Source organism: Actinomadura sediminis (genome assembly GCF_042675525.1).
Classification (GTDB): domain Bacteria; phylum Actinomycetota; class Actinomycetes; order Streptosporangiales; family Streptosporangiaceae; genus Spirillospora; species Spirillospora sediminis.
Genome location: NZ_JBHTJA010000039.1, coordinates 1 through 56,115 on the forward strand (window position 1 = coordinate 1; position 56,115 = coordinate 56,115).

Consider the following 56,115-nt stretch of genomic DNA (forward strand, 5'->3'; position numbering starts at 1 on the left):
CACCGCGAGCGGCCCGCCGGCGGCGCGCCCGGCGTAGAGGAGCCGGACGGCGTCGCCGGGCCGGTCCGCGCCGGTCTCCGCCGCCCAGGCGGTGGCGGCCTCCCGCAGGAACACGTCGTCGCGGACGAGGTCGCCGCGCGCGGGCCAGGCGTCCAGGGTGCGGACGGTGCGCCAGGCGTCCGGCGCGGCGGTGACGAGCCGCAGCGCCGGGCCGGGCGGTCCGGACGGTTCGGGCGGGCGCTCGGTCATGACCAGCGCGCCGACCAGGACGGCCGTGAGCGCGGCGGCGGTGACCAGCGGCAGCATCGAGCGCTTCCGCACCGGCCGGACCGGCACCGGCTCGAACCGCGCGGGCCGCCGGGAGGGCGGGACCTCGACCGCGTCGGCCGCCTCGATCACCTGCCAGGGGCGGCGCACGCGCAGCTCGATGAGCTGGTCGCGGACGGCGAAGCGCGGCATCCCCTCGATGTGCAGGAGCACGTAGGCGACGCGGACGGCCGGGTCGAGCTTGGCGAGCGCGACGGTCAGCGCGGGGTCGGGCAGCCGGGCGGGCAGCGCGCGCAGCCAGGGCCCGAGGCCGATCTGCAGCCGGCGGGACGGGCGCATCGCGCGGCGCAGCACCCGCGTGCGGCGGCGGGCCAGTCCGGCCGGCGAGCGGTCGCGGGCGCCGCGCGCGGTGCCGTCCACGATCCGCCGGGCGATCGCCAGCCGGTAGACGCGCTTCCCCCGGCCCGGCAGAACGAAATACGCCATTCGGACAAGGTCACCATAAGCCGAACCGGCCGCCGGCGTTTCCGCCTCCGGATTCGTCAGGACATCTTCCATCACGGCGCGTCACTCCGCTCCATGCGTTTCCGTTCGCGGCTCCGAGGCTATGGGGCGCGCGCACCGGCGTGGAACCGAATTGGGAGAACGCTGACGAAGGCCAAAGAATATGTCGTGCGATTTCCGGACGAATTGCATGGACGAGCGGCCGCCCCCACCCGGCGCCGAGACCGGCCCCGCCCGTTTCGTCCCCGTACTACCCTGGGGTCTCCGGGGGACGCCCCGGACGTCCGCGCCCCCGCCGCGGTGAACGCAACCGAGAAGGATCCCCCGACGCATGACCGAGGACGTCCCGGGCTACCGGGTGCTGGAGCAGGTCGGCGAGGGCGGCTTCAGCGTCGTGTACCGCGCGCACCAGGAGCGCCTCGACCGCATGGTGGCCCTCAAGGTGCTGTCGGTCAGCGCCGTCGACGACGCCGCGATGCGGCGCTTCCAGCGCGAATGCAAGATCACCGGGCGGCTGACGGGGCACCCCAACGTCGTGACCGTGCTCGACACCGGCACGACCCGCTCCGGCCGCCCCTACATCGCGATGGAGTACTTCGAGCACGGCGCGCTGTCGGACCGGCTCGCCCGGGAAGGGCCGCTCGGCGTCGCCGAGGTGCTGCGCGTCGGCGTGAAGATGGCGGGCGCGCTCGCCGCCACCCACGAGACGGACGTCCTGCACCGCGACGTCAAACCGCAGAACGTCCTGCTGTCCCGGTACGGCGAGTTCGCGCTCGCCGACTTCGGCATCGCCCGCCTGGTCGACTCCTTCGACGCCACCCACACGCAGGCGTTCACCCCGCACCACGCCGCGCCGGAGATATTGCAGGGCGGGCAGCCCGGCGTCGGCGCCGACATCTACTCCCTCGGCTCGACCCTGTACCAGCTCCTGGCCGACCGGCCCGCGTTCAAGGGCCCGCCCGGTGAGGGCATCGGCTTCCTGATGCTGCGCATCATGAACGACCCGCCGCCCGCCATCCCCCGCCCGGACGTGCCGCGGCAGGTGCAGGAGGTCATCGGGCGGGCGATGGCGAAGGCGCCCGAACAGCGCTTCGGCAGCGCCGTCGAGTTCGCGCAGGCGCTGCAGAGGGTGCAGGCCGACCTGGGCCTGCCCGTCACCGACGTGGCGCACAGCGGAATGTCGACCCTGCCGCACCCGGCGGGCACGGCGGGCACCGCGACGGCTCCGTTCTCCGGCACCGGCGGGACGGCCGCGCCGTCCGCGCCGTCCTCGCCGTCCTCGCCGTCCTCGCCGTCCGGGCCGTCCGGGCCGTCCGGGCCGTCCGGGCCGTCCGGGCCGTCCGGGCCGTCCGGGCCGTCCGGGCGCCTCTCGTTCCCCGACGCCTCGGGCCCGCCGCCCGTCCCGGAGTGGGCGCCCACCGCCCGCGGGGACGCGCCCCCGCTCCCGCAGCCGGGCGCCCCGTCCGCGCCCGTGGCGGACACGTCCCCGTGGCGCGCGGGCGCGGCGCACTCCACGTCCCCGTCGTCGCCCCGCCCGGGGTACCCCGCGTACGAGGCGGCCCCGCAACCGCTCCAGGCCGCGCAGCCCGGACCCGCCCCCGTCCCGCCGGCGGCACCGCGCACAGAACCGGCCGCTCCGCACACGGGGCCGCAGGACGGGCCGCCCCGCGGGCTGATCGTCGCCGTGTGCGTCGCGCTCGCGGGCGGGCTCGCGCTCGGCATCGGCGCTCTCGTGGCGTCCGGCGGCGACCACCCGAAGGCGAACACGCCCGGCGCGGGCGGCGGCGAACCGCCGCCCGCGGCCTCGTCCGCTCCCCCCGAGCCGATCACCGCCGAGCAGATCGCCGCCGCACGCCCGCAGGGCCTGCGGGCCAGGGCCACGGCGAACGGCGCGGTGCTCGCCTGGACGCTGCCCCCGGCCGCGCGCGAGCTGCCCCTGCTGATCCAGCGGGACCCCGCCGGGTCGGAGCCGATCAAGACGGTGACCCCCGGATCGACGAAGACGGCCGTCTCGCCGCTCGTCCCGAACGAGGACAACTGCTTCCGGATCGGCGCGGTGCTCCGCGTCAACCAGGGCGCCTCACCGGACGTGGCCTGGTCGAAGGTCGCGTGCGTGGAGCGGCGAGGCCGGGGCGGAGCCTGAACCACGGAGGCCCCGCCCCGGCCTTCCGGGACGGGGCCTCCGGCGGGCGCAGAGAAACGATCAGCCGGCGCACTCCCAGATCGGCGGACCTCCGAGCACATCCCAATTACCGGATGTGTAGGTGTCCACGAGGAAGTTCATCATGTAACCGGTATTCCCCTTCCACGTGACTTTCGCGTAGGTGTTACCGGAGTATTTGGGGTCCCTGGGATGGTTGATCCGAGTCCCCTTCACCTGGCAGTGCACAGTGATGCTGTCACCGTTGTTGTCGGACATCGTGGTGACTTCAGCCGCTCCTGCACCGGTCGGAGTCGCCCTGATGTGGGCGGTCGAGCCGCCGTTAAGGATCACCTTGTGCGCCCGGTCCGGTCCCTTCAACTGCGTGTCGATGGTGGTGCCCGAGCCGGCCTCGGCGGCGTTCATGGACGTGACCGTGAACGTGTAGGCGCCGTTCGTCCACACGTCGGTGAGCGTGGTGGACGTGCCGGTGACGACCTTCGACCCCGTGACCGGCCCGGTCCACTCGACCTTGTACCGCGTGGCGCCGCCGCCCGCGGGGGCGGCCCACGACACCGTCGTCCCGGACGCCCCCGCCCGCGCCTCCACGTCGGTCGGGGCGCCCGGCGTCACGCACGGGCGCACGGGGTCGCTGGCGGCGGAGAGCACTTCCTTGGCCCGTCCCCGCGCGTCGGTGTACTGGACGGCCACGCGGAACCGGTACTCCTGGCCGCAGTCGCCGCCGGTCACGGCGAAGGCGGGCGGGGCGTCCGGCGCGATGGCGGCGGGGGCCGCGGTGAGGCCCGCCGGGACGTCCTTGAGCGAGTAGCCGGTGATGCGTTCGCCCTGGGAGGGCTGGAACGTGACCTGCATGGTGCCGTCGCCCGGCGCGACCGTGAGGTTGGACGGGGCGGTGGGCGCGCCCGGTTCCCGCGGGTTCCCGGAGGACGGCGGCACCGGGTCGCGGCCGGGCCGGCCCGGGGCTCCGGGCACCGGGGGCGCTCCCCCGGTGCCCGGGAGCGGGATCTCGCGGCGGCGCTCGCCGCCCGCGACCTCCTCCCGGTACTTGTCGACCGCCTTGGTCTCGCCGCGGCGGTCGACGACGACCGCGCCCGGGCCGTCCGGGTCGTTCGCCCACAGCAGGCCGTCCTTGACGAACACCTCGAGGGGCGACTTCGGGCGGCCGACCGTGACCGGCTTCCCGAACCGTTTGGACGCCGCGTCGTAGACGATGAGGGCACCGGCGGTCTCGTCCGGGATGTACACCCTGGTCCCGAGGATCTGCGGCGCCCGGTAGCGGTGCCGGGGCATCTGCAGGCGGGTGCTGGTGTGGCGGCCGGTGCCGGTGTCGAGGGTGACCAGGGATCCGGTGCCGGGCACCAGCAGCGGGACGATCGTGCCGTCGGCGACCGCGGGGGCGAGCACGCCGCCGCGCCCGGCCGCGCGGACGCTCGACGGCAGGGAGATCGTCAGGCGCGTGCCGGACGGCTCGACGACGGTGGCGGTCGCGGCGGTCGAGTCGACGACGACGGGCGTGCCGGCGGCGATCGTGAGCGCCAGGTCGTGGCCGGGCTCACCGACGTCGACGGGCTCGTGCAGCCGCCCGTCCCGGAACCCGGCGAGGCGCCCGCGCACGGCCACCGGCACCCACAGGTCCCCGCGCGCGCCGATCCCGGCCTGCCCGAGGACGGGGTCGAGCCGCGCGGGCTCCCCGGCCGGCTGCAGGGTGATCGCGTCGAGCTGCTGCACGCCGCCGTTCACCGAGTCGACCGTGTAGGCGCGGCCGTCCTGCGCGAGGACCTGGATCCCGGGGCCGAACCCGCCGCTGCCGACGATCTTCATCTGGGACGGGTCGAGCCGGCTGACGACGCCGGTCTCCCGGTCGACGATGAGGACCGTCGTCCCGTCCTGCACCACCTCGATCCGGTCGCCGCGCGCGCTCGCGGGGAGCGGCGCCTTGCCGTCGACCTTGCCCGCGAGGCCGTTGACGTGGACGACGAGGCCCTTCGTCCGCGCGGACAGCCAGGCGCCGACGTCGGCGAGCTCGTACTTCGCGCTGGCCGCGCCGACCCCGTAGACGACGGCGGCGATCACGACCGCGCCGACGAGGCCGACGGCGAGCTGCCCCGTCAGCCGGTCGCGTTCGAAGATGGCGCCTGCACCCACCCGTGGATCACCTTCCCCCGATTCGGGGCTCACCGTAGTGACTTCCGTCCCGGTACGGGGGAGATGACCGGATCCGGTCGCCGAAGGCGGGTTTAGTCGCCGTTTCCTGTGCCGAGGGCCTCGACGTACGTGGGGATCGTGATGTTGCGTCCGGACACCACGACGATCAACCGCCCTTCGGCTTCGACGCGGCCCGCCAGGACTGCGGCGACCCCGGCGGCGCCCGCGCCCTCGGCGACGAGCCCGTGCTCGCGCAGCAGCCACCGCAGCGCCGCGCGGATCTCGGCGTCCGTGACGGCCGTCAGGGCGGCGCCCCGGATCAGCTCGGGCGTGACGCAGCCGGGTTCGAGGTTGCCCGGCAGCCCGTCGGCGAACGTGTCGCCGACCGGCACCGCCACGACGCGTCCCGCCTCGACCGACGCCGACACGCCCCGCGACGCCGCCGACTCCACGCCGACGATCCGGACGTCGCCGCGTCCGCGCGCCCACAGGCACAGCCCCGCCGCGAGGCCGCCGCCGCCCACCGGGGCGACGACCGTCAGCGGGCCCTCGGCCTGCGCGTCGAGCTCCCGCCCGATCGTCCCCTGCCCGGCGACGACCGCCGGGTCGTTGTACGGGGACACGTACCGGCCGGGCAGCGTCAGCGCGTGCGCCTCGGCCTCGTCGTAGGTCGTCCCGTGCCGGACCAGCCGCACCGGGAACCCGCCGATCCGGTCGACCTTCGCGCGGGACGCGCGCGTGGACACCACCACGGTGACGTCCGCGCCGGTCTGGGCGGCCGCGAACCCCATCCCGAGCCCGTGGTTGCCCGCGCTCGCCGTGACCGCCGGTACCCCGGCGGGCAGCGCGTCCGCCGCCGCGATCGCGCCCCGCACCTTGAACGAGCCGGTCGGCTGGAACGTCTCGAGCTTCAGCAGCGCGCCGGGCGCGAGCCCCGACGGCACCAGCGGCGTGGGCGCGAGGCGCCGCGACACGGCCCGCCACGCGCGGTCAAGGTCGTCCGGTCCGGGGACACGGACGGGACGGGCCGTCATGAGCGTTCGCCGGGTCCGCCCGGCAGCGTCCGCGTGAGCACCCGGCCACCCTAGTCAGCGGCCGGTGAGGGAGCGCGGGCGGAGCCGCCGGCGGAGCCGGCGCGGCCGCCCGGCCTTCGCGGTGACCAGCCGGCCGACCGCGTCGGCGTGCCGCCAGGCGCGGTCGGCGGCGGCCGCGTCCGGCGGGGACGACGCCGACCCGGCGCGGTCGGCGAGGTCGCCGAGCGCGTCCAGCTCCCCGTGGGCGTCCGCGCCCACGTTCGACGCGCCGAAGCGGGCGACCTCCTGCGCGGTGAGCGTCCGGGACGCGTCGAGGCCCACGTCGGCGAGATGGTCGAGGGCCTGCCGCCAGGCGCCCGCGATGCGCTCGGCGGGCGGGCCGGCCCGCCTGCGGCGGCCGCGGAGGGCGGGCGCGAGGAGGGCGGCGAGGACGTACGCGAGGACGAGCGCCGCCCCGGCGACCGACGCGAACACCCACCACGGCGTCGGCTCGTCCGGTGCGGCCGTCACCGCCGCCCGCTTCCCGGGTTCCTCGCCCGGCCCGGGCCCCTGCCGCGGCGACGCCGCGTTCTTCTGCGCCTGCTCGAGCCGCTGCGCCGACTCCCCGGCCGCGACCGCGTCGCTGTCCTCGGACCGCCGCGCGTTGTCGGGCAGCGGGTTGAACCGCACCCAGCCGAGTTCCTCGAACTTGACCTCGGGCCACACCATCACGTCGCCCGCCCGCACCTGCACGGTGCCGCCCGCGCGCTTCCCGCCCGCGAACCCGACGACGAGCCGGCACGGCAGCCCCACGGACCGGGCGAGCAGCGCGTACGCGGCGGCGAAATGCTCGGGCGTCCCGCGGCGGCCCTCGGCGAGGAAGTAGTCGATGTGCCGGTAGCCGTGCCCGGGCGCGGCCGTCACGTCGTACCTCGCGTACCGCTTGAGGTACTCGGCGAGCATCGCGGCCTTCTGGACGCCCGACGTCGCGCCCCGCGTCGCCGCCGCCGCGAACCGCTCGAACTCGTCGAGCTGGACGGGCTCACTCGTCGCGCCCGGCCCCCACGGCAGCTCCAGGGCGGCGCGCGCCTCGGCGTCGCGGGCGACGCGCGCGTCCTCGAGGTCCTCGGCCGTCCATTCCGGGACGACCGACGTGACCGTGTACGACCGTCCGGGCGCGAGCGGCTCGGCGGCGGCGAGCGTCCCGGCGGCGGGGTCGGCGACGACGGGCATGCCCTCGACCCGGCGCGGCCGGTCGGGCGCCGGGACCCACACGCCGGGCAGGTCGCGGACGGTGATCCGCTGCGTCGTCGTGTGCGACCGCCGCCGCTCCGGCCCCTCCGGGACACGGCTGCCGGTCGGGACGAACCGGGCCGTGGACGACCACGTCACCCCGTCGAACGCGTCGAGGACCGCGAGCCGCTCGATCTCCGCCCGGTCCGACTCCACGGTGAACATGACCTGGTCCGGGCGCAGCAGCCACCCGCCGACGCGGTCGAGGGGGCTGACGCCGTCGCGCTGCTGCGGCGGCGGCGCCTGCACCTGCTCGCGCGGGTCGTAGGGGTCGGCGCCGACCGGCACCACGGGCGCGACCAGGTACGCGAGGACGCCGAGGGCGGCGGCGCACGGGACGCCGAGGGCGAGCGGCCGCCACGCCGGCCCGGCGTCCGACTCGCCGGAACGGACCAGGACCAGCACCGCGATCAGCACGACGGTCACGGCGGCGAGCGGCACGTTCGTCCCCGGGCCGTCCACGCCGAGCGGCAGCGCGACCGTCCACACCGCCAGCACCGGGACGCACGGCAGCGCGCGCTGCGACGTCCGCAGCGCCGCCTCCGCCGCCCCGAACGCCGCCAGCCACACCAGCACGTGGACGAGCACCAGCAGGCGCGGCTCGGCGGGGGCGGGCAGGAGCGTCGTCAGGATCTCCTTCCACCCGCTCAGCACGCCGTCCCGCAGTGTCCGCGGCAGTGTGCCCGCGCTCAGCGCGGGACGCAGCACGGTGAGCGCGCACGTCCCCGCCCAGGCGGCGAGCGTCAGGACCAGCGAGAGCCACAGCGGCCACGGCCGTCCCTTCCTCCGGGGCCCCGACAGCAGTCCGGCGAGCAGCGTCGGGACGACCGCCGCGACCGCGGCGACCGGGACCACCGGCCCGTACCCGAACACCCGGTGGAACGCCAGGCCCGCGACCGCCGCCAGCGCGGCCGTGACCGCGAGCGACACGTACCGGGCGGCCGTGGTCATTCCGGACGGCCGCGGCGCGGGCGGCCGCGGCGTGGCCGGCCCGGTCCCGCGCTGGGGGGTTCCGGGCACGGGCGGACGCCGCTCGGGCCGCGGGCTCTCGGTCATCGGGCGGCCCCCAGCCGGCGCCAGGTCTCCGGCAGGTCGTCCAGCTCGGCGACGTCGGCGACCCGGACGCCCGGCGGCGCGGGCGCGGGGCCGGACGGACGCACGCGCAGCACCACCACCCGGTCGAAACGGCTGCGCACCGCCGCGATCCGGCCCAGTTCGGCGTCGCCCGGCGTGACGGCGACCAGCGAGCCGCCCGCGCGCACACGGCGCACCGCGTCCATCGTCGGCCGCGGGCACTCCCGCGCGGCGACGGCCGTCAGCCGGTCGAGGATCTCCTCCACGTCGCCCGGTCCGCCCCGCGTCTCCGCGACCGGCCCGTTCCCGGTCAGCACCCGGACCGGGAAGCCCGCGGCCGAGGCGCCCGCCGCCACGCTCGCCGCCGCGTCCACCGCCAGCTCGAAGTCGTCCGGGTCCGCCCACCGGTCCGGCCGCGCCTCCAGCACCACCGTCGTCGTCGGCAGGCTCGCGTCCACGAGCTGCCGCACCATCAGCGTCCCCGTCCGGGCCGACGACTTCCAGTGGACGTGCCGCAGCTCGTCCCCGATCACGTACTCGCGCAGCGCGTGGAACGTCGCCGTCCCCGCCGGCGACCGGTCGCTCGTCGGCCCCTCCAGATGGTGCGCGCGGCCCGACGGCAGCGGCGGCAGCACCACCGTCCGGGGGCGCACCAGCAGCGTTCCCGGCGTCCCGTACTCGCGGACCCGCCGCGCCAGCCGCAGCGGATCGGCGCGCACCAGCCGCAGCGGGCCCACCGCGATCCGGCCCCGCCGGTCCGTCGGCAGCGCGTACGACACCGTGCGGGTCGCGCCCGCCCGCAGCCGCGGGACGTCCACCGCGACCCGCGCCGCGCCCGCCGCGTCCCGCGCGGTCAGCCCCCGCACGCCGCGGCCCGCGCTCGTCACGTGCAGCACCCCGGTCGCGGGCTCGCCGCGGCCCACCTTCGCGGGCGCGATCTCCCGCCGCACCTCCAGCCGCGGTCGCGGCAGCGTCCACAGCGCGGCCGCGCCCACCGCGACGAACCCCGCCACCGCGAACGCCGCCGGCTCGGGATACCCGAGCCACCAGCCCGCGGCGTACAGGACCGCCGACGCGGCCGCAGTCCCCCACCCCAGCGGCGTCAGCACGGTCGCACCCCCTCAGACAACGGCGGCCTGCGGCGTCGGCACGTTCGCGAGCGCCTCGCCGACGACGTCCGCCCCGTCCCGCCCGCGCAGCTCCGCCTCGGGCGTCACGACGAGCCGGTGCGCGACGACCGGGACCGCGAGCGCCTTCACGTCCTCGGGCACCACGTAGGCGCGTCCGGCCGCCGCCGCCCGCACCCGCGCGGCGCCCAGCAGCGCGATGCTCGCCCGCGGGCTCGCGCCCAGCCGCAGGTCCGGATGCCCCCGGGTCGCCGCCACGATCCGCACCACGTAGTCGTGCAGCGGCGGCGCGACGTGCAGCCGCCGCGCGAAGTCGATCATCCGCGCCAGGTCGTCGCGTCCCATCACCGCCGGCAACCGGTCGAGCATCGCGCCCGTCGGCGCGCCCGCGAGCATCGCCACCTCGGCCCCGTGGTCGGGGTACCCCATCGAGATCCGCATGAGGAACCGGTCGAGCTGCGCCTCCGGCAGCGGGTACGTCCCGTCCATGTCCACGGGGTTCTGCGTCGCCACGACCATGAACGGGCGCGGCACCGGGTGCGGCCGTCCCTCCACCGTGACGCGGCGCTCCTCCATCACCTCGAGCAGCGCCGACTGCGTCTTCGGCGACCCCCGGTTGATCTCGTCCGCCACCGCGATGTTCGCGAAGATCGGCCCCGGGTGGAACTCGAACGCGTTCCTGCCCTGGTTGAAGATCGACACCCCGGTGATGTCGCTCGGCAGCAGGTCGGGCGTGAACTGGATCCGCGCCCACTCCGCCTCGACCGACGCCGAGACCGCCCGCGCGAGCGTCGTCTTCCCCACGCCCGGGACGTCCTCGACGAGCAGGTGCCCCTCGGCGAGCAGGCACGTCAGCGCCAGCTCCACCCGGTCCCGCTTCCCGCGCAAGACCCGTTCGACGTTGCCCGCCAGCGCGGCGAACATCTGCGCGAACCGCCCCGCCGACGCGTCCGCCTCGGCCCCGCCGTTCTCCGTCATCCCCTGCTCCCCGTGCTCACCGCCCGGCCCCACCGGACATGTCGTGACTCCGACGCCGCCACCCGGCCATCGGTTGCCCCGGAATCCGACCCGTCGCGCGCGGCGCTCCCGGCCCCGTCCGCTCGATGCCGGCTCGCGCGACGTCCCCGCACGGCCCGGCGGGCCGCACGGCGGGCCGCACGGCGGGCCGCACGGCGCCCGGCGCCGTGCCATGGCACGGGCGCGCCGGTGCCGCCATCAGACGCACTCCCAGAGGGGCGGCGAGAAGGTCCCTCGCGTGGAGTTGGGTGTGGCGACGTACAGGTCGCTGACCCAGACTTCCCGGCCGTTGTAAACGATCTTGTCCCAGACGTCGCTCTTCAGGCTCGCGTCGTTGGGGTCGGTGACATGGCCGCCGCGCTGCTGGCAGATCACCTCGACCGAGCCCGTGAAGCCCTGCGGGAAGGAGCCGACCTTCGCCCCGCCGGGCCCGTCGCGCAGGTTCGTGGGGCTGTGCTCGTTGTTGTGCCCGTTGTAGTTCTTCGCGTGCGGGCCCGGATCGAGGTTCACGCTCGTGCCGACCGGTGTGGACTCTCCCGCCCCGTTTCGCGCGGTGACGGAGATCTGGTGCACCTGGGAGTTCGCCAGGCTCCTCACCGTCATGGCCGTGTTCTTCGTGGTGACCGTCCCGAAGGGAGCGGTGACCTTGTAGGTGACGTCGTAGCCCGGGGAGGCGGTCCAGGAGAGCTCGGCGCCGTGGTTGACGGGCACGGCGCGCAGGGCGGTGGGGGGAGGCGGGGCCTGGCAGGCGGTGGCGCCGACGTCGCCGGACGGGCTGTGCTTCGTCTTTCCCGAGGCGTCCTCGTACACGGCGGCGACCTTGAAAACGTGCGTGGTCGCGTCGCACGTGAGGTCCCCGACGGTGAAGGCGCCCTCGGTCGCGGTGCCGGGGTGCGTCTTCGGGGACGCGGCGGCGACGGGACGGCCGGCGGCGTCCAGGAGGACGAAGCCGGTGACGGGGTGGACGCCGCGGGGCTGCCGGGGGGCGGTGAAGCGGACGACGACGGAGCCGTTCTCGCCGGACGCGGTGGGGATCGGCGGGTCGGGGGCGGCGGGGTCCGGCTTCGCGGGCGGGCGGGGCGGGGCGCCGCGTCCGGTGCCGCCCCCGCGGCCGGTTCCGGAACCGCCGCCTCCGCCGGGGTCCGCCTGCACGGGCAGGGGACGGCGGGCGCCGCCGGGAACGTCCTCCTCGTACTTCCGCACGCGCTTGACGGCGCCGTCGCGGGTGAAGGCGAGGGCGAGGGCCCCGCCGGGGTCGTTGAACCACAGCATGTGGTCGCGGACGATCGCCTCGATCGCGCCGCCGGGACGGGTGGCGGCGATCGGCTCGCGCCAGGCCCCGGCGGCGGTGTCGAACACCAGGAGCCGTCCGGACGTGCGGTCGGGCAGGTAGACGCGGGACCCGAGGATGTGCGGGGGCTCGAACCGGTGGTCGGGGACGCGCAGGGCCACCGACTCGACGCGGCCGACGCCGGTGTGCAGCAGGTGCAGGGAGCCGCCCGCGCCGAGCATCGGGACGACGCCGCCGTCGGTCGCCGCGGGGGCCTTGACGCCGCCGCGGGTCCGGCCGACCGCCGCGGGCAGCCTGATCGTCTGGGTGCCCTCGGGACGGACGATGTGCGCGGTCGCCGAGGTGCTGTCGACGACGACGGGCGTACCGGCGGCGATCGTGAGGGAGAGGGTGTCGCCGGGCTCGCCGACGTCGACCGGGGCGCCCGGGCCGCCGTCGTGGAACGGGACGACCCTCCCCTCCCTCGGGACGGGCACCCAGAGTGCGCCGCGGCCGTCGATGCCCGCCTGGCCGAGCGGCGCCGTCAGCGTGGCGGCGGCGCCGAGCGGCGCGAGGCTGACGGGGTCGATGCGCTGGACGACGCCCTCGACGAGGTCGATGGTGTAGGCGGCGCCGCCGCCCACGGCGACCTGCAGGCCGGGGCCGCCCGCCCGGCGGCCACCGGTGATCTCGAGCTGGGCGGGGTCGATGCGGCTCACGACGCCGGTCTCGGTGTCGACGAGCAGCACCGTGCCGCCGTCCTGGACGATCTCGATGCGGTGCCCGCGCATCCGCTCCGGCAGCTCGATCCTCCCGTCGACCTTGCCCGCCGGTCCGTTGGCGTGGACGACGAGGCCCTCGGCGCTCGCGCCGAGCCAGGCGCCGACGTCCGACAGCCGGTAGCGGGCGCTCGCCGCGCCGACGCCGTAGACGAGCGCGGCGACGACGAGCACGCCCGCGAGCGCGATCGCGATCTGCCCCGTCAGCCGGTCGCGTCCGGCATGCCGGATGATCCCGCGCGGCTTCCCCGCCCGCGCGGGGGAGCGTCCGCCGCCCAATCCCGTCACCCTCTCGTCGCGCCCCCGTCCGCCCCGCGGAGCCGGTGGCGTGGCGCCCGCCGTACGGGAGGGCACCATAACGGTTGTGCGCGCCGTACCGGAACGGACGCACACAACTCGGGCCCGCTGGGACGCGACCGGGCGGCGGGTTACGGCCGTCGGCGCATGAGATGTCTCACATTCGGGCGCGGCGTCGGCGTTCCGGGGGTGCGGAACCGAACGCGAGCCTTGTCCGCGACGTCCTACTGTTGGGCATCGCGACGAGGAATCCGGGGTGGACGTGGACAACGCAAGCATCGCCGACCTGTGGGACCGCCTGACGGGCACGCAGCCGGACCCGCCGTGGTGGCTGGTCGCGCTCGTCGGCCTGGTGGCGCTCGGGACGGTGCTGCACGGCCCCACGTGGCGGGTCGCGCGCAACACGGTGACGATCGCGCACGAGGGCGGGCACGCGCTGGCCGCGCTGCTCACCGGCCGGAAGCTGGACGGCATCAAGCTGCATTCCGACACGTCGGGGGTGACGGTGTCGCGGGGCAAGCCGCACGGTCCCGGGATGGTGTTCACCGCTTTCGCCGGGTACGTCGCCCCGCCCCTGCTGGGGCTGCTGTTCGCGGTGCTGCTGGCGGCCGGGCGCATCACGCTGATGCTGTGGTTCACGCTGGCCCTGCTCGCCGCGACGCTCGTCATGATCCGCAACGCCTACGGGGTGCTGTCGGTGGTCGGGACGGGCGCGCTGGTGTTCGCCGTCTCGTGGTTCGGTTCGGCGGAGGTCCAGGCGGGCTTCGCCTACCTGGCGGCGTGGTTCCTGCTGCTGGCGGCGGCACGGCCGGTGGTGGAGCTGCAACGGATGCGGGCGCGGCGGATGGCCCCGACCTCGGACGCCGACCAGCTCGCGCACCTGACCGGCGTCCCCGGCGCGGCGTGGGTGACGATGTTCGGCGCGGTCGCGCTCGCCGCGCTGGTCGCGGGCGGCGCGCTGCTCGTCCCGTCCGACCTGACGCTGCCCGACCTGCCCGCCCTGCCCGGCGCCTGACCGGCGCCCTCGGGCGCCCGACCGGCGCCCGACCGGCAACGTCCGCACGGCCGCCCGGCCTCGCTCCCAGGGCGCCGTGCCCAGCCCGGCGTGGACGCCGAGTCCACGGCGAGCATGCCGGTGGCGCGGTTCGTCGGACCCGGCGGGTGCCGCCGCGGACGCGGCGCCGGCGGGGCCGGGCGGACCGGATGCGGTCAGCGGGGTGGCCCCCGGCGCGGGGGCGGACCACGATGGTGCATGGCCGACACGAAGCTCGATCGCGGCGAGTACCGCCGCAAGCGCAAGGCCCGCCTCCGCCGGACCCGCCGCCGTTCCCGGCCAACCGCCGGACGGAACCGACGGCCCGCCTGACCGGGGGGCAGCACCCCGGAGAATGTCGGACCCCGCCGGTATTTTCTGGTTCGTGAGGGACCTCGGGACGGGCGAGCGGCGGGGCCGCCGGGTCGACGACGGCCTCGCGGAGCTGGACCGGTGGCTGCGCGACCAGGTCGCGCACGGGCTCGCCCGCGCCGAGCGGGCTCCCTACCGGCTGTGGGACGACGCGGCCCGGCGGCTCGTCGACGCGCAGGCGGGCGCGCTCGCGGGGCGGGTGCGCGCGCTCGCGGGCGTCCCCCGCGAGCCCGGCTGGCCGGGCCGGCTGCTGGCGGAGTACGCGCTGCTGCGGCTGCTCGTCCGCGCGCACCGGCGGCGGGACGGCCTGCCCGCGGGCCTGCGCGGGACCGTCCGCGCCCGCGTCGGCTTCCCGGTCGCGCGGGACGACGTCCTGCGCGGCGGCGAACGCGTCCGGGACCGCTGGTGGGTGGCCGGGACGCGCGACACCGCCCAGGACGTCCTCACCGCGCGGCGCGTCTGGCTGCGCGGCGAGCGCACGGGACGCCCGGCGCTGCTGCTGACGTTCACCGGCCCGAACGACGCGCCCGAACCGGCACCGCCGGCCGGCGCCCGCTTCGAGGCCGAACTGGCGTTCTACCCCGGCGCCCTGCCGCTGCGCGCCCTCGTCGCCGAGCGGTTCACGGCGGACGAGACGGGCCCGGGCGCGCCGCCTGGCACCGGCGTCCGGGAGTTCCTCGACGAGCACGCGGCCGCCGTGGCGCGCGACCCGTGGCTGGACCGGTATCCCGTGACGCTCTCCGGCGTGCGGCTCGCGCGGGACGCGGCGGGCGGGCTGTTCGCGGCCGACGGACCGGGCGACGCGCTGCCGCTGCGCGGGCCGGTGCCGTGGACGCTGCTCGCGGTCGCGGGCGGCGAGCGCGTCGCGCTCGCGGGCGAGTGGACGCCGCGCGGACTGCGCCCGCTTACCGCCTGGCACCCGGCCGAGGGCGCGGTCCCGCTATGAGAACCGCCGAGATGGCGGCTCTGAGCCCGCCGGCTATGAGGACCGCCGCCGGGACCGCCAGGCGCACCGCCGGCACGGCCGCTGCAAGGACCGTCGGGGCGGTCCCTGCGAGGAGCACCACGGAGGGCCGCTGCAGAACGGCCGAGGGGACGAGGAGCCGGGATGAGGGGGCGGCCATGAAGGGCGGGCGGGTGTGAGCGCGTGGGAGGAGCATGTGGCGGCGGCGCTGCTCGGTACCGAACGCCGCGCTCCGCCCGTCCTGGACGGGGAGCCCGGCGGGGAGCCCGGCGGGGAACCGGGCCGGGAGAGGGACGGGGACGACGCGGCGGGGCGGCTGCTCGACCAGGCCGCGCTGCTGGCGGTCCGGCGGCGCGCCGGCGTCGTCCCCGTGCGCGGCGCGGACCTGGAGCCGATCGCTCCGGCGCCGGTCGAGCACGCTCCGGCGGTGCCGGACGCGGCGGCGGCGCGGCTCGCGCGGATCCTGGCCGGGGAGCAGATCCGGGTACTGCCGGAGTGGCTGGACGCGGCGGCGGGCCGGGGCCTGCGGGTGCCCCCGCGGCTGCTGCCCGCGCTGCTGGAGCGGGGCCGCAGCGACCGGATGCTGCGGCCGTCGATCGCGCGGGCGGCGGGGCGGCGCGGCATGTGGCTGGCGCTGCAGAACACCGACTGGGCGTACCTGGTGGGGGCGGGCCCGGTCCGGGCCGGAGACGACCCGGCGGGCGCGGAGGCATGGCGGAGCGGCACCCGGCACCGCCGCGCCGCGTACCTGTCGGGGCTGCGCGGCACCGATCCGGCGGCGGCGCGGGCCCTGCTCCGCGAGGCGTGGGATCGCGAGCCCGCACCCGACCGGGCCGCGTTCCTCGGAACGTTCGCGTGGGGTCTCTGCCTCGACGACGAGGAGTTCCTCGAGTCCGCGCTCGACGACCGCGGCAAGGACGTCCGGCAGCTCGCCGCCGACCTGCTCGCCCGGCTGCCCGGCGCCGCGTACGGGGCGCGGATGGCCGAGCGGGCGCGCGCGTGCCTGACCCGGCGGACCGGCCCGGCGGCGGACGTCTCGTGGATCGAGGTCGAGGCGCCGCGGGAGCACGACGCGGGGCTCGCGCGCGACGGCGTCCCGTTCCATCCCGGCGGGTCGTTCGCGCCGCGCCCGGGCGGCGGGCCGGTGGGGACGCGGGCGGCGTGGCTGCGGGAGATCCTCGCCCGGACGCCGCTGCCGACGTGGACGGCGCTGTTCGGGCTGCCGCCCGCCGCGATCGTGCGGCTGCCGGTCCGGGGCGGCGGCGCGCCCGACCTGCACACCGGGTGGGCCCGCGCCGCGCTGAACCAGGGGGACGTCGCCTGGGCGCGCGCACTGCTCGGGGACGGTGCCGCCGTCGACGAACCGGAGGCGCTCGCCGACCTGCTGGGCGTCCTGCCGGGGGACGAGCGGGACGCCGCGGCGGCCGGGCTCGTCCGGCGGGCGCCGGACCGGGCGGAGCTGCTCCGGCTGCTGGAGCGGGTGCCGGGCCCGTGGACGGGCCCGCTCGCGGCGGCCGTCGTCGCGATCCTGACGGGCTCGGCCGGGCTCCCCACGCGCGCCGCCGAACACACGCTGATGCGGCTGTGCCGGATCGCCGACCTGCGCCTCGACCCGGCCGCCGCGGAGCGGCTGGCCGGGCATCCGGTGCGCCCGCACCCGCGGCCCCTCACCGACCTCGTCGACACGCTGCGGTTCCGCGGCGCGATGCTGAAGGAGCTGAGTTGACCACTCCCCCGAACGGGCGCGGCGCCGCGTCCCCCGATGCCGTCCTGCGCCCGCACGCGGAGCAGGAGCACGCGGCGGAGCTGGCCCGGCTCGCCGAGCACGACGACCGGCCGCGCCCGCCCGGCTGGCGGCTGTCGCCGCAGGCCGTCACGGTGTACCTGCTCGGCGGCGAGCTGCCGGACGGGACGGCGATCGTCCCGAAGTACGTGGGGCCGCGGCGGCTCGTCGAGGTCGCGGTGGCGACGCTGGCGACCGACCGGGCGCTGCTGCTCCTCGGCGTGCCGGGGACGGCCAAGACGTGGCTGTCGGAGCATCTGGCGGCGGCGGTCAGCGGCGACTCGACGCTGCTCGTGCAGGGCACCGCGGGCACCCCGGAGGAGGCCGTCCGGTACGGGTGGAACTACGCGCGGCTGCTGGCGGAGGGCCCGTCGGAGCGGGCGCTGGTGGAGAGCCCGGTCCTGCGGGCGATGCGGCGCGGGTCGGTCGCGCGGATCGAGGAGCTGACCCGGATGCCCGGCGACGTCCAGGACGCGCTGATCACGATCCTGTCGGAGAAGGCGCTGCCCGTGCCGGAGCTCGGCACCGAGGTGCAGGCCCGCAAGGGGTTCACGGTGATCGCGACGGCGAACGACCGCGACCGGGGCGTGCACGAGCCGTCCAGCGCGCTGCGCCGCCGGTTCAACACGGTCGTGCTGCCGCTGCCGGACACGATCGAGGACGAGGTCGAGATCGTCGCGCGGCGGGTGGCGCAGATCGGCGCGGGGCTGGAGCTGCCGGAGACCCCGGCGGGGCTGGAGGAGATCCGGCGGGTCGTGACGGTGTTCCGGGAGCTGCGGTCGGGGCTGACCGGCGACGGCCGCACCCGGCTGAAGTCGCCCGGCGGGACGCTCGGCACCGCCGAGGCGATCTCGGTCGTGACGGGCGGGCTGGCGCTCGCGGCGCACTTCGGGGACGGGGTGCTGCGGGCGGCGGACGTCGCCGGGGGGATCGTCGGCGCGGTCGTCCAGGACCCGGCGTCCGACCGGGTCGCCTGGCAGGAGTACCTGGAGACGGTGGTGCGCGACCGTCCGGGCTGGGGCGACTTCTACCGGGCGTGCCGGGAGGTCTCTTGACGGTCGAGGTCTTCGGCGTCCGGCACCACGGTCCCGGCTCGGCGCGCGCGCTGCGCGCGGCCTTGGAGGAGTTCGAGCCGGACGCGGTGCTGGTCGAGGGTCCGCCGGAGGCCGACGCGCTCGTGGGTCTCGCGGGCGAACCGGAGATGGTCCCGCCGGTCGCGCTCCTCGCGTACTCGCCGGGGGACCCCGACGGGGAGGGCCGCCGGTCGGCGTTCTGGCCGTTCGCCGAGTTCAGTCCCGAGTGGCAGGCGATCCGGTACGGGGTCGGCGCGGGCGCGACCGTCCGGTTCTGCGACCTGCCCGCCGCCGTCGCGTTCGCCGCGTCGCCCGGCGGGCCCGCCGAGGGGGACGTCCGGGTCGACCCGCTGGGCGAGCTGGCGCGCGCCGCCGGGCACGGCGACCCGGAGCGCTGGTGGGACGACGTCGTCGAGCACCGGGGCGCCGGGCCGTCCCCCTTTCCCGCGATCACCGAGGCGATGGCGGAGCTGCGCGAGCGCGCGGGCCCGCCCGCCGGGGCCGAGGAGCGGCGCGAGGCGTACATGCGGCGGACGGTGCGGCGCGCCGTCAAGGACGGGCACGAGCGGGTGGCGGTCGTGTGCGGCGCGTGGCACGCCCCGGCCGTCCTCGCCGACGTCCCCGCCGCGCACGACGACCGGACGCTGCGCGGCCTGCCCCGGGTGCGGGTGGCGATGACGTGGGTGCCGTGGACGCACGGCCGGCTCGCCGCCCGGTCCCACTACGGCGCGGGCGTCGCGTCGCCCGGCTGGTACCACCACCTGTTCACCGCGCCCGACCGTCCCGTCGAGCGGTGGCTCGCCGGGGCCGCGCGGGTGCTGCGCGGCGAGGACCTGCACGTCTCCCCCGGCCAGGTGATCGAGGCGGTGCGGCTCGCCGGGTCCCTGGCGGCGCTGCGCGGACGCCCGCTGCCCGGGCTCGACGAGGTCACCGAGGCCGCCCGCGCGGTGCTGTGCGAGGGCGCCGAACCCCGCGTCGAGCTGCTGGAGCGGCGCCTCGTCGTGGGCGAGCGGCTCGGCTCGGTGCCGCCCCGCACCCCGATGGTGCCGCTGCAGCGCGACCTGCAGGCGCGGCAGCGGCGGCTGCGGCTCAAGCCGTCCCCGCGGCCCCGCGACCACGACCTCGACCTGCGCCGCCCCTTCGACCTCGAGCGGTCCCGGCTGCTGCACCGGCTGCGGCTCCTCGACGTCGGCTGGGGTGTTCCCGCCGGGGGCCGCTCCACCGGGACGTTCCGGGAGACGTGGACGCTCGAGTGGCGGCCCGAACTCGACGTCGCGCTGATCGAGGCGGGCGCCTACGGGACGACCGTGCGCGGCGCCGCGGCCGTCCGCGCCGAGGCGCTCGCGGCGGACGCCGGCGACCTGGCGGAGCTCACCGGCCTCGCCGAGCGGTGCCTGCTCGCCGACCTCGGGGAGGCGCTGCCCGCCGTGCTGCGCGCCCTCGCCGACCGCGCCGCCGTCGACGCCGACGCCCTGCACCTGATGGCGGCGCTGCCCGCGCTCGTCCGCACCCTGCGGTACGGCGACGTGCGCGGCACGTCCGGCGAGCGGCTCCGCGCCGTCGTGGACGGCCTGCTGGCGCGGATCCGCGTCGGGCTCGCGCCCGCGCTCGCGGGCCTGGACGAGGACGCCGCCCGCGCGGCCCTCGACCGTGTCGACGCCGTCCACGGCGCCCTCGCCCTGCTCGCCGACGACGCCCACCTCGCCCGCTGGCGCCGCGCCCTGGAACGCCTCGTCGCCCGCCCGGAGGGCCTGCACGGCCTGATCGAGGGCCGCGTGACCCGGCTGCTGCTCGACGCGGGCCGGCTCGACGACGCGCCCGGCCGGATGGCCCGCGCGGTGTCGGCGGGGGTCGCACCGGCCCGCGCCGCCGCGTGGATCGAGGGGTTCCTGGCGGGCGGCGAACGGTCCGGCGGCGGGCTGGTCCTCATGCACGACGAGGGGCTCCTGCGCCTGGTGGACGCATGGCTCGACGGTCTGCCCGCCGCCGCGTTCACCGACGTCCTCCCCCTGCTGCGCCGCACGTTCGGGACGTTCTCCGCCGCCGAGCGCCGCTCGATCGGCGCCCGCGCCCGCCGCCTGCACGACCCGCGCCCCGCCCGTCCCGACGCGTCCCCCGCCGGCGTCGACCCCGCCCGCGCGGAGGCCGCCGCCGCGACCGTCCGCACCATCCTCGGCTGGGAGGCGCGCGAGTGAGCGCCCCCGGAGCGCGCCCGCCGCACGGCCACGGCCGTCCGCACGTCCCGGGCAGGCCGACGTCCGGTACCAGCGTCTGCGGCCCGCGCAGGCCGGCGCGCCACTCGGCGGACGCATGCGGGCGGAGGCCCCCGCACGCACATCCCCGCCCGGTCGCTGGACGCTCCCGGGCGGAGCGTCTCACATGAACACCCCCACCCCCACCGCATCCCACGGTCGCGAGAGTCCGGCGGCCCTCCGGCCGGGAGCGGACGCGGGAGACGGGCATCGCGATCGGAGGGAGCACGCATGAGCGGCGCACCGGACGGGCACGACGAGCGGATGCGGCGGTGGCGGATGGTGCTCGGGGGCGGGCCCGCCGACGGGACGGGCGCGGCCCTGACCGGGGATGACGCGCGGATGGACGGGGCGCTGGAGCGGCTCTACGGGGGCGACTCCGGGGAGCGGCGGGCGCGTCCGGGGCGCCGCGGGGCCGGGCTCGGGGACTCGGCGCCGTCGGTGGCGCGGTGGCTCGGCGACGTGCGGGCGTGCTTCCCGTCGACGGTCGTCCAGATCATGCAGCGGGACGCGATCGAGCGGCTCGACCTGGCGCGGCTGCTGCTGGAGCCGGAGATGCTGGACGCCGTCGAACCGGACGTGCATCTGGTGGGGACGCTGCTGGCGCTGAACTCCGTGCTGCCGGACCGGGCGCGGGAGTCGGCGCGGGCCGTGGTGCGGCGCGTGGCGGACGACCTGGAGCGGCGGCTCGCGGAGCGGACCCGGTCGGCGGTCGGCGCGGCCCTCGACCGGTCCGCGCGCACCGCCCGCCCGGCGCGGGCCGCCGACGTGGACTGGGAGCGGACGGTCCGCGCGAACCTGCGGCACTACCTGCCGGACCGGGGGACGCTCGTCCCGGAGCGGCTGATCGGGCACGGGCGGCGCGGGCGCGCGGCCCTGCGGGACGTGGTGCTGTGCGTCGACCAGAGCGGGTCGATGGCGGCGTCGGTGGTGTTCGCCGGGGTGTTCGGCGCGGCGCTCGCGTCGCTGCGGTCGCTGCGGACGTCGCTGGTGGCGTTCGACACGTCGGTGGTGGACCTGACCGGGCGGCTGCACGACCCGGTGGACGTCCTGTTCGGCACCCAGCTGGGCGGCGGCACCGACATCGGGCGGGCGCTCGCGTACTGCGCGGGGCTGATCACCCGGCCCGCCTCGACCGTGCTGGTGCTGATCAGCGACCTGTTCGAGGGCGGTCCGCGCGACGAGCTGCTGCGCCGGGCGGCGGCGCTGACGTCGTCCGGGGTACGGGTGGTGGTGCTGCTCGCGCTGTCGGACGACGGGACTCCCGCGCACGACCACGCGAACGCGGCGGCGCTCGCCGCGCTGGGGATTCCCGCGTTCGCGTGCACGCCGGACGCGTTCCCCGACCTCATGGCGGCGGCCGTCGAGGGCCGTGACCTGCGGGGCTTCGCGGATCGGGAGCGGGCGCGGGCCGGGGGGTGAGCGCTGGCCCCCGCCCGGGTCGTGCGCTATGTTTGCACATATGAGCACTCCTTCAGATGTCGCCGCGGGCGAGGAATGCGCCGTCCGGGTCGTCGATCCGGAGAAGGTCGCCCTGGTCAGGGCGGCGCTGCCGGACGGCGAGACGATCGGCGGGCTCGCGCAGGTGTTCGGGCTGCTGTCCGATCCGGGACGGCTGCGGGTGATCACGGCGCTGCTCGAGGGCGGCGAGATGTGCGTGTGCGACATCGCGGCGTCGTGCGGGCACTCGGAGTCGTCGGTGTCGCACACCCTGCGGCTGCTGCGCGCGAGCCGGGTCGTCCAGGTGCGGCGGGCCGGGCGGCGGGCGTACTACCGGCTGGACGACTCGCACGTGCGGATGCTCCTGGACCTCGCGCTCGCGCACGTCGGGGAGGACGGGTCATGACGGCGGAGCACGAACGCGGGCACGGGCACGAACGCGAGCACGGGCACGGCCACGGGCACGGCATCTCCGCGAGCGCGGACCGGCGGCTGCTCGGCGGGGCGCTCGCGCTGATCCTCGGCTACATGTCGGTCGAGGTGGTCATCGGCTTCGTCGCCGGGTCGCTCGCCCTGATCACCGACGCGGCGCACATGATGACGGACGCGTTCGCGATCGCGCTCGCGCTCGTCGCGATGCGGATCGCGGCGCGGCCGCCCAAGGGCGGGTACACCTACGGGCTGCGCCGGTCGGAGATCCTCTCGGCGCAGCTCAACGGGCTGACGCTGATCCTGCTCACGGTGTACTTCGTCTACGAGGGCGTGCACCGGCTCATCGATCCGCCCGAGGTCGACGGGAGGTTCGTCTTCTTCACGGCGCTGGCCGGGGTCGTGGTCAACGTGATCGCGACGTGGCTGATCAGCAAGGCGAACCGGAGCAGCCTGAACGTCGAGGGAGCGTTCCAGCACATCCTGAACGACCTGTTCGCGTTCATCGCCACGGCGATCGCCGGGCTGCTGGTCTGGACGGCCGGGTTCGCGCGGGCGGACGCGATCGCGTCGCTGGTCGTCGCGGCGCTGATGCTCAAGGCCGGGTACGGGCTGCTGCGGGACGCGGGCCGGGTGCTGATGGAGGCCGCGCCCGCGGGCATCGACCCGGCCGAGCTGGGCGCCCGCCTCGCGCGGCGGCCGTGCGTGGAGGAGGTCCACGACCTGCACGTGTGGGAGGTCAGCTCGGGCTACCCGGCGCTGTCGGCGCACGTGCTCGTCGACGGCGAGGGCGACTGCCACGCGGTGCGGCGGGACCTGCAGGAGGTCCTGCGGGCCTGGTACGGGATCACGCACACGACGCTGGAGGTCGATCACGTGGCGGCGACCGCCGTCCACTGCGACGACGCGCACGGGCCCCGGCACGTGTCGGACTCGCCGGAGCCGCACCGGCACGCGGGCTCGGCGCCCTGCGACCACTGAGCCGGCCGCGGCCGGCTCAGGCGGCGACGCCGAACAGCTTCGCGGGGCCGTCCCAGCAGACGGCGCGGAGCCAGTCGTCGCCGAGGTCCAGGCGGGCGAGGCCCTCGAGCTGGTGGGCGTAGGCGTAGGGGATGTTCGGGAAGTCGGTGCCGAACAGGACCCGGCCGGCGAGGCCGAGGTCGCGCAACCGGGGCATGAGGGCGGCCGGGAACTCCGACAGGCCGAAGTCGGTGAACACCATCGTGGTGTCCAGGTGGACGCCCTCGTACCGGTCGGCGAGCGCGAAGAAGCCGTCGCACTCGGGGGCGCCCATGTGCGCGACGATCGCCGTCAGGCGGGGGTGCCGGGCGAGGACGTCGCCGAACGGCCCGGGGCCGGTGAAGCCGTTGGCGACCGGGCCCGAGCCGGCGTGGACGAGCGCGGTGACGCCCGCGTCGGCGAGCGTCCCCCACACCTCGTCGAGTTCGGGCGCGCGCGGGTCGAACCCGCCGACCTGGAGGTGGACCTTGAACACGCGGGTCCCGGCGTCGATCGCGCGGCGGACGTAGCCGGCGGCGCCGGGCTCGGGGAAGAACGTCCCGGTCTGCACGCACTCGGGGACGCGGGCGGCGAATCCGGCCGCCCACTCGTTCAGCGACTCCGCCATTCCGGGACGGTGCGGGTACAGCAGGGACGTGAACGCGCGGACGCCGTGGTCGCGCAGGAACGCGAGCCGCTCGTCCTCGGGGCGCCGGTACCGGATGGGCCACTCGGTGCCGATCAGCGGACCGGCCCGGTCGAAGTACTCCCAGACCGCGTCCATCAGGCGCGGCGGCATGAAGTGGGTGTGGACGTCGATCAGCCCGGGGAGGCCCAGCGCGCGCCAGAAGCCGGTGATCTCGGCGTCCGAACACGGTCCAGAACGTGATTCGGTCACGTCCGCACTCTACGTGATCTCGTCCAGCAGGACGGGCAGGGCGGCGCGCAGCTCGCGGCGCCAGTACGGCCACGTGTGGGTGCCCCGGTAGAAGTGCGTCGAGACCGGGACGCCCAGCTTGCGCAGCTTGTCGGCGAACTGCCGCCCCACGGTGTGCGCGAGCGCCTCCAGGGCGTCGCGGTCGGCCGGGGCGGGGCGCGGGTCGTACGGGCCCGGCGCGCCGTCGCCCGCGCTGACGTACAGCCGCACCCCCGCGAGCCGGTCGGCGAGGTCGAACGGGTTGTGCTGCCGCCAGACGATCCGCTGCCGTTCGGGATGGCCCCATACGTCCGTCCAGTCCCGCCCGGGCTCGGCGACGGCGACGCCCAGTTCGACGAGGTCGGCGGCGTCGAGCGCGGACGGGTCGGCGTGCAGGGTGTGCAGCGGCCCGCTGAACGACGCGGCGGCGCGGAACACGCCGCGATGCCGCGCCGCGTAGGACATCGCCCCGAAACCGCCCATGGCGTTCCCGGCGACGGCGCTCTCGCCGCCCGCGCGGTATCCGCGTTCGAGGATCTGCCGCAGCTCGGCCAGGTGGAACGTCTCCCAGCGCGGCGCGCCGCCCTCCCCGCGGTTCCACCAGTCGGTGTACTGGCCGCAGCGGCCGCCGTCCGGCATGACGACGATCACCTCGGCGGCGGCGGTGAGGTCCTCCAGGTCGGTGTGGTCGGTCCACGCCCGGTGGTCGGCGCGGCCGCCCCCGCCGTGCAGCAGCCACAGCGACGGCCAGGTGCGGGACGCGCCCCGCGACCAGCCCGGCGGCAGCAGCAGCCGGACGTGCGCGACGCCCGGCAGGACCGGGGAGCGGACCGCCAGGTCCAGCACGCGGGGCCGGGGCCGGTGCTCCGCGACGACCGTGGCGCCGTCGTCGGAGGGAGCGGTGAAGAACGTCGCACTGCGCATGGGCCACCCCCGCGGGAATCCAGCCGTCCTCAGCAGAAATGTCCCCGCTTCCCGCGGTGTTTCAACGTTGAGTAATCGGTTTATAAAATATCGGGCCGGGGATCGCGGTCCGGGTCACCGGTAGGGTGACGCCGAACGGGGAATGGGCGATCGGCCCGGAGGCGGAGCGGACTGAGATGCGCAGCAAGACCGAACTGGAGTCGGCCATCCGGTCCGGGGGCCGGGCCGTGCTGGTGATCAACGCGCGGTCGCGGCGCGGGCGCCGGCTGTACGGGACGGCGCGGCGGCTGCTGGACGAGGCCGGGCTCGAGTTCGTGCGCGTGTTCCCGGTGACCGACCCCGGGAGGCTGCGCGGGCTGTTCGCCGACGTCCTGGCGCTGGAGCCCGACCTCGTCGTGGTCGGCGGCGGGGACGGGACGGTCGCCGAGGCGGTCGGGAACCTCGCGCACCGCGACATCGCCCTCGGCGTCCTGCCGCTCGGCACCACCAACAACTTCGCGCGCAGCCTGGAGCTCCCGCTCGACCTGCCGGGCGCCGTCCGCACCCTGTGCGTCGGGACCCCCGCGGGCGGCAAGGTCGCGGACGTGGACGTGGGCTGGTTCGACAGCACCGGCGACCCGCGCGCCGAGGGGCCCGGCGACGACCGCGCGCACCTGTTCGCGAACATGGTCAGCATCGGGCTGTCGGTGCACGTCGCGGACAGCGTCCCGCACCTGCTCAAGCGGTACGCCGGGCGGGCCGCGTACGCGCTGACGGCCGTGGGCCTGCTGCCCCGGCACCGGGCGTTCACGGCGCGGATCACCATCGACGGCGAGACCCGCGAGCTGAAGACCCACCAGCTGAACGTCGCGAACGGCGCCCACCACAGCGGCACCCGGATCGCCCGCGACGCGAGCCCCGACGACCGGCTGCTGGCCGTCTACCGGCTGGGCGACGAGCGGCGGCTGCGGCTGGCGTCGGCGACGGCCCGGCACGTGCTGACCGGGCCGCGCCGCTCCCTCGCCGAGGACGTCTTCCGCACCACCGACCGCGTCGAGATCGAGACCGACCCGCCGCTGCGCGTGGACGTGGACGGCGAGGTCCGCGGCCGGACGCCGGTGACGATCCGGCTGCGCGGCAACGCGCTGCGCGTCGTCGTCCCGCAGACGTTCGTCGACACCTGATCCGGCCGCGCGGGCCCTAACCGGCCGTGCCGGCGGCCGCGGCGCTCTCCGGCGCCTCGCCCGCCATGACGTACGCGCCGCCCTCGAGCCGCTCGATCAGCCCGTGCGTCCACGCGGTCGCGGCGTCCGCGGAGTGCGTCCACCAGCCGAGCAGCTCCCGCAGGTGGTCGCCCGGGTCGAGCGCGTCCGCCGGGGGGCTCACCGACGCCCGCCACGCCGCGAGGCCGTCCAGCCGGCGCCGCAGCAGCGCGATCGCCTCGGCGCGCGGCAGCTCGGTGAGGAACCCGAGCCCGGCCGTCAGCATCTCGGGGTGCCGGACGTCGACCGTGCCGAGCGCGGACCGCAGCAGCCGCAGGAACTCCTCCCGGCCCGCGTCGGTGATCTCGTAGTCCACGTGCGGGGGGCCCGCGTCGCTCTCCTCGACGTCGTGGGCGTGCAGCAGGCCCTCCTTGGCGAGCTGCCTGAGCGCGTGGTAGATCGAACCGGGGTTCACGTGGGCCCACTCGTCCGATCCCCACGACAGCAGCTCGCGCCGCACCGTGTAACCGTGCGCCCGTCCCGACCTCCGCACGCCGCCGAGCACCAGCAGCCGCGTCGCCGACATCTGGCTCCCTTCTCATCGATGACGCTTCAGGCTACGGCCTCGGGGGGTCCGGGCGCGGCGGGGGCGGGCACCGGTCAGTGATCGGCGGCCGACAGGTCGAGATCGCGGGGGGTGAGGCGCCACACGACGGCGGCGGCGGCCAGCATGAGGAGCGCGCCCGCGAGGCCGGTGAGCCCGAGCGAGTGCTCGAACGCCGTCCGCGCGATGTCCGCCAGGGACGCGTTGACGGAGCCGGCGACGTCCAGCGCGCCGGTGAGGGACTCGCGGGCCGTCTCGGCGGCGCCGCCGGTGACGCCCAGCGACGCCAGCTCGCCGGTCGCCAGGTCGCCGCGGTAGACGGCCGCGGCGAGGCTGCCGAGCAGCGCGATGCCGAGCGCGCCGCCGATGTCGTAGCTGGTCTCCTCGACGGCGGCGGCGCTGCCCGCCTGCTCGGGCGGGGCGCCCGCCATGATGACGGCGGACGCGATCGCGAGCGATCCCATGCCCATCCCGATCAGCATCAGCGCGAGGGCGACCGGCCAGTAGCCGAGCGGCTGGGGGGCCAGGCCGAGGACGGCGAAGCCCAGCCCGGCGATCGCGAGCCCGCCCGCCAGGACGGGCCGGGCACCGGCCCGCGCGGCGATCGCCGGCGCGGCCGGGGAGGAGATGATCGCGGCGAGCGCCGTCGGGAGCAGCCGCAGGCCCGTCTCCAGCGGGCCGTACCCCTGGACGAGCTGCATCCACTGGGCCATCAGCAGCATCATGCCCGCCATCGCCAGTTCGGTGGTCAGGGCCGCGAGGGCGCCCGCGCTGAAGGAGGGGCTGCGGAACAGCCGCAGTTCCAGCAGCGGGTCGGGACGGCGGAGGCAGCGGCGCACGAACCAGCCGAGCATCACCGCGGCGACCGCGGCCGACACCAGCGCCGTGGCGTCGAGGAGGCCGTGCTTGCCGGCGCTCTTGATGGCGTAGACGAGCGCGACCATCCCGGCCATCGACAGCGCGACCGCGGGGAAGTCCAGCGGGCCGGGGCTCGGGTTGCGCGCCTCCGGCAGCAGGACGAGCCCGGCGACGATCGCCACGGCCATCACCGGCACGTTGACCAGGAACGCCGAGTGCCAGGAGAAGTGCTCCAGCAGGAACCCGCCGACGATGGGGCCGAACGCCGCGCCGACCGCGGCCATGGCCGCCCACACGCCGAGCGCGGTGGCGCGCTCGCGCCCGTCCGGGAACAGGGTGCGGATCATGGACAGCGTGGACGGCATGATCATCGCGCCGCCGACGCCGAGCAGCGCCCGCACCGCGATGACCGCGCCCGGGCTGTCGGCGAACACGACCAGGACCGAGGCGGTGCCGAAGACCGCGAACCCGGCGATCAGCATCCGCTTGCGGCCCCAGCGGTCGCCGAGCGCGCTGACGGTGACGAGCAGGCCCGCGACGACGAGGGCGTAGACGTCCACCATCCACAGCAGCGAGACGGTGCCGGGCCGCAGGTCGGCGGAGATCGCCGGGAGGGCCACGTTGAGGATGGTGATGTCCATGACGACGAGCAGCAGGCTCGCCGACAGGACGGCCAGGCCCGCCCAGCGGCGCGGATCGGACGCGACGGCCGCGCGGGGGGCGTCCGGGGCGTGCGGGGTCTTCGAGGTCACGGCCGGGCCCCCGTCCCCGTCAGGAAGGTCTCGGCCATCAGCCGGGCGACGTCGCGGCGCGCGACGTCGCCCCGCCGCAGGCTCTCCCGGGCCGTGACGCAGATCCCGTAGACGGTGTTGCTGATCCACCTGACGGGCAGGTCGGCGCGGAGCACGCCGGACCGCTGGGCGGCGGCGTAGAGGAGCATCTCGCGCTCCTCCAGCCGGTCCGACCGTTCCTGCAGGTGGGGGTAGGACTCCGCCGCGGCGAAGGTGAGCGACCAGCCGTGCTCGTGGGCGAGGTCCGCGAAGACCTCCAGCAGCGCCCGGACGGTCGCCGAGTGCACCTCCGGGTCGGCGGACGCGGCGGCGGCGTCCACCCCGGTGGCGTCCAGGGCGGCCTCCCAGCGGTCGAGCGCCTGGGTGCCGATCTCGTCGATCAGCTCGTCGCGCCCGGCGAAGTGGCGGTGCAGGGTGGCCCGGCTGATCCCGGCGGCCTCCGCGAGGTCGGCCATCGAGGCCGCCGGGTCCTCGTTCAGGCGGCGCAGCGCCGCCTCGATGATCTTCTCGCGCATCCGCATGCGCGATCCCCCCGTATCAGATGAGACATCTTTGTCTCACACGATACATCACCGTTTCACCCTTCGGTAGCGGTCCGCTCAGCGCTCCGCGCCGCCCGCCAGGTCGGCGAGGTCCTCCGGGGTGAGGCGCAGACCGGCCGCGGCCATGTTCTCCTCCAGGTGGCCGATCGAACCCGTGCCGGGGATCGCGAGCATGGCCGGGGACAGCGCGAGCAGGCCCGCGAGGAGCACCTGCGCGGGCGTCGCGCCGTGCCGCCCGGCGACCCGCGCGACGCGGGCGTCGTCGGGGATCCCGAAACCGCCCAGCGGGAAGTACGGGACGCACGCGATCCCCGCGGCCTCGCACTCGGCGAGCAGCGCCGCGTCCCGCGACATCGTGAGATCGAACCGGTTCTGCACGCACGCGACGGGGGCGATCGCCCGCGCCTCCGCGAGCTGCGCCGCGTCCACATGGCTGACCCCGAGATGCCGGATCAGCCCCTCCTCGCGGAGCCCCGCGAGCACCTCGAACCGCTCGGCGATCGACTCGCCGCCCGGTTCCGCCAGGCCGCCGACCCGCAGGTTGACGAGGTCGAGCCGGTCGAGTCCCAGCTCGGCCAGGTTCTGCTCGACCTGGGCGCGCAGGCCGTCCGCCGCCACCTGCCCCGTGGGGAACGGGTCGTCCGGCCCCTTGTACGGGCCGACCTTGGTCGCGATCACGAGGCCCTCCGGGTAGGGGTCGCCGAGGGCCTCCCGGATCAGCAGGTTCGCCGCGACGCCGCCCCGCTCGTAGAACGCGGCGGTGTCGATGTGGTCGACACCGAGCTCCACGGCCCGCCGCAGGATCTTCACGCCGGTGCCGGGGTCGCGCGGCGGCCCGTCGACGTCCCCCGCGGGCAGCCGCATCGCGCCGAACCCCATCCGGCGGACCCGCAGGTCACCGCCGAGCATGAAATGCGTTTCGTTCGTCATGCCACTAACCGTGCCGCTTCGCCCCGGTACGAGCGACCGGCTGGCAGCTTGCTGCCATCTGGCCGCCCGCCCCCGCGCGGTGGCAGACTGGGCGGCGATGAGCGTCGGCACCCGCCCGGGCGCGATCCCCGGCGGCACGGATCACGGCGGCGCGGCCCACGGCGGCGCGGACCGCAACGTCACGCTGCGCGGCGAGGCCGCGCTGCTCGAGCGCGCCGGGCACCTGTTCGAGGCCCGCGAGGAGTTCGCCTGCGCGGCCCGCGATCCCGACACCTGGGCGCTGCCCGGCTTCCGCGAGCGGCTCCTCGCCGAGCGGCGGCTCATGCGGCACGCGCCCGCCGTCCGCAAGCTCTACAACCCGGAGGCGCTGGCGACCGAGGAGTACGAGCGGCACCTGCTGGACGCCTCGCGCGCGGGCGTCACCGTCCGGATCTGCACCGCCCCGCTGCCGTACGAGACGATCGTCGTCGACCGGCGCGTCGCGATCCTGGCGGGCCCGCCGCACGCCGGGGTCCGCGAGTACACGGTCGTCCGCTCGCCCGGCGTGGTCGCGGGCGTCGTCTCGCTGCTGCAGGCCGCCTGGGACCGGTCCGCCGACCTCGCCGACCACCGCCGCGACCGGGCGCCCGCGCTCACCGGCGAGAGCCGCCGCATCCTGCGGCTGCTCGCCGAGGGCCTGAAGGACGAGGCGGCCGCGCGGCGTCTCGGCATGTCGCTGCGCACCTACCGGCGGCGCGTCGCGGAGATCCTCGCGCTGCTGGACGCCGAGTCGCGCTTCCAGGCGGGCCTGCGCGCCCACGAGCTGGGCCTGCTGCCGTAGCGGTCAGCCGCCGGCGAGCGGGACCAGCCTGAGGAAGACCAGGCTGGAATCGCTGGTGAGGTCGACCTCCGCGTCGAGGTCCTCGACCTGCCGGTCCCCCGCGAACACGATGAAGCCGTTGCCGAGGAAGGCCCGCTCGGCTATCTCCGCCCGCCGCTCCCAGTCGAGCTCGCGCGGATCGCGCGGGCGGTTCCCGTCCGGCCGCGCCTCGCCGCCGTCCGGCCGGACGAGCCCGTCGAACCGGCCGGACGGGCTCGCGCCGTGCCGGGCGGCCTCCTCCCGGACCCGCAGCCGGATCAGCTCCCGGACGGTCATGCGTCCGGGCAGCCCCGCCACGGAGAACTCCGCGACGGGCCTCCCGGCCGCGGTCTCGTCCCGGAACGTCACGGTCGCGGACCCCGCCTCCGCCGACGCCGCCTCCGCCGCCGTCCCGGCCGCCGCCTCCGCCGCCTCCTCGGTCATCGCGCACCCCGCTCGATCTGCTCCCTAATGGACGGATCGGTGATCCGGTCGTCGGCGGCGAGCAGGAACGCCTTGCTGAGGATCAGCGCGAGCCGCTCCTCCTCGAACGGCAGGAACACCCGCCCGGGCGGCCGCCGCCCGGAGACGACGCACAGGTGGGCGCCGTCGGGTTCCATCAGGACGTTCGCCGACCCGAGATGGATCTTGTACGTGCGCAGTTCGCCGCGCACCGTGAGGAAACGGTCGTCCAGCGCGCAGCGGCCGGCGATCTTCGTGCGGGGCAGGACGCGGGCGAGGGCGTCCCGGCGGGTGCGGGCGCTCTCGTCCAGGTCACCGAACCCGGCCCGTTCCCAGTAGGCGAGCGCCGGGCCGCCGTCCGTCCACTCGGGATCGGCGGCGATGGAGGTGACGGAGACGAACAGGTCCACGTCCCGCATCGCCTCGGTGAACACGGCCGGGGGGACGTCGGCGAGCGCGGCCTCGCGCCACGCGCCGCCCGCCAGCCGGTCGAACCGGACCCGGCCGGTGCCCGCCAGGTCGTCGGGGCCGTGCTCGGCGAGCACGTGCGCGAACCGGATCCGCCACTCCCCCGCCAGGACGCGCGACGCCTCGTCCTCGGCGCCGCCGTCCCACGGGCCGAGCAGGCGGCTCGCCCAGCCGCGCGCCCGGAACAGCGCGAACAGCCGCCGGTAGTGGACGAGATGCCCGGCGAACCGGCTCGAGTACGTGCCGGCCTCCTCCTCGGCGGGGGTCGGCCGGTAGGTCTCGCGGAACGCCTGCTTGAACGGCTGCCGCACGTTCCGCTCGACGACCGCGTCCCGCCACGCGCGGATCTCGCCGGCGGTCGCGCCGATCGGGTGCCACAGCCGCACGGCCGCGTCGTCGGGCGCGTCCGGGAGCGCGCCGGTCTCGGGCAGGACGGCCGTCCACGCCCCCGGTTCCGTCTCGACCTCCCAGATCAGGGCGCGCACGGCCGGTCCCGCGACCGGATGCCGGACGAGCCGGTCGCGCCACCGGCCGAACGGGTGCGGGGCCCGGACGGCGAGGCCGCCCTCCAGCGCCCGGACGAGCGTGGCGAGCTGGGCGCCGACCCGCTTGACGAGGTCGCGCAGCTCCGCGAGGGCCTCCTTGTGGTCGCGGCGGACGGCCGCCGGGACGCTGCGGACCCCCCGCCCGTCCTTGGCGAACGCCAGCCGCGCCGCCGTGCCCTCGATCGTGACCACGGCGGTGTGGTCGCCGAGCTCGCGGCGGAGCACCCCGTCCGGCCCGAACCCGAGGCCGGGCAGGCGGAGCGCCACCTCGGTCCGCTCCGCGAGGGCCGCGTCGGCCTTCTTCAGCATCCGGTCGAGCCGCGGGGGCACCGCCGCGTGCCGGACGAGCCCGCGCACGTTCCTGATCGCCGCGACGAGCTCGGGCGTCGGGACGTCCTGCGCCGCCCGGACGAACTCGTAGAGCAGCGCCTGGGACGGCAGCGTCTTCGCGGCCGTCGGGGCGACGGCGATGTCGGGAAGGAGCCGCTCGGCGAGGGCGGGGAGCCACGGCTCGTCGGCGGCGAGCGCGACGCGCGCGGCGCGGCCGAGCGCGGTCACCTCGCCGGCCGCGAACGCCTTGTCGGCCTTGTAGGGGATCTTTCCGTCCTGGACGGCGCGGGCCCGGTCGGCCGCCTCCCGCAGCGCGCTCTCGGCCCACGCCGCGTACCCGGGGATCCCGGCGGCGATGTGCCAGGCGTCCGGCAGGGGCGGCGGGGCGGTGTGCGTGCGGCGGCGGTCGAGTTCGGTCAGCCTGACCCGGTCGGACGGCCGCAGCCCCGCGATGGCCTCGATCTCCCCGCGCGCGATCGGCGCGGCGTCGCGGGAGAGCCGCTCGACGACCTCGCCGAGCAGCCCGCCTCGTTCCGGCCGGGTCCCGCCTGCGGCGTTCGCGGGGGATGCGGCCGGGGCGGTCGCGGACGGTTCCGGGGCGGCCAGGCCCGCGACGGCCAGCAGGGCGAGCGGCGCGCTCGCGTCGTCCGCGTCCAGCAGGTACCGGACGAGCGTGCGCGCGGGCCCGGCGAGGTCGGGCCACGGGCCGGTGCAGCGGACGAGCGCCGCCGTGCCGAGCGTGAGATCGGCCCACCCGCGATGCGGCAGGCCGGTGACGAGGGCGTCGAACATCCGGCGGCACGCCTCGGGCGCGAAGGCCGGCTGCCGCTCGGCGGCGGCGCGCTCGACGGCGAACCGGGCGCTCGTCGCCGCCCATGCGCCGACCGTGCCGGGCACCGCGTACGCGGCGGGGAGCAGGTCGCCGACGGCGGCGTCGGGCAGGGCGGCCAGTTCGGCGTCGGTGACGACGAACCGTTCGTCCTCGGCCGCGGGGGCGGTCAGGACGCGTAGCAGGCGGGCGGCGAGGTCCATGGGGCTTCCTCCGGTCGGAGCGCGGCCCGGCGGCGGACGGACGGGCCGGCGGCCTCGCCGGCGGCGTGGGCGGGCGCGTCCGGGGCGGCGCCGGGTGCGTCGGGCATGCCGGTGATCGTGGCAGGACCCGCCGACAAAACGCTCGTTCCGCCGCTCTGGTCAGTGACCTCATGGTCACCTACGCTCGGAGCAGAGTTCACCAGAACGAGATTCGGGACGGCGCCCATGACGCACAGCGTGGTGATCATCGGAAGCGGGTTCGGCGGCATCGGGATGGCCATCCGGCTCGGCATGGCCGGGATCCGCGACGTGGTGATCCTGGAGAAGGACCGCGAGCTGGGCGGCACCTGGCGCGACAACACCTATCCCGGCGCCGCCTGCGACGTCCCGTCGCACCTCTACTCGTTCTCCTTCGAGCCGAAGACCGACTGGACCCGCCGGTTCCCGCCGCAGCCCGAGATCCTCGACTACCTGAGGCACTGCGCGCGCAAGTACGGCGTCCTGGACCAGATCCGGTTCGGCACCGAGGTCACCGAGGCCCGGTTCGACGAGGACGCCGCGCTCTGGCGGATCTCCACGACGGCCGGCGAGCTGGACGCGCGCGTCCTCGTGTCGGCGTGCGGGCAGCTCAACCGGCCCGCGCTCCCCGAGATCGCGGGGCGCGGGTCGTTCACCGGCCCGAGCTTCCACTCCGCCCGCTGGGACCACGGCGTCGACCTGCGCGGGCGCCGCGTCGCCCTCATCGGGACCGGCGCCAGCGCGATCCAGATCGTCCCCGAGATCGCCCGGGAGGTCGCCGAACTGCACCTCTTCCAGCGGACGCCGCCGTACGTCATCGAGAAGCCCGACCGGCCGTACCCGCCGTGGAAGCAGTCCGTCCTCAGGAACGTGCCGGGCGTGTACGGGCTGAGCCGCGCGCGCGTCTACGCGCAGCTCGAGTCGCGCGCGCTCGGCTTCTTCAAGTACCCGAAGCTGATGGGGCTCATGGAGGACCGGTTCCGGCGGGACCTGCGCGACGCCGTCGGCGACCCGGCCCTGCGGCGCGCCCTCCAGCCCGACTACCGGATGGGCTGCAAGCGGATCCTGGTGTCCAACGACTACTATCCGGCCCTCACCAGGCCGAACGTCCACCTGGTCACCGACCCGATCGAGCGGATCACGCCGTCGGGCGTCCGGACGTCCGGCGGCGAGCACCCCGCCGACGTGCTGGTGTACGCGACCGGGTTCAGCACCACCGACTTCCTCGCCCCCATGAAGATCGTCGGGCGGGACGGGCGGGAGCTGACCGAGGCGTGGCGGGACGGCGCCCGCGCCCACCTCGGGATCACGGTCAGCGGCTTCCCGAACCTGTTCCTGCTCTACGGCCCGTACACCAACCTCGGGCACAACTCGATCATCTACATGCTGGAGTCGCAGTTCCGGTACGTCACCGGCTGCGTGGACGTCCTGCGCCGCCGCGACCTCGCCTGGATCGACGTGCGCCCGCACGTCGAGGACGCGTTCGTCCGCGAGATGCGCGCCCGCATGCGCACCACCGTGTGGGAGGCGGGGTGCGACAGCTGGTACCGGCGGGCGGACGACACGGTCGTGAACAACTGGCCGGGGTTCACGTTCGCCTACCGCCGCGCCACCCGCCGCCCCGACCCGCGCCACTTCCGCGCGCGCCCCGCTACCAGTGGGTAGGCTCGGCGCATGCCGACCGCCTTCATCACCGGTGCGACCGCCGGCATCGGCGCCGCCTTCGCGCGGCGCCTCGCGTCCGACGGATTCGACCTCGTGCACCTCGCCCGCGACACCGCCCGCCTCGACCGGGCCGCCGCCGACCTGCGCGACCGGTACGGGGTGCGCGCCGAGACGCTGACCGCCGACCTCGCCGCCGAGGACGGCCTGGCCGCCGCCGAGGAACGCGTCCGCGGGGACGTCGACCTCCTCGTCAACAACGCCGGGTTCGGCAACAAGGGCGTCTTCCTCGACGTGCCCGTCACCGACGAGCTCGCCATGCTGAAGGTGCACTGCGAGGCCGTCCTGCGCCTCACCCACGCCGCGCTCCCCGGCATGCTCGAGCGCGGCCGCGGCGGCGTCGTCAACGTGTCGTCCGTCGCGGCGTTCGCGACGCGCGGCACCTACGGCGCGTCCAAGGCGTGGGTGGTGAGCTTCAGCCAGGGCGTCGCCGCGGACATCGCGTCCCGCTCCGGCGGCCGCGTCCGCGTCATGGCGCTCTGCCCCGGCTTCGTGCACACCGAGTTCCACGAGCGCGCACAGATGGACATGTCGGACCTTCCGGAGTTCATGTGGCTCGACAAGGACGCCGTCGTCGACGCCGGGCTCCGCGACCTCCGCCGCGGCGCGCGCGTCAGCGTCCCGGGCGCCCAGTACAAGGCGATCGTCGGCCTCACCCGGCTCCTCCCGCAGGGGCTCGTCGCGCGCCTTTCGTCCACGCGGGGCCGCAGGTACGACTGATCCCTTGTCACGCGGGGCGCGGCGGGGCAAGGTAAGAGGGCACGTCGCTCTTCCGGCGCGCGGGCGGCGTCCTTCGCCCTGCACGCCGGGAGGTCATTCCGCATGCACGACCCGGGCCCCGCCGCCCTCGCGCTGATCGCGACCACCACCTACTACATCGCGTTCCTGATCTTCCGGGTGTCCGCCCGCCGGATGGAACCGCTGCGCGGCGGACGGCCGTTCCGCGTCGCCCGCCTCATGCTGACCGACCCGATCTGGCTCGGCGGCGGCCTGCTGCTGTTCCTCGGGCTCGGCTACGAGATCGTCGCGTTCTCGCTGCTGCCGCTCACCGTCGCCCAGCCGGTCTTCGCCGTCGGGCTCGTGCTGCTCGTCGCGTACGCCGTGTGGTTCCTCGACGAGCGGCTGACGCCCCGCGAATGGACGAGCATGGCGCTGTTCGTCCTCGCCACCCTGCTGATCGGCGTGTCGGCCGACCCCGCCGGCGACCCGGTCGCGGACGCGACCCTGGCCGGCACCCTCGCCCGCCCGTGGCCGATGCTCGCCCTGTGCGTCCCGGCGTTCCTCGTCGCGGCGCTGGTCTGGCTCGTCGGGGACCGCAAGGCCGGAGGCCGGCACGCCCGCCGGCTCTCCGGCGTCGCCTACGGCATCGGCGCCGGGGCCTGCGCGGGCCTCGCCGAGGCCGGGATCCGCGGCATCGCGCTCGTGCACGCCGACACCGGCAGCCTCGGGGCGGTCCTGGAGTCGCCGTACCCGTACCTCACGCTCGGGTTCGCCGCGATCGCGCTCGGCCAGCTCCAGGTCGCGCTGCAGCGCTGCCGGGTGGCGATCGTCGCGGCCGTCCTGACCGTCATCGGACGGTTGTACCTGATCGTCAGCGGGACCGTCCTGTTCGGCGAGGCGTGGCCGCGCGAACCCGGGCCGTTCCTGCTGCGGACGGCCGGTTTCGGCCTGGCCCTCGCCGCCCTCGCGCTGTTCCCGCGCCACGAGGACGGCCCGCGCCCCGGGGGTCGCGTGAAAGCCGCCGCCTGATCGGCGATGCTGGGACGCATGCGGATCCTGGTGACCGGGGCGGGCGGCTACATCGGCTACGCGGTCGCCCGGCGGCTCGCGGCGGCGGGCCACGACGTGGACGGGCTCGTCCGGCGCGACGCGGACCTGCCGCGCGGCGTGCGTCCCGTCGCGGGCGACCTCCTCGGCCCCCTGCCGGAGGGGCCCTACGACGGCGTGTGCCATCTCGCGGCGCTCACCCGCGTCCGCGCGTCGTTCGACGATCCGCTCGCCTACTACGACACGAACGTCCGGGGCACGCTCGCCCTCCTGCGCGCCGCGGGCCGCGACGGGACGCGCGTGGTGTTCGGCTCGACCGCCGCGGTCTACGCCCCGCCGCCCGACGGGCGGCCCCTCGCGGAGACGGCCGAGACGGCGCCCGTGAGCCCGTACGGCGCGACCAAGCTCGCCGCCGAGCAGATGATCCGGCACCACGCCCGCACCGGCGCGATCGGCGCGACGGTCCTGCGCACGTTCAACGTGTCCGGGGCCGTCGACGGCCGTCCCGATCCCGACCCGACCCGGCTGATCCCGAAGTCCCTCGCGGTGGCCGCCGGGCACGAGCCGCACCTGGAGATCAACGGCGACGGACTGGCGGTCCGCGAGTACCTGCACGTGGACGATCTCGCGGACGCGTACGTCCGCGCGCTGGAGGCCGTCCGTCCGGGCGAGGACCGCGTCTACAACGTCGGGACGGGCGCGGGCGCGTCCGTCCACGAGGTCGTCGCGACCGTCGAGCGGGTCACCGGGCGGCCCGTCCGCGCGCTGCGGCGCCCGGCCCGGCCGGAACCGCCGGCGCTGGTGTGCGACGCCGCCGCGATCCGCGCCGACCTCGGCTGGCGGGCGTCCCGCGCCCTCCCGGAGATCGTCGGGGACGCGTGGAACGCCCTCACCCGCACAAACGACTAAACTCGCCCGCGTGTCCGAGCCGAAGTTCGAAGTCCAGATGCTTCACGACCGCGTCATGATCAAGGTCGAGAAGGACAGCGGGGAGCGCCGCAGCACCGGCGGGATCGTGATCCCCGCCACCGTCGAGGAGACCAATCGCCTGGTCTGGGGCGAGGTCTGCGGGGTCGGCCACCATGTGCGCGTCGTCAAGCCCGGCGACCGCGTCCTGTTCCACCCCGAAGACCAGTACGAGGTCGAGATCCAGGGCGAGAACTACCTGGTGATGCGCGAGCGCGACCTGCACGCCATCGCCAGCGAGCGCCCCGAGCACGGCACCGGCCTCTACCTCTGAGCCCGTTCTAGGGCGGGCTCCCCGGCGAGGAGCCTGCCCTCTTTCAGCGGCAGCCGGTGGTCGGCGCGCTCCGCCGCGTCGGCGTCGTGCGTCGCGTGGACGATCGTGACGCCGTCCGCGACCAGGTCGTCGAAGATCCCGAGGATCCGCCGCCGGGACTCCCGGTCAAGGCCCGCCCCGGGCTCGTCGAGCAGCAGCAGGTCGGACCGCTGCGCGAGCCCTTGGGCGATGAGCACGCGCTGGTACTGGCCGCCGGACAGCTCGCCCAGTTGCCGGCGGGCGAGGCCGGCGACGCCCACGCGGTCCATGCAGTCCGCGATCACCGCCCGGTCTCCCCTGGTGAGCGGCCGCCACCAGCCGCGGTCCGCCCACCGCCCCATGGCCACGGCGTCCCGCACCGTCATGGGCATCGCGGCGGGGACGTCGGTGTGCTGGAGCACCAGCGCGGGCCGCCGGTCCCCGGACCGCTCCACCGTGCCCGCCGTCGGCGCGAGCGCCCCCGCGAGGACGCCGAGCAGCGTCGACTTCCCCGAGCCGTTGTGGCCCACGAGGGCGGTCACGCGCGCCCGCGGCACGCGGGCCGTGATGTCGTGCAGCACCGTCGTGGCGCCGTAGCCCGCCCGGACCCCGCGCATCGTGATCGCCGTCTCGTCCATCACTCCCCCTTGCAAACGATAACGGTTTTCATTGTACGATCCTTGCCCATGGAGTGGCTTTTCGCCCCCTTTGGGGTGTCTTTTGTCGAGCGAGCGCTCGTCGGCGGGCTGCTGGTCTCCGGCATCTGCGCGCTCGCGGGCACCTGGGTCGTGCTGCGGGGCATGGCGTTCCTCGGCGACGCGATGTCGCACGGCATGCTGCCCGGGGTCGCGGCGGCGTCGCTGCTGAACGGGAGCCTGTTCGTGGGCGCGCTGCTCAGCGCGGCCGCGATGGCGCTCGGCGTCACGGCGCTGTCCCGGTCCCCGCGGCTGTCGCGCGACACCGGCATCGGGCTGCTGTTCGTCGGCATGCTCGCCACCGGCGTGATCCTGGTGTCGCACTCGCAGAGTTTCGCGGTGGACCTGACCGGCTTCCTGTTCGGGGACGTCCTCGCGGTGCGGCCGCGCGACCTGGCCGTGCTGGCGGCGGCGCTGTGCGTCGCGGCCGGCATCGCCGCCGCGGGCCACCGCGGCTTCGTCGCGCTGACCTTCGACCCGCGCAAGGCGCGGACCCTGGGCCTGCGGCCCCGGCTCGCGAACGCCCTGCTGCTGGCCCTGCTGACGCTCGCGATCACCGCGTCCTTCCACGTGGTGGGCACCCTGCTGGTGTTCGGGCTGCTGATCGCGCCGCCCGCGGCGGTGGTGCTGTGGGCGCGCGGCGTCCCGACGGTGATGGCCGGGGCGGCGCTGCTCGGCGCCCTGTCGACCTTCACCGGCCTGCTCGTCTCCTGGCATCTGGGCACCGCGGCCGGGGCGACGATCGCCGCGACCGCCGTGGCCCTGTTCTTCCTCTCCGCGCTCGGCGCCGGCCTGCGCGACCGCCGTCCGCGCGGTGCCCCGGCGCCGGCCGGAGACCCCCGAAAGGAACCCGAGTACCCGTCATGATCTGTGGCAGCACGAAACGCGCCCGGTGGCGCGCGCCGACGACCGTCCTCGCGGCCGGGCTCTTCCTCGCGGCGTGCGGCGGCTCCGGCGGCGCGGAGAAGGGGCCCGCCGGCGCGGAACCGGCCCCGCACGGCTACGTGGAGGGCGCCGAGGAGACGGCCGAGGCGCAGTGGCGGCTCGTCCTGGCCGAGGCGGGCGGCGGCCCGGTCCGCACGCTCGACCCGGCCACCGGCGAGACCGCGCCCGCCGGGGACGCCGGCGGCGTCACGGCGGTCTCCGGCGACGGCCGCTTCGCCTACCTGTCGACCGCGGACGGCCTGCGCGTCTTCGACGGCGGAACCTGGACCGTCGAGCACGGCGACCACGTGCACCACTACCGCGCCGACACCCGGACGGTCGGCGACCTGGACGTCCAGGGGGCGCCCGGCGTCAGCGGCGACATCGCCGTGACCGTCCTGGCGGACGGCGACGAGGTGCGCGTCCTCGACCGCAAGGCCCTCGACACCGGGAAGATCGCGGAACTCGCGCGCGTCCCGGGCCGGCTGGCCGTGGCCCACGCCGGGCACCTGGTCGTCGCCTCCCGGCAGGGCGAGGTGACGGTCCACGGACGCGACGGCCGCCGCGTGTCGCGGCTCCCCGAGACGTGTCCCGAGCCCGCCGGGCAGGCGGAGACCCGGCGCGGAGCCGTCCTCGGCTGCGCGGACGGCGCCCTGCTGGTCGCCCGCGAGGACGGGACGTTCCGGGCGACGAAGATCGCCTACCCGGGCGCGGTGCCGCGGGACGAGCGGGCGGCGGAGTTCCGCCACCGCCCCGGATCCGACGTGCTCGCGGCCCGGGCCGGCGACGCGGGCGCCTGGGTCCTGGACGTCCGCGCCCGCGCCTGGAAGCGCGTCGGCGACGCGCCCGCGGTCGCGGTGAACGCCGCCGGCGAGGACGCGCCCGTCCTCCTGCTCGGCCGCGACGGCGCCCTGCGCTCCTACGACCCCGCGACGGGCGAAGAACTGGCGCGCACGGAACTACTGAAGGACACGGAACTACTGAAGGACACGGGCCCGCTGAAGGACGCGGGCGCCTCGCCGGTGATCGAAGTCGACACCGCCCGCGCGTACGTCAACGACCCGGCCGGCAACGCCGTGCACGAGATCGACTACAACGACGACCTGCGCCTGGCGCGCACGTTCGACCTGCCCTTCTCGCCCGCGCACATGGTGGAGACGGGATGGTGACCGCACCCGCGTCCCGTCCGGCGGGCGGACGGGGCGGATGCCGCGCCGTGCTCCCCGCCGTGCTCCTCGCCGTCCTCTGCGCCGTGGTCACGGGCTGCTCGGCGCTCGGCTCCGAACGGTCCGGCATCGTGGTCACCACGAACATCCTCGGCGACGTCACCCGCGCCATCGTGGGGGACCAGGCCGAGGTGACGGTCCTGATGAAGCCCGGCGCCGACCCGCACTCGTTCGGCGTGTCCGCACGCGACGCCGCGCGCATCGAGGACGCCGCGCTGCTCGTCCACAACGGGCTCGGGCTCGAGGAGGGCGTGGGGCGCAACGTCCGCGCGGCCGAGGAGCAGGGCGTCCCGGCCCTCGCGGTCGGCGCGGAGGTCGACCCGATCCCCTACGCCGGGGGCGACACCGCGCGCGAGCCGGACCCGCACTTCTGGACCGATCCCGTCCGGATGCTCGCCGCCGTCGACGTCATCGCCGACCGGGTGGTCGAGCACGTCGACGGCGTCGACGAGGACGAGGTCCGCGCCGCCGCGGCCGCGTACCGCGGGCAGGTCGAGGAACTCGACGCGTACATGCGGGGCGCGTTCGCGAAGATCCCGCCCGGCGGGCGCAAGCTCGTCACCGACCACCACGTGTTCGGCTACCTCGCCGCGCGCTACGGCTTCGAGGTCGTCGGCGCCGTCGTCCCGAGCGGCACCACGCTCGCCTCGCCGAGCGGCTCGGACCTGAAGTCGCTGGCCGACGCGGTCCGCGCGGCGGGCGTCCGCACGGTGTTCGCCGACTCCTCCCGGCCGGACCGGCTCGTCCGCGTCATGGCGCGGGAGACCGGGCTCGACATCGCGGTCGTCCCGCTCCACGCCGAGTCGCTCACCGGCGCCGGCGGCGGCGCCCCCACCTACCTGCGGATGATGCGCGCCAACACCGAGGCCATCGCCCAGGGCCTCACCGCGCCCTGACACCCGTTCCGCAGAACCTTTCCGATCCCCAGCGGAAGCGAGACAAGAAGTGAGACACCCCATGCGATCCCGGCCCCGCGCGCGTGCCGTCCGGCTCTCGCGCGTGCTGCCCGCGACGATGGTCGCGCTCGGCCTCACGCTGAGCGCCTGCGGCCAGAGCGGTTCCGCCGCGCGGAGCGAGACCTCCGCCCCCGCCGCCGCCAAGGTGCGGGACCCGCTCGTCGCGACCTACGACGGCGGCCTGTACGTCCTCCACCCCGGCACGCTGGAAGTCGTCGAGGACATCCCCCTGGACGGCTTCAACCGCGTCAACCCCGCGGGCGACGGCCGCCACGTCCTGGTCTCGACGTCCACCGGCTTCCGCGTCCTCGACGCCGCCGCCGCACGGCTCACCGACGACGAGTTCGCCGCCCCCAAGCCCGGCCACGTGGTGCACCACGCGGGCAAGACCGTCCTGTTCTCCGACGGCACCGGGAAGGTGACCGTCTTCGACCCGGCCGGGCTCGGCGACGGGCTGCCCGAGACGCAGTCCCACGACAGCGAGCACCCGCACCACGGCGTCGCCGTCGCCCTCTCCAACGGCGGGCTGCTGACCACGCTCGGCACCGAGGAGGAGCGCACCGGCGTGCACGTCCTCGACCCGGACGGGAAGGAGATCGCCCGCAGCGAGGAGTGCCCGGGCGTCCACGGCGAGGCGACCGCCCGGGGCGAGGCCGTCGTCATCGGCTGCGAGAACGGCGCGCTCGTCTACCGGGACGGCGAGATCACCAAGGTCGAGGCGCCCGACGAGTACGGGCGCATCGGCAACCAGGCGGGCCACGAGGAGTCCCCGATCGTCCTCGGCGACTACAAGACCGACCCCGACGCCGAACTCGAACGCCCCGAGCGGGTCTCCCTCATCGACACGCGGACCGGCGACCTCGAACTGGTCGACCTCGGGACGAGCTACACGTTCCGCTCGCTGGGGCGCGGGCCCCACGGGGAGGCGCTCGTCCTCGGCACCGACGGGGCGCTGCACGTCATCGACCCCGAACGCGCCGAGGTGACGAAGAAGATCGAGGTCATGGGCGCGTGGCGGGAGCCGCTGGAGTGGCAGCGGCCCCGGCCCACCCTCCACGTGCGCGACCACACCGCGTACGTCACCGACCCCGGCGGCCGCACGCTGTACGCCGTCGACATCGAGTCGGGCGAGGTGAAGGCCGAGGCGCGGACGCCCCGGCCCGCCAACGAGCTCACCGGCGTCTGAGGACGCCGGCGGGCCGGACCGTCCCGTCACGGGGGCGCCGGCGAGACCGGCGCCCCCGTGACGGGAAGGCGGTGCCCCGCGAAGGGGCGCCCGCCCGCCGGACGGCGGCGGCCCGCAGCGCGGGCGGTATCAGAGCTTGAACAGCTTCGCGAACGGGGCGAGAACCCTGACCCTCTCCGTTCCGAAGTCGACCAGGACGGCGCGTCCGGGGTCGACCTCCAGAACGCGGCCGAGCCCGTACTTGTCGTGGCTCACCCGGTCCTGGAGCTCGAACTCCTTGACCGGCGGGGCCGCGGGCGGTGGTTTGAACGGACTGGTCGGCAGGTGTCGCCGCTGGGCGGGCTTAGACGTTTTCATCACTCTCCAGTATGCGCGCACCGGGAGGCCGCCGGGCGTCGCCCCGATGTCTGACCTGAAATTTACCCGTGCGTACGGGTCCACGCGCACGATTTCCGCGCACCCGAGAAATCATGTGGTAGCGTACTAATTGGTTGCGGTTCCCATAGACATGCTGTTGGTGCGCTTGCGGCGTTCGGCCCAAGCGCATTTTTGTTGTTCTGGATCTTCCGGATGGGCCATCGCGGCAGCTCGGCGCGCAGGTCGCACGTCGAGGACCGACCAGAAGGAGATCGATATGGCCAGCGGTACCGTGAAGTGGTTCAACGCCGAAAAGGGCTTCGGATTCATCGAGCAGGACGGCGGCGGCGCCGACGTCTTCGCCCACTACTCCAACATCGCCGCCCAGGGGTTCCGTGAGCTCCTGGAGGGCCAGAAGGTGTCGTTCGACATCACCCAGGGCCAGAAGGGCCTGCAGGCGGAGAACATCGTTCCCGCTTGATCGTCCGGCGGCGGAGGGCGGCCACTCGGGCCGCCCTCCGCGGCCGTGCCGCACGGCATCGCCCGCGTGAGCGCGCGATCCCCGTAGCCGCCGGCCCCACGCGGCGCGAACGGCGCCGCTCGTCCACGGTCGTTCTTGAAGTTCTTCGCCGGGCCGCGCCACGCCGCGGCCCCGCACCGCGGAGCCTTCCTCGACACGCACCGCTCCTGTGGAAGGCTCCCGACATGTCCCGTCCCACCCGCGCCCGCTCGTCCGGGTCCCGTCCGGCCAAGAGCGGCCGGCGCCCCGGCACCGAGTTCGCCTCGCCCAAGGGGTCCACCCCGCCGCTGCCGCCGGTCGAGTCGTTCACCGACCTCCCGATGCCGGCCCCGCTCCTCGCGACGCTGGCCGCCCGCGGCGTGACCGCCCCGTTCCCCATCCAGGCCGCGACGCTGCCGAACGCGCTCGCCGGGCGCGACGTCCTCGGCCGCGGCCGCACCGGCTCCGGCAAGACCCTCGCCTTCGGCCTGGCGCTGCTCGCCCGCACCGCCGGCCACCGCGCCGGCCCGCGCGCCCCGCTGGCGCTCGTCCTGGTCCCCACCCGGGAACTCGCGCAGCAGGTCACCGAAGCGCTCGAACCGTACGCGGCGGCGCTGGACCTCCGGCTGACCGCCGTGGTCGGCGGCCTGTCGATCAACCGGCAGGCGACCGCCCTCGAAAGCGGCGCGGAGGTCGTGGTCGCGACCCCCGGACGTCTCGCCGACCTCATCGAGCGCGGCGACTGCCGGCTCGGCCGGGTGCGGACCACCGTGCTCGACGAAGCCGACCAGATGACCGACATGGGCTTCCTTCCCCAGGTGACCGCGCTGCTCGAGCAGACGCCGGCCGGAGGGCAGCGGATGCTCTTCTCCGCGACCCTCGACCGCAACATCGACCGGCTCGTGCGGGCGTTCCTCGACGATCCCGTCACCCACTCGGTCGACCCGCCGACCGGAGCGGTCACCACCATGGAGCACCACCTGCTGCACGTGGCCGACGCCGACAAGCACGAGACGACCGTGCACGTCGCGGCCCGCAGCGACCGGGTGATCATGTTCGTGGCCAAGAAGCACGCCGCCGACCGGCTCGTCCGCAAGCTCACGTCCCGCGGCGTGCGCGCCGCCGCGCTGCACGGCGGCAAGACCCAGTCGCAGCGCAACCGCGCCCTGGACGGCTTCCGCACCGAGGCCGTCACCGTGCTGGTCGCCACCGACGTCGCGGCCCGCGGCATCCACGTCGACGACCTCGACCTCGTCGTCAACATCGACCCGCCCGCCGACCCGAAGGACTACCTGCACCGCAGCGGCCGCACGGCGCGCGCCGGGGCGCGCGGCACCGTGGTCACCCTCGTGGTCCCCGACCAGCGGCGCGACGTGGACGCCATGATGGCCGCGGCCGGCGTCACCGCGCGCACGACCAGCGTCCGCCCCGGCGATCCGGAACTCGCCCGCATCACCCGCGCCCGTCCCCCGGCCCGTCCTCCGGCGGCCGCCGCGCCGCCGCCCCGCGCGGCCAGGCGCGGGACCGCACCGGCCGCCGAGCCGCGGCGCAGGCCGCGCCGCCGGCCGTCCGCGCAGAACACCTGAGCCGCGCGGTGAGCGGACCGGCGGTGCACGCCCCGGGCATGACCGGGCTCCCAGGGGGCACATCCTGGACACCATGGCCCTGACCGTGCACAGCCGGTTCCATCCGATCCACACCGACCTGGCCGTCGTGACGCTCACCGGCGACGTGGACATCTCCACCGTCGCGCGGCTGCGCGACGACCTGGCCGCGCTGCTCGGCGACGGCGCCCGCCACCTGATCCTCGACTTCGGCGACGTCGCGTTCATGGACTCCAGCGGGCTCAGCGTGCTCACGGGGATCTTCCCCCTCCTGCGCGACTCCGGCGCGCTCGCCCTCGTCTCGGTGAACCCCCGGATCCGCGAGGTGCTGCGGACGACCGGGCTCACCCGCCTCTTCCCGATCTACTCGTCGGTGGACACGGCGATCCTCGTCCTGCGCTCCGGATCCGAAACGTAGCCGTCCCCCGGTCACATCGGCCCCGTCCCGTTCGTCAATGCTGTGACGACCACCGAGGACGAAGGACGACGATGGACGAGCGCGACTTCCTGGCCGAGCGATTCGAAGAGCACCGCGCGCACCTGAAGGCGGTGGCGTACCGGATGCTCGGCTCCCTGGCCGAGGCCGACGACGCCGTCCAGGAAGCCTGGCTGCGGCTCGCGCGCGCGGGCGACGACATCGACAACCTGGGCGGCTGGCTGACCACGGTCGTCGGGCGGGTGTGCCTGGACATGCTGCGCTCCCGCCGGATGCGGGGCGAGACGCCGCTGGAGGCGCGGCTGCCGGACCCGCTCGTCGGCGAGGACGCCGCCGGTGCCGAGGGCCAGGACCCCGAGCGCCGGGCGATGACGGCCGACGCGGTGGGGCTCGCGCTCCTCGTGGTGCTGGAGTCGCTGAACCCCGCCGAGCGGCTCGCGTTCGTCCTGCACGACATGTTCGGCATGCCGTTCGAGGAGATCGCCCCGATCGTCGACCGTACCCCGGCCGCGGCCAGGAAGCTCGCCAGCCGCGCCCGGCTGCGGGTGCGGGGCGCCGCCCCGGTCCCGGACCCCGATCCGGTCGCGCGGCGGCGGGTGGTCGACGCCTTCCTCACCGCCGCGCACGGCGGCGACATCGAGGGCCTGGTCGCCGTCCTCGATCCCGACGTCGTGCTGCGCGCCGACGCGGGCACGCTGCTCCCCGGCGGCATGCGGGTCCTGCGCGGCGTCCGCGAGGTGGCGGGGCAGGCCGCCACCTTCCAGCGCATGGCGAGCACCGCCGTCGGCCGTCCCGTCCTGGTCAACGGCGCGCCGGGCCTGGTGAACACGGTCGACGGCCGGCTCTTCTCGATCATGAGCTTCACCGTCTCCGGCGAGCGGATCGTCGCGATCGACATCCTCTCCGACCCCGACCGGCTCGCCCGCCTCGACCTGACCCCCCTGGAGCACTGACCCGCTCGCCCGCCCATGGCCCGCCCGGCCCGCGGCCGGGCGGGTCACGGTTGTGATGCGGAGCACAGGGGGGTCTTGACATGGTGATGTGACCGGTAACAGTGTAGCTCGCGAACCATCCGCCACCACCCCCGAGGTGAGATGTGAAGCCACGGAAGCTCGTCACCATGGCACTGGGCGTCGGGCTCGCGCTCGGCCTGACCGCGTGCGGGTCCAGCGAGAAGACGATCGACAAGGAGCGGGCGAACGCGCCCGTGGAGGGCGCGCTGATCGGCGTGACGATGCCGACGCGGTCCTCCGAGAGGTGGATCCACGACGGCGACAACGTCAAGAAGCAGCTCGAGGGACTCGGCTACAAGGTCGACCTCCAGTACGCCGAGGACGACATCCCGACGCAGGCCAACCAGATCGACAACCAGATCACCAAGGGCGCGCGGCTGCTGATCGTCGCGCCGATCGACGGCACCGCCCTGACCACGCAGTTGCAGAAGGCCGCCGACCAGGAGATCCCGGTCATCTCCTACGACCGGCTGATCCTCAACTCGCCCAACGTCGACTACTACGCGACGTTCGACAACCACCAGGTCGGCGTGCAGCAGGCGACGTCCCTGCTGGTCGGGCTGGGGGTGAAGAAGGCGGACGGCTCGGAGGGCGCCGAGAAGGGGCCGTTCAACGTCGAGCTGTTCGCCGGCTCGCCCGACGACAACAACGCCAAGTACTTCTACAACGGCGCGATGGAGACCCTGAAGCCGTACATCGACAAGGGCACCCTGGTCGTGAAGAGCGGAGAGACCGACTTCGAGACCATGGCGACGCTGCGGTGGGAGGGGGCCCGCGCGCAGGCGCGCATGGAGGACCTCATCACGCGGCACTACCGCGACGGCGCGAAGGTCGACGGCGTCCTGTCCCCGTTCGACGGCATGTCGATCGGGATCCTGTCGGCGCTGAAGTCGAACGGCTACGGCACCGGCGCGCAGCCGTACCCGGTCGTCACCGGGCAGGACGCCGAGGTCGCCTCGGTGAAGTCGATCATCGCGGGCGAGCAGTACTCGACGATCTTCAAGGACACCCGGAAGCTCGCCGAGGTCACGGTGCAGATGGCGGACGCCGTCCTGAAGGGGCAGAAGCCGCCGGTCAACAACACCGAGGACTACGACAACGGCGAGAAGGTCGTGCCGTCCAACCTCCTGCAGCCGGTCATCGTCACCAAGGAGAACTACCGGAAGGTGCTCGTCGACAGCGGCTACTACACCGCGGGCGAACTGCAGTAGCGGCGTCCTCGGGAGGAGGAGCATGACGGACGCGATACTGCGGATGCGCGGGATCACCAAGAGCTTTCCCGCGGTGAAGGCCCTGCAGGACGTGAACCTGGAGGTCGCGCGCGGCGAGATCCACGCGATCTGCGGCGAGAACGGGGCCGGGAAGTCGACCCTGATGAAGGTGCTGTCGGGCGTCCACCCGTACGGCGACTACAGCGGGGAGATCGAGTTCGACGGGGAACCGTGCCGGTTCTCCGGCATCCGCGACAGCGAGCGGCGCGGCATCGTGATCATCCATCAGGAGCTGGCGCTGAGCCCGTACCTGTCCATCGCCGAGAACATCTACCTCGGCAACGAGCGCCGCGGCCGGTTCGGGCTGATCGACTGGAACCGGACGAACGCCGACGCGGCGGCGCTGCTGGAGCGGGTGGGCCTGCGGGAGAACCCGGTGACGCCCGCGATGGACCTCGGCGTCGGCAAGCAGCAGCTCGTCGAGATCGCGAAAGCGCTCTCGAAGGAGGTGCGGCTGCTCATCCTGGACGAGCCGACCGCGGCGCTCAACGACGCCGACTCGCGGCATCTGCTCGACCTGCTGCGCGGACTGCGGGCCGACGGCATCACCTGCGTGATCATCTCGCACAAGCTGAACGAGATCCGGTCGATCGCCGACTCCACGACGATCCTGCGGGACGGCCGGACGATCGAGACGCTCGACATGCACGGCGACGGCGTCTCGGAGGACCGCATCATCTCCGGGATGGTGGGCCGCGAACTCGGCCACCGCTACCCCGAGCGGGTCCACGACGTGGGCGCGGAGGTGTTCCGGATCGAGGACTGGACGGTGCACAGCCCCACCCAGCGGGACCGCGTCGTGGTGGACGGCGCCGCGCTGACGCTGCGCCGCGGCGAGGTCGTCGGGCTCGCGGGCCTGATGGGCGCGGGCCGGACGGAGCTCGCGATGAGCGTGTTCGGGCGCAGTTGGGGCGCCCGGATCGGCGGCCGGGTGTTCAAGAACGGCGAGGAGATACGGATCCGGACGGTCGGGGACGCGATCGCGCACGGTCTCGCGTACGCGACCGAGGACCGCAAGACCTACGGCCTGAACCTCATCGAGAGCATCACGCGGAACGTGTCGGCGGCCGGGCTCGGCAAGCTCGCGAAGGCGGGCTGGGTGAACGACAACCGCGAGTACGAGGTCGCCGAGCGGTTCCGGCGGGAGATGAACATCAAGGCGCCGAGCGTCCTGGCGCCCGCCGGGGAGCTGAGCGGCGGCAACCAGCAGAAGGTCGTGCTGTCGAAGTGGATGTTCACCGACGCGGACGTCCTGATCCTGGACGAGCCCACGCGCGGCATCGACGTCGGCGCGAAGTACGAGATCTACTCGATCATCAACACGCTGGCCGAGCAGGGCCGGGCCGTGCTGGTGATCTCGTCCGAACTGCCGGAGCTGATCGGGATCTGCGACCGCGTCTACGCGATGGCGGCCGGCCGGATCACCGGTGAGGTGTCGCGGGCGGACGCCACGCCCGAGCGCCTGATGCAGTACATGACCCAGACCGAGGAGGCCAGTCCATGAGCAGCGTCGCCAAGGCCGGGGAGGCGGTCTCCCCGCCGGCGGCCGAGCCGCCGAAGGGCCGCCGCGGCCTTCCGGTCAACCTGCGGCAGAGCGGCATCTACATCGCGTTCGCGATCATCGTCGCGCTGTTCGCCGTGCTGACCGACGGGCAGTTGCTGTCGCCCGGGAACATCTCGAACATCATCGTCCAGAACTCCTACATCCTGATCCTGGCGATCGGGATGATCCTGGTGATCATCGGCGGGCACATCGACCTGTCGGTGGGGTCGGTGGTGGCGCTGACCGGCGCGATCGCGGCCGTCCTGATGGTGAACCACGACGTGCCGTGGCCGCTGGCGCTGCTGCTGACGCTGCTCGCCGGGGCCGCGATCGGCGCGTGGCAGGGATACTGGATCGCCTACTTCGGGATCCCGGCGTTCATCGTGACGCTCGGCGGGATGCTGATGTTCCGCGCGCTGACGCTGACCGTCCTCGACAACCAGCGCATCGGCCCGTTCCCGGACGACGTCCGGACGATCGCGAACGGGTTCCTGTCGGGCTACCTCGGCAACATCGGTCTCGGGTTCCTCGGCGGCGCGGACCTGTTCACGCTGCTGGTGGCGCTCGCCCTGGTCGGCGGGTTCGTCGTGCTGGGGTGGCGGCGGCGGCAGGGCCGCATCGGGTACGGGCAGCAGGTCGACCCGATCGCGGTGTTCGCGGCGAAGAACGCGCTGGCCGTCGTCGTGGTGATGTTCATCGCCGTGCAGCTCGCCAGGTTCAAGAACCTCCCGTGGGTGCTCGTCCTGCTCGGTGCCCTGGTGCTGGCCTACACGACGCTGACGAACCGGTCGGTGTTCGGGCGCCGCATCTACGCGATGGGCGGCAACCCGCTGGCGGCGCGGCTGTCCGGCGTGAACGTCAAGTCGGTGACGTTCTGGCTGTTCGTCAACATGGGCGTGCTGTCGGCGGTCGCCGGGATCGTGTTCGCCGGGCGGCTCAACCAGGCGGGCCCGACGGCGGGCACCATGTTCGAGCTGGACGCCATCGCGGCGGCGTTCATCGGCGGCGCGGCCGTGCAGGGCGGCGTCGGCCGGGTCATCGGCGCCATCACCGGCGGCCTGCTCATGGGCGTGATCAACAATGGGATGTCGCTGCTCGGCGCGCCCAGCGAGCGGGTCATGCTGATCAAGGGGCTCGTGCTGCTCGCGGCGGTCGCGTTCGACATCTGGACCAAGCGGCGCAGCGGCGCGGCCCGGTGAACGGCGACGCGGCCGCCGCCCGCCCGGTATGTTCGGGGTGACATGACCGCCACGCCACCCACGCGGCCGGGCCTGCGCGACGTCGCCCGGCTGGCCGGAGTCTCGCACCAGACGGTGTCCCGGGTCTTCAAGGACCATCCGATGGTCAGCCCGAAGACCCGGGACCGGGTCTTGGCCGCCGCCGCGCAACTGGACTTCCGCCCGAACGCGGCGGCAAGGGCCCTGGCGACCGGACGGTCCCGCACCCTCGGCGTCGTCAGCTTCGACACGGCCCTGCACGGGCCCGCGTCGATCATCGCGTCGATCGAGCGGCACGCCCGCGAGGCGGGTTTCTTCACCAGCGTGGCGGGGCTGGGGTCGGCGGGCCGCGACACGGTCGCCGGGGCCGTCGAGCGGTTCCGCGACCAGGGCGTGGACGGGCTCATCATGATCCCGGGGCACGTGCCGCCGGAGGAGGCGGTGCGGCACCTGCCGGGCGACCTCCCGACGGTGCTGCTGGGGCCGCCCGCGGCGGTCCCGACCGTCGAGGCCGACCACTACCGCGCCCCCGGCGAGGCCACCCGGTACCTGCTGGACCTCGGGCACCGGACCGTCCATCACCTGCCGGGACCGGCGGACTGGACGGAGGCCGTCGAGCGCACCCGCGGCTGGCGGGACGCGCTCGCCGCGGCGGGCGCCGAGGTGCCGGACTGCGCGCCGGGCGACTGGAGCGCCCGCTCCGGCTACGAGCGCGGCCGGCGGCTGGCGGCCGACCCGGACGTGACGGCGGTGTTCGCGGCCAACGACCAGATCGCGCTCGGGCTGCTGTGGGCGATCCACGAGAGCGGGCGCCGGGTCCCCGAGGACGTCAGCGTGATCGGCTTCGACGACATCCCGGAGGCCGCGTTCCTCACCCCGCCGCTCACCACCGTCCGGCAGGACTTCGCGGCCCTCGGCCGGCACTGCGTCGAGCTGCTGCTCGCCTGGCTCGCCGACCCGGGCGGCGCGCCGCCCGGCCGGCCCGGCGTGGTGGCGAGCGAGCTGGTCGTCCGCCGCAGCACCGGCCCCGCGTGACGCGTCAGTCCTTGCGGCGGATCTTCGCCCAGGCCGTCCGGATGTAGCCGTAGCAGCGTTCGCTGACCCGCTTGGCGGCGGGGAACTCGGTGCCGAGCAGCCCGATGCCGGCGAGGATGACCACCACGCCCGGGCCGGGGATCACCAGCATCACGATGCCCGCGGCGATCACCACCGTCCCGGCCACGGCCACGGCGATCTTGCGGACCGGCCGGAACCGGCCCCCCGGCGCCGGGGCCGGGACGCCGGTCGCGGCGGTGCCGGCCGGCGTGCCGGCCCCGGTCTCGGTGGCGGGACGGTGCGGCGCGGTGGTGGTCACAGGGCCTCCTGCGGAGCATCGGGAACGGTCCTTGCCCCGTATGACGCACGGAATCGGCCGGACGCGCCCGATCGCGGCCCGACTGTGACGAGGACCACTCAGTGCCGGTGGTACCGGCCGCGGGCCTTCAGCCGCGCGTTCGGCAGCGCGGGCGCCGGCAGGGCGGGGCCGTCGTAGCCGGTCACGGGGGCGAAGCGGGGGTCCGCGCGGGCCCCCGAGCGGTCGCGCTCCCAGTCCGTCCGGGCCTCGACGATGTCGTCGTGGGTGCGGCCGACGAAGTTCCACCACATCACGAGGTCCTCGGCGAAGGGTTCGCCGCCGAGGAGCAGCGCATGGGCCGGGCGGCCGGCCGACAGGGCGAGTTCCGTGCGCCCCCTGCCGAGGTAGAGCATGTCGCCCGTGGGCACCTCCCGGCCCTCGACCGTCAGCTCGGCGGACAGGACGAGCACCGCGTACTCGAACCCGGGGTCCAGCGGCAGCCGGACGTCCGCGGAGACGCGGAGCGCGGCGCCGACGAGGGGCGAGTGGACGCCCGCCGGGGACGCGGCCCCGTCGAGCTCGCCGACGAACACCGCGACGTCCGCGCCCGGGAGGTCGAGCCGGGGCAGGCCGGTGTGGAACTCGTACGCGGGCGCGGTCGTGCGGGCGGCCCCGGGCAGCGCCGCCCACAGCTGGGCGCCGTGGAGCACCGGCGAATGGCCGGGCGGGGACTGCTCGGAGTGCGCGATGCCGGGGCCCGCCGTCATCAGCGACAGGTCGCCGGGACGGACGAGGGCGCGGCTGCCGAGGCCGTCCCGGTGCAGCACCTCGCCCTGCAGCAGCCACGTCACCGTCTGCAGCCCGATGTGGGGGTGCGGCGGGACCTGCATGCCGGCGCGGCCGGTGATGTCGTCGGGGCCGTAGGAGTCGGCGAAGCACCACGCGCCGACCATGCGGCGGTCCCGGTTGGGCAGGACGCGACGGACCCGCATCGCGCGCGGCCCGCCGAGCGGGACGTCGCGCGGGCGCAGCGGTTCGAGTTCCGGTTCGCCTGCGACGGCCGCGTCGGCGGAGCAGACGTCCTGCTCGACGGGACGATCCTCAACATTGCTCACGAGTCGCTCCCCACGCCCCGAAGGCTACCGCCCCGCCCGGCGGGCGGGCGGGGCGGCGGCCTTCGCGCGGACGCCGTCAGAGGCCGCGGACGGCGGCGACGGTGAACGGGGTCTCGGGGACGCCCTCGCCGAGCGGGCCGCCGTCGTCGAACTGGGACCGGACGACGTAGAGGGTGCCGCGCACGCGGACGAGCGTGGTCGGGGCGTCCAGGTCGGCGTCGACGACGCGGCGCTCCAGCCGCGCGTCGCGCCCGTCGCGGGAGACGCGCCAGCGGGTGAGCGCGTCGCTGATGTTGTGGGCGGCCCACAGCCGGCCGTGCCGCAGGTCGAGCCCGTCCGCGAGGGCCATGTCGCCGCCGCGCAGCGCGTCCCGCCCCGTCGCGGACTGACAAGACGGGCGGGCACTTTCCGTTGCGCGGAGCGTGCACACCGTGATCACGATGAACTAGACTGGGCAGTCGCGTTCCTCGACCCGCCCCGCTCACCCGTCGAGGTGATCCCCCATGCTCGACCGGCCCGGCGCCGCCAGCTCACGCGTCTACGACTACTCGCTCGGCGGCAAGGACAACTACGGCCCCGACCGCGATGTCGCCATGGCCGCGCTCGCCATGCACCGCGTCGCGCACCTGCTGCCCCGCGAGAACCGCAAGTTCATGCGCCGCGCCGTCCGCTACCTGCTGGACGCGGGCGTCCGGCAGTTCATCGACGTCGGCTGCGGCCTCCCCGGCAAGGGCAACGTGCACGAGCTCGCCGGACGCGCCGCCCCCGAGGCGCGCACCGTCTACGTCGACAATGACCCGGTCGCCGTCGTCCACTACCAGGCGCTGCTGCACGCCGTACCGACCGCGACGGCCGTGCACGGCGACGCCCGGCGCCCCGCGGACGTCCTCGGCGACCCCGACCTGACCGCGCTCATCGACCTCGACCGCCCGGTCGCGGTGCTGATGATCGCGATGCTGGACCAGATCCCGGAGGCCGACGACCCGGACGGCGTCGTGCGGGCGTTCCGCGGCGCGATGGCGCCCGGCAGCCACCTGGTGATCTGCGACCTGGCGTCCGACCGGCTCACCCCGGCCGACCTCGAGAAGCACGAGAAGATCGTCGAACTGCTCGGCTTCCCCGTCGAGTTCCGCCCGGCGTCCCGGCTGGCCGGGTTCTTCGCGGGCCTCGACCTCGTCGACCCCGGCCTCGTCCCCGCGCCGGAGTGGCGTCCCGACCGCCCCTACGACCCGCCGTCCGGCTGGCTGATGGCGGGCGTCGGCCGCAAGCCCTGACCGGGCGCGGCCGCTCCGGCGGCGGCGGTGATCGGCGGCGTTGCGCCCGTCACCCGACCAGCCAGAGGAGGTCGGCGACGGCCTCGGACGCGAGCGCGGGATCCGCCGCGTCCACCGCGACCGTGCCGACGCGGTGCTCGATCCCGGTGGCGACGCCCCATCGCCGCACCGTGACCTCGACCCGGAGAGCGTCCGGGACCTCGCGGGCGAGGAGGACGCCCGGGAGATCGCCGCCCGGGTGGACGTCCCCCACCAGGGTGGAGAGCGCCCAGCGGCGGTACTCCATGGCGTGGACCCGGTTCTCGTCGACGGCCAGTCCCTCGAACCGCTTCAACCGGCCGGTCGCGCGCTCGTCCTCGGTCAGGAGGTGGAACGGGCGGCCGAGCTGCCGGAACGGCTGGTCGATCTCGTAGTCGGCGAACGTCTCCGTCCACGCGCCGAGGTCGTCGCCGAGTTCGGCGGGGTGCGCGAGGCGCACGACGGCCGTGCCGGGCAGGACGAACGCGTCGTCGTGGACGTCGGCGAACGTCCGGTCCTCGGCGATGCGGAAGGCGGCGCCGTCGGCCGTCCACACGAGGCGGCGGGCGATGTGGCGGACGAGGGGGTGCTCGGCGAACAGGGCGCGGAACTCCTCCACCGTCCACGTGCGGCGGCGGACCATGGCCTTCTCCAGCCGTTCCATGAGGTAGGTCGACGCGGTCCGCACCTCGGCCTTCATCGCGGTGAAGCGGCGGCGGGCGGCCTCGGCGAGTTCGGGGTCGTCGCCCGCGCCCGGCTCGGGCAGGGCCGCGAGCGGGCGCCCGGTGTGATCGGCGACGTACGGTTCGAGCCCGCCGCCGAAGCCGACGCGGAAGCGGCGCGCGCCGTAGTCGAGGGTCGTGCCGCCGTCGGCGTCCAGACCGTAGTCGAGGACGATCCGTTCGGACAACCGGTCGGCGGTCAGGTGCGCGCGTGCCGCGACCTGCCCGAACAGCGTCCGCGCGGCCTC

The 56,115-nt window shown here is 75.5% G+C and carries 51 protein-coding genes (1 of these 51 only partly in view); 29 read left to right on the plus strand and 22 right to left on the minus strand.

Translation table 11 applies throughout. The annotated features are described in order from the left end of the window. Window positions 1-753, minus strand: a 753-nt coding sequence (locus tag ACFQ11_RS19660) for a hypothetical protein (protein WP_378300598.1), incomplete at its 3' end; no start/stop codon positions are given. A 349-nt stretch (window positions 754-1,102) separates the two neighbouring features. Between ACFQ11_RS19660 and ACFQ11_RS19665 the strand changes: the two genes are divergently transcribed. Then, window positions 1,103-2,914: a serine/threonine-protein kinase gene (locus tag ACFQ11_RS19665; RefSeq protein ID WP_378300600.1), complete on the plus strand. Its 1,812-nt coding sequence runs from the start codon at window positions 1,103-1,105 to the stop codon at window positions 2,912-2,914. Window positions 2,915-2,974: 60 nt separating this feature from the next. On the opposite strand, the gene ACFQ11_RS19670 is transcribed toward ACFQ11_RS19665, so the two are convergent. From ACFQ11_RS19670 to ACFQ11_RS19695, 6 genes are all read right to left on the minus strand, one after another. Then, on the minus strand, window positions 2,975-5,077 hold the full coding sequence (locus ACFQ11_RS19670) for a fibronectin type III domain-containing protein (protein WP_378300602.1): 2,103 nt from the start codon (window positions 5,075-5,077) through the stop codon (window positions 2,975-2,977). Window positions 5,078-5,169: 92 nt separating this feature from the next. Further along, window positions 5,170-6,111: a threonine ammonia-lyase gene (locus ACFQ11_RS19675; RefSeq protein ID WP_378300604.1), complete on the minus strand. Its 942-nt coding sequence runs from the start codon at window positions 6,109-6,111 to the stop codon at window positions 5,170-5,172. 54 nt (window positions 6,112-6,165) lie between these two features. Continuing rightward, window positions 6,166-8,334, minus strand: a complete 2,169-nt coding sequence (locus ACFQ11_RS19680) for a DUF3488 and transglutaminase-like domain-containing protein (protein WP_378300606.1) — start codon at window positions 8,332-8,334, stop codon at window positions 6,166-6,168. Between the two features lie 101 nt (window positions 8,335-8,435). Continuing rightward, the gene (locus ACFQ11_RS19685; RefSeq protein ID WP_378300608.1) at window positions 8,436-9,566 is read right to left on the minus strand and encodes a DUF58 domain-containing protein; all 1,131 of its coding nucleotides are present in this window, start codon (window positions 9,564-9,566) and stop codon (window positions 8,436-8,438) included. A 12-nt stretch (window positions 9,567-9,578) separates the two neighbouring features. After that, window positions 9,579-10,562: an AAA family ATPase gene (locus tag ACFQ11_RS19690; RefSeq protein WP_378300610.1), complete on the minus strand. Its 984-nt coding sequence runs from the start codon at window positions 10,560-10,562 to the stop codon at window positions 9,579-9,581. Window positions 10,563-10,799: 237 nt separating this feature from the next. After that, on the minus strand, window positions 10,800-12,929 hold the full coding sequence (locus ACFQ11_RS19695; protein ID WP_378300612.1) for a hypothetical protein: 2,130 nt from the start codon (window positions 12,927-12,929) through the stop codon (window positions 10,800-10,802). A gap of 280 nt (window positions 12,930-13,209) precedes the next feature. Here ACFQ11_RS19695 and ACFQ11_RS19700 point away from each other — a divergent pair, with 280 nt between their 5' ends. From ACFQ11_RS19700 to ACFQ11_RS19735, 8 genes are all read left to right on the plus strand, one after another. Further along, window positions 13,210-13,962, plus strand: a complete 753-nt coding sequence (locus tag ACFQ11_RS19700) for a M50 family metallopeptidase (RefSeq protein WP_378300699.1) — start codon at window positions 13,210-13,212, stop codon at window positions 13,960-13,962. Between the two features lie 403 nt (window positions 13,963-14,365). Continuing rightward, on the plus strand, window positions 14,366-15,298 hold the full coding sequence (locus tag ACFQ11_RS19705) for an SWIM zinc finger family protein (RefSeq protein ID WP_378300614.1): 933 nt from the start codon (window positions 14,366-14,368) through the stop codon (window positions 15,296-15,298). A gap of 193 nt (window positions 15,299-15,491) precedes the next feature. Then, a complete protein-coding gene (locus ACFQ11_RS19710) occupies window positions 15,492-17,042 on the plus strand; it encodes a DUF5691 domain-containing protein (protein WP_378300616.1) in 1,551 nt (516 codons plus the stop codon). After that, a complete protein-coding gene (locus ACFQ11_RS19715; RefSeq protein ID WP_378300618.1) occupies window positions 17,039-18,154 on the plus strand; it encodes an ATP-binding protein in 1,116 nt (371 codons plus the stop codon). Before ACFQ11_RS19710 ends, ACFQ11_RS19715 begins: the two co-directional genes overlap by 4 nt. Continuing rightward, complete coding sequence (locus tag ACFQ11_RS19720) at window positions 18,151-20,367, plus strand: DUF5682 family protein (RefSeq protein ID WP_378300620.1); 2,217 nt, start codon at window positions 18,151-18,153, stop codon at window positions 20,365-20,367. Before ACFQ11_RS19715 ends, ACFQ11_RS19720 begins: the two co-directional genes overlap by 4 nt. A 288-nt stretch (window positions 20,368-20,655) precedes the next feature. After that, window positions 20,656-21,846 (plus strand): VWA domain-containing protein, encoded by a 1,191-nt coding sequence (locus ACFQ11_RS19725; protein ID WP_378300622.1) that lies wholly within the window; start codon window positions 20,656-20,658, stop codon window positions 21,844-21,846. A 40-nt stretch (window positions 21,847-21,886) separates the two neighbouring features. Continuing rightward, window positions 21,887-22,270 (plus strand): ArsR/SmtB family transcription factor, encoded by a 384-nt coding sequence (locus ACFQ11_RS19730; RefSeq protein ID WP_378300624.1) that lies wholly within the window; start codon window positions 21,887-21,889, stop codon window positions 22,268-22,270. Continuing rightward, window positions 22,267-23,274 carry a cation diffusion facilitator family transporter gene (locus ACFQ11_RS19735; RefSeq protein ID WP_378300626.1) on the plus strand — a complete coding sequence of 336 codons (1,008 nt, stop codon included), beginning with the start codon at window positions 22,267-22,269 and terminating at the stop codon, window positions 23,272-23,274. Before ACFQ11_RS19730 ends, ACFQ11_RS19735 begins: the two co-directional genes overlap by 4 nt. A 16-nt stretch (window positions 23,275-23,290) precedes the next feature. On the opposite strand, the gene ACFQ11_RS19740 is transcribed toward ACFQ11_RS19735, so the two are convergent. Then, window positions 23,291-24,190, minus strand: a complete 900-nt coding sequence (locus ACFQ11_RS19740) for an amidohydrolase family protein (protein ID WP_378300628.1) — start codon at window positions 24,188-24,190, stop codon at window positions 23,291-23,293. A 9-nt stretch (window positions 24,191-24,199) separates the two neighbouring features. After that, window positions 24,200-25,132, minus strand: coding sequence for an alpha/beta hydrolase (locus ACFQ11_RS19745; RefSeq protein ID WP_378300630.1), 933 nt, complete (start codon window positions 25,130-25,132; stop codon window positions 24,200-24,202). 176 nt (window positions 25,133-25,308) lie between these two features. Between ACFQ11_RS19745 and ACFQ11_RS19750 the strand changes: the two genes are divergently transcribed. Further along, window positions 25,309-26,295 carry a diacylglycerol/lipid kinase family protein gene (locus ACFQ11_RS19750; protein WP_378300632.1) on the plus strand — a complete coding sequence of 329 codons (987 nt, stop codon included), beginning with the start codon at window positions 25,309-25,311 and terminating at the stop codon, window positions 26,293-26,295. A gap of 16 nt (window positions 26,296-26,311) precedes the next feature. Here ACFQ11_RS19750 and ACFQ11_RS19755 read toward each other — a convergent pair whose 3' ends face one another. From ACFQ11_RS19755 to ACFQ11_RS19770, 4 genes are all read right to left on the minus strand, one after another. After that, on the minus strand, window positions 26,312-26,899 hold the full coding sequence (locus tag ACFQ11_RS19755) for a PadR family transcriptional regulator (RefSeq protein WP_378300634.1): 588 nt from the start codon (window positions 26,897-26,899) through the stop codon (window positions 26,312-26,314). Between the two features lie 74 nt (window positions 26,900-26,973). Then, window positions 26,974-28,527 carry an MFS transporter gene (locus ACFQ11_RS19760; protein ID WP_378300636.1) on the minus strand — a complete coding sequence of 518 codons (1,554 nt, stop codon included), beginning with the start codon at window positions 28,525-28,527 and terminating at the stop codon, window positions 26,974-26,976. Beyond that, entirely contained in the window at window positions 28,524-29,087 is a 564-nt protein-coding gene (locus ACFQ11_RS19765; RefSeq protein WP_378300638.1) for a TetR/AcrR family transcriptional regulator, read from the minus strand. The genes ACFQ11_RS19760 and ACFQ11_RS19765 overlap by 4 nt, the downstream gene beginning before the upstream one ends. A 78-nt stretch (window positions 29,088-29,165) precedes the next feature. Further along, complete coding sequence (locus tag ACFQ11_RS19770; RefSeq protein ID WP_378300640.1) at window positions 29,166-30,038, minus strand: oxidoreductase; 873 nt, start codon at window positions 30,036-30,038, stop codon at window positions 29,166-29,168. Window positions 30,039-30,135: 97 nt separating this feature from the next. Here ACFQ11_RS19770 and ACFQ11_RS19775 point away from each other — a divergent pair, with 97 nt between their 5' ends. Further along, window positions 30,136-30,858 carry a helix-turn-helix transcriptional regulator gene (locus tag ACFQ11_RS19775; RefSeq protein WP_378300642.1) on the plus strand — a complete coding sequence of 241 codons (723 nt, stop codon included), beginning with the start codon at window positions 30,136-30,138 and terminating at the stop codon, window positions 30,856-30,858. Window positions 30,859-30,861: 3 nt separating this feature from the next. On the opposite strand, the gene ACFQ11_RS19780 is transcribed toward ACFQ11_RS19775, so the two are convergent. The 3 genes from ACFQ11_RS19780 to ACFQ11_RS19790 are packed head-to-tail and all read right to left on the minus strand — an operon-like array spanning window position 30,862 to window position 33,820. Beyond that, on the minus strand, window positions 30,862-31,320 hold the full coding sequence (locus ACFQ11_RS19780; RefSeq protein ID WP_378300644.1) for a hypothetical protein: 459 nt from the start codon (window positions 31,318-31,320) through the stop codon (window positions 30,862-30,864). Next, window positions 31,317-33,713, minus strand: a complete 2,397-nt coding sequence (locus ACFQ11_RS19785; protein ID WP_378300646.1) for a DUF4132 domain-containing protein — start codon at window positions 33,711-33,713, stop codon at window positions 31,317-31,319. Before ACFQ11_RS19785 ends, ACFQ11_RS19780 begins: the two co-directional genes overlap by 4 nt. Next, a complete protein-coding gene (locus ACFQ11_RS19790; protein ID WP_378300648.1) occupies window positions 33,680-33,820 on the minus strand; it encodes a hypothetical protein in 141 nt (46 codons plus the stop codon). Before ACFQ11_RS19790 ends, ACFQ11_RS19785 begins: the two co-directional genes overlap by 34 nt. A 118-nt stretch (window positions 33,821-33,938) precedes the next feature. Between ACFQ11_RS19790 and ACFQ11_RS19795 the strand changes: the two genes are divergently transcribed. From ACFQ11_RS19795 to ACFQ11_RS19815, 5 genes are all read left to right on the plus strand, one after another. Continuing rightward, on the plus strand, window positions 33,939-35,396 hold the full coding sequence (locus ACFQ11_RS19795; protein WP_378300650.1) for a flavin-containing monooxygenase: 1,458 nt from the start codon (window positions 33,939-33,941) through the stop codon (window positions 35,394-35,396). 9 nt (window positions 35,397-35,405) lie between these two features. Then, window positions 35,406-36,173: an SDR family NAD(P)-dependent oxidoreductase gene (locus ACFQ11_RS19800; protein ID WP_378300652.1), complete on the plus strand. Its 768-nt coding sequence runs from the start codon at window positions 35,406-35,408 to the stop codon at window positions 36,171-36,173. 102 nt (window positions 36,174-36,275) lie between these two features. Then, on the plus strand, window positions 36,276-37,202 hold the full coding sequence (locus ACFQ11_RS19805; protein WP_378300654.1) for a DMT family transporter: 927 nt from the start codon (window positions 36,276-36,278) through the stop codon (window positions 37,200-37,202). Between the two features lie 18 nt (window positions 37,203-37,220). Next, window positions 37,221-38,129: an NAD-dependent epimerase/dehydratase family protein gene (locus ACFQ11_RS19810; RefSeq protein WP_378300656.1), complete on the plus strand. Its 909-nt coding sequence runs from the start codon at window positions 37,221-37,223 to the stop codon at window positions 38,127-38,129. 10 nt (window positions 38,130-38,139) lie between these two features. After that, window positions 38,140-38,460: a GroES family chaperonin gene (locus tag ACFQ11_RS19815; RefSeq protein ID WP_378300658.1), complete on the plus strand. Its 321-nt coding sequence runs from the start codon at window positions 38,140-38,142 to the stop codon at window positions 38,458-38,460. Here ACFQ11_RS19815 and aztA read toward each other — a convergent pair. Continuing rightward, window positions 38,451-39,116, minus strand: coding sequence for a zinc ABC transporter ATP-binding protein AztA (gene aztA / locus ACFQ11_RS19820; protein ID WP_378300660.1), 666 nt, complete (start codon window positions 39,114-39,116; stop codon window positions 38,451-38,453). The two genes, ACFQ11_RS19815 and aztA, sit on opposite strands and share 10 nt — an antisense overlap. Window positions 39,117-39,164: 48 nt before the next feature. Here aztA and aztB point away from each other — a divergent pair, with 48 nt between their 5' ends. From aztB to aztD, 4 genes are all read left to right on the plus strand, one after another. Next, window positions 39,165-40,040, plus strand: coding sequence for a zinc ABC transporter permease AztB (gene aztB, locus ACFQ11_RS19825; RefSeq protein ID WP_378300662.1), 876 nt, complete (start codon window positions 39,165-39,167; stop codon window positions 40,038-40,040). Further along, window positions 40,037-41,266 (plus strand): hypothetical protein, encoded by a 1,230-nt coding sequence (locus ACFQ11_RS19830; protein WP_378300664.1) that lies wholly within the window; start codon window positions 40,037-40,039, stop codon window positions 41,264-41,266. Before aztB ends, ACFQ11_RS19830 begins: the two co-directional genes overlap by 4 nt. After that, window positions 41,260-42,219 carry a zinc ABC transporter substrate-binding protein AztC gene (gene aztC / locus ACFQ11_RS19835; RefSeq protein WP_378300666.1) on the plus strand — a complete coding sequence of 320 codons (960 nt, stop codon included), beginning with the start codon at window positions 41,260-41,262 and terminating at the stop codon, window positions 42,217-42,219. Before ACFQ11_RS19830 ends, aztC begins: the two co-directional genes overlap by 7 nt. 61 nt (window positions 42,220-42,280) lie before the next feature. Beyond that, entirely contained in the window at window positions 42,281-43,465 is a 1,185-nt protein-coding gene (gene aztD / locus ACFQ11_RS19840; protein ID WP_378300668.1) for a zinc metallochaperone AztD, read from the plus strand. Between the two features lie 129 nt (window positions 43,466-43,594). On the opposite strand, the gene ACFQ11_RS19845 is transcribed toward aztD, so the two are convergent. Then, a complete protein-coding gene (locus ACFQ11_RS19845) occupies window positions 43,595-43,822 on the minus strand; it encodes a hypothetical protein (protein ID WP_378300670.1) in 228 nt (75 codons plus the stop codon). Window positions 43,823-44,099: 277 nt separating this feature from the next. Here ACFQ11_RS19845 and ACFQ11_RS19850 point away from each other — a divergent pair, with 277 nt between their 5' ends. The 8 genes from ACFQ11_RS19850 to ACFQ11_RS19885 all read left to right on the plus strand — a co-directional run bounded on the left by ACFQ11_RS19850 (window position 44,100) and on the right by ACFQ11_RS19885 (window position 52,440). Continuing rightward, window positions 44,100-44,303, plus strand: a complete 204-nt coding sequence (locus ACFQ11_RS19850) for a cold-shock protein (RefSeq protein ID WP_378300672.1) — start codon at window positions 44,100-44,102, stop codon at window positions 44,301-44,303. 224 nt (window positions 44,304-44,527) lie between these two features. Beyond that, window positions 44,528-45,907, plus strand: coding sequence for a DEAD/DEAH box helicase (locus tag ACFQ11_RS19855; protein WP_378300674.1), 1,380 nt, complete (start codon window positions 44,528-44,530; stop codon window positions 45,905-45,907). A gap of 73 nt (window positions 45,908-45,980) precedes the next feature. Continuing rightward, window positions 45,981-46,343, plus strand: coding sequence for an STAS domain-containing protein (locus ACFQ11_RS19860; protein ID WP_378300676.1), 363 nt, complete (start codon window positions 45,981-45,983; stop codon window positions 46,341-46,343). 71 nt (window positions 46,344-46,414) lie between these two features. Continuing rightward, window positions 46,415-47,314 carry a sigma-70 family RNA polymerase sigma factor gene (locus ACFQ11_RS19865; protein ID WP_378300678.1) on the plus strand — a complete coding sequence of 300 codons (900 nt, stop codon included), beginning with the start codon at window positions 46,415-46,417 and terminating at the stop codon, window positions 47,312-47,314. Between the two features lie 143 nt (window positions 47,315-47,457). Further along, window positions 47,458-48,585 carry a multiple monosaccharide ABC transporter substrate-binding protein gene (gene chvE / locus ACFQ11_RS19870; RefSeq protein ID WP_449193575.1) on the plus strand — a complete coding sequence of 376 codons (1,128 nt, stop codon included), beginning with the start codon at window positions 47,458-47,460 and terminating at the stop codon, window positions 48,583-48,585. Between the two features lie 22 nt (window positions 48,586-48,607). Then, the gene (gene mmsA, locus ACFQ11_RS19875) at window positions 48,608-50,149 is read left to right on the plus strand and encodes a multiple monosaccharide ABC transporter ATP-binding protein (RefSeq protein ID WP_378300680.1); all 1,542 of its coding nucleotides are present in this window, start codon (window positions 48,608-48,610) and stop codon (window positions 50,147-50,149) included. Next, window positions 50,146-51,387 (plus strand): multiple monosaccharide ABC transporter permease, encoded by a 1,242-nt coding sequence (gene mmsB, locus ACFQ11_RS19880; protein ID WP_378300682.1) that lies wholly within the window; start codon window positions 50,146-50,148, stop codon window positions 51,385-51,387. The genes mmsA and mmsB overlap by 4 nt, the downstream gene beginning before the upstream one ends. A gap of 42 nt (window positions 51,388-51,429) precedes the next feature. Further along, window positions 51,430-52,440, plus strand: a complete 1,011-nt coding sequence (locus tag ACFQ11_RS19885) for a LacI family DNA-binding transcriptional regulator (RefSeq protein ID WP_378300685.1) — start codon at window positions 51,430-51,432, stop codon at window positions 52,438-52,440. Window positions 52,441-52,444: 4 nt separating this feature from the next. On the opposite strand, the gene ACFQ11_RS19890 is transcribed toward ACFQ11_RS19885, so the two are convergent. From ACFQ11_RS19890 to ACFQ11_RS19900, 3 genes are all read right to left on the minus strand, one after another. Then, on the minus strand, window positions 52,445-52,759 hold the full coding sequence (locus tag ACFQ11_RS19890; protein WP_378300687.1) for a PGPGW domain-containing protein: 315 nt from the start codon (window positions 52,757-52,759) through the stop codon (window positions 52,445-52,447). Window positions 52,760-52,857: 98 nt separating this feature from the next. Further along, complete coding sequence (locus tag ACFQ11_RS19895; RefSeq protein ID WP_378300689.1) at window positions 52,858-53,853, minus strand: pirin family protein; 996 nt, start codon at window positions 53,851-53,853, stop codon at window positions 52,858-52,860. 76 nt (window positions 53,854-53,929) lie between these two features. Continuing rightward, window positions 53,930-54,202, minus strand: coding sequence for a hypothetical protein (locus ACFQ11_RS19900; protein WP_378300691.1), 273 nt, complete (start codon window positions 54,200-54,202; stop codon window positions 53,930-53,932). 154 nt (window positions 54,203-54,356) lie between these two features. Between ACFQ11_RS19900 and ACFQ11_RS19905 the strand changes: the two genes are divergently transcribed. Beyond that, entirely contained in the window at window positions 54,357-55,127 is a 771-nt protein-coding gene (locus ACFQ11_RS19905) for an SAM-dependent methyltransferase (protein ID WP_378300693.1), read from the plus strand. Between the two features lie 49 nt (window positions 55,128-55,176). On the opposite strand, the gene ACFQ11_RS19910 is transcribed toward ACFQ11_RS19905, so the two are convergent. Then, window positions 55,177-56,115: the 3' portion of a DUF4132 domain-containing protein gene (locus ACFQ11_RS19910; RefSeq protein WP_378300695.1), read on the minus strand. It continues 2,232 nt past the right edge of the window; the window shows 939 of its 3,171 coding nt (coding positions 2,233-3,171); its start codon lies beyond the right edge, outside the window — the gene reads right to left on this strand; the stop codon is at window positions 55,177-55,179.

Excerpts from the sequence above, each read along its gene's own strand:
- ACFQ11_RS19860 (WP_378300676.1), top strand. The coding sequence starts at position 45,981 with ATGGCCCTGACCGTGCACAGCCGGTTCCATCCGATCCACACCGACCTG.
- ACFQ11_RS19765 (WP_378300638.1), bottom strand. The coding sequence starts at position 29,087 with ATGCGGATGCGCGAGAAGATCATCGAGGCGGCGCTGCGCCGCCTGAAC.
- ACFQ11_RS19830 (WP_378300664.1), top strand. The coding sequence starts at position 40,037 with ATGATCTGTGGCAGCACGAAACGCGCCCGGTGGCGCGCGCCGACGACC.
- ACFQ11_RS19845 (WP_378300670.1), bottom strand. The coding sequence starts at position 43,822 with ATGAAAACGTCTAAGCCCGCCCAGCGGCGACACCTGCCGACCAGTCCG.
- ACFQ11_RS19810 (WP_378300656.1), top strand. The coding sequence starts at position 37,221 with ATGCGGATCCTGGTGACCGGGGCGGGCGGCTACATCGGCTACGCGGTC.
- ACFQ11_RS19865 (WP_378300678.1), top strand. The coding sequence starts at position 46,415 with ATGGACGAGCGCGACTTCCTGGCCGAGCGATTCGAAGAGCACCGCGCG.
- ACFQ11_RS19745 (WP_378300630.1), bottom strand. The coding sequence starts at position 25,132 with ATGCGCAGTGCGACGTTCTTCACCGCTCCCTCCGACGACGGCGCCACG.
- ACFQ11_RS19735 (WP_378300626.1), top strand. The coding sequence starts at position 22,267 with ATGACGGCGGAGCACGAACGCGGGCACGGGCACGAACGCGAGCACGGG.
- aztA (WP_378300660.1), bottom strand. The coding sequence starts at position 39,116 with ATGGACGAGACGGCGATCACGATGCGCGGGGTCCGGGCGGGCTACGGC.
- mmsB (WP_378300682.1), top strand. The coding sequence starts at position 50,146 with ATGAGCAGCGTCGCCAAGGCCGGGGAGGCGGTCTCCCCGCCGGCGGCC.
- ACFQ11_RS19785 (WP_378300646.1), bottom strand. The coding sequence starts at position 33,713 with ATGGACCTCGCCGCCCGCCTGCTACGCGTCCTGACCGCCCCCGCGGCC.
- ACFQ11_RS19770 (WP_378300640.1), bottom strand. The coding sequence starts at position 30,038 with ATGACGAACGAAACGCATTTCATGCTCGGCGGTGACCTGCGGGTCCGC.
- ACFQ11_RS19850 (WP_378300672.1), top strand. The coding sequence starts at position 44,100 with ATGGCCAGCGGTACCGTGAAGTGGTTCAACGCCGAAAAGGGCTTCGGA.
- ACFQ11_RS19775 (WP_378300642.1), top strand. The coding sequence starts at position 30,136 with ATGAGCGTCGGCACCCGCCCGGGCGCGATCCCCGGCGGCACGGATCAC.
- ACFQ11_RS19665 (WP_378300600.1), top strand. The coding sequence starts at position 1,103 with ATGACCGAGGACGTCCCGGGCTACCGGGTGCTGGAGCAGGTCGGCGAG.
- ACFQ11_RS19680 (WP_378300606.1), bottom strand. The coding sequence starts at position 8,334 with ATGACCACGGCCGCCCGGTACGTGTCGCTCGCGGTCACGGCCGCGCTG.
- mmsA (WP_378300680.1), top strand. The coding sequence starts at position 48,608 with ATGACGGACGCGATACTGCGGATGCGCGGGATCACCAAGAGCTTTCCC.
- ACFQ11_RS19755 (WP_378300634.1), bottom strand. The coding sequence starts at position 26,899 with ATGTCGGCGACGCGGCTGCTGGTGCTCGGCGGCGTGCGGAGGTCGGGA.
- ACFQ11_RS19795 (WP_378300650.1), top strand. The coding sequence starts at position 33,939 with ATGACGCACAGCGTGGTGATCATCGGAAGCGGGTTCGGCGGCATCGGG.
- ACFQ11_RS19730 (WP_378300624.1), top strand. The coding sequence starts at position 21,887 with ATGAGCACTCCTTCAGATGTCGCCGCGGGCGAGGAATGCGCCGTCCGG.
- aztC (WP_378300666.1), top strand. The coding sequence starts at position 41,260 with ATGGTGACCGCACCCGCGTCCCGTCCGGCGGGCGGACGGGGCGGATGC.
- ACFQ11_RS19905 (WP_378300693.1), top strand. The coding sequence starts at position 54,357 with ATGCTCGACCGGCCCGGCGCCGCCAGCTCACGCGTCTACGACTACTCG.
- ACFQ11_RS19780 (WP_378300644.1), bottom strand. The coding sequence starts at position 31,320 with ATGACCGAGGAGGCGGCGGAGGCGGCGGCCGGGACGGCGGCGGAGGCG.
- aztB (WP_378300662.1), top strand. The coding sequence starts at position 39,165 with ATGGAGTGGCTTTTCGCCCCCTTTGGGGTGTCTTTTGTCGAGCGAGCG.
- ACFQ11_RS19675 (WP_378300604.1), bottom strand. The coding sequence starts at position 6,111 with ATGACGGCCCGTCCCGTCCGTGTCCCCGGACCGGACGACCTTGACCGC.
- ACFQ11_RS19900 (WP_378300691.1), bottom strand. The coding sequence starts at position 54,202 with ATGGCCCTCGCGGACGGGCTCGACCTGCGGCACGGCCGGCTGTGGGCC.
- ACFQ11_RS19855 (WP_378300674.1), top strand. The coding sequence starts at position 44,528 with ATGTCCCGTCCCACCCGCGCCCGCTCGTCCGGGTCCCGTCCGGCCAAG.
- aztD (WP_378300668.1), top strand. The coding sequence starts at position 42,281 with ATGCGATCCCGGCCCCGCGCGCGTGCCGTCCGGCTCTCGCGCGTGCTG.
- ACFQ11_RS19885 (WP_378300685.1), top strand. The coding sequence starts at position 51,430 with ATGACCGCCACGCCACCCACGCGGCCGGGCCTGCGCGACGTCGCCCGG.
- ACFQ11_RS19800 (WP_378300652.1), top strand. The coding sequence starts at position 35,406 with ATGCCGACCGCCTTCATCACCGGTGCGACCGCCGGCATCGGCGCCGCC.
- ACFQ11_RS19750 (WP_378300632.1), top strand. The coding sequence starts at position 25,309 with ATGCGCAGCAAGACCGAACTGGAGTCGGCCATCCGGTCCGGGGGCCGG.
- ACFQ11_RS19805 (WP_378300654.1), top strand. The coding sequence starts at position 36,276 with ATGCACGACCCGGGCCCCGCCGCCCTCGCGCTGATCGCGACCACCACC.
- ACFQ11_RS19725 (WP_378300622.1), top strand. The coding sequence starts at position 20,656 with ATGAGCGGCGCACCGGACGGGCACGACGAGCGGATGCGGCGGTGGCGG.
- ACFQ11_RS19690 (WP_378300610.1), bottom strand. The coding sequence starts at position 10,562 with ATGACGGAGAACGGCGGGGCCGAGGCGGACGCGTCGGCGGGGCGGTTC.
- ACFQ11_RS19790 (WP_378300648.1), bottom strand. The coding sequence starts at position 33,820 with ATGCCCGACGCACCCGGCGCCGCCCCGGACGCGCCCGCCCACGCCGCC.